This window comes from uncultured Sneathiella sp., from assembly GCF_963973085.1.
GTDB lineage: Bacteria > Pseudomonadota > Alphaproteobacteria > Sneathiellales > Sneathiellaceae > Sneathiella.
The window spans coordinates 57,528-114,005 of sequence record NZ_CAXAXA010000001.1 but is presented as its reverse complement, the minus strand read 5'-3'; the positions used below and the strand labels follow the sequence as shown (position 1 = coordinate 114,005).

At 56.8% G+C, this 56,478-nt stretch carries 55 protein-coding genes (2 of these 55 running past the window's edge); 33 read left to right on the top strand and 22 right to left on the bottom strand.

Features of this window, described 5'->3' with window-relative positions; genetic code table 11:
• Positions 1-464, top strand: partial view of a histidinol-phosphatase gene (gene hisN, locus AACZ19_RS00530; protein ID WP_339630134.1) — the 3' portion only. It extends 343 nt beyond the left edge of the window; only the last 464 of its 807 coding nucleotides appear in the window; the start codon falls outside the window, past its left edge; it ends in the stop codon at positions 462-464.
• A gap of 39 nt (positions 465-503) precedes the next feature.
• A complete protein-coding gene (locus AACZ19_RS00525) occupies positions 504-1,871 on the top strand; it encodes a hypothetical protein (protein WP_339630132.1) in 1,368 nt (455 codons plus the stop codon).
• 10 nt (positions 1,872-1,881) lie between these two features.
• Here AACZ19_RS00525 and AACZ19_RS00520 read toward each other — a convergent pair whose 3' ends face one another.
• Positions 1,882-2,217 (bottom strand): GNAT family N-acetyltransferase, encoded by a 336-nt coding sequence (locus AACZ19_RS00520; protein ID WP_339630130.1) that lies wholly within the window; start codon positions 2,215-2,217, stop codon positions 1,882-1,884.
• Positions 2,218-2,398: 181 nt separating this feature from the next.
• The gene (locus AACZ19_RS00515; protein ID WP_339630128.1) at positions 2,399-2,884 is read right to left on the bottom strand and encodes a GNAT family N-acetyltransferase; all 486 of its coding nucleotides are present in this window, start codon (positions 2,882-2,884) and stop codon (positions 2,399-2,401) included.
• A gap of 68 nt (positions 2,885-2,952) precedes the next feature.
• Between AACZ19_RS00515 and AACZ19_RS00510 the strand changes: the two genes are divergently transcribed.
• From AACZ19_RS00510 to AACZ19_RS00500, 3 genes are all read left to right on the top strand, one after another.
• Positions 2,953-4,407 (top strand): PLP-dependent aminotransferase family protein, encoded by a 1,455-nt coding sequence (locus AACZ19_RS00510; protein WP_339630126.1) that lies wholly within the window; start codon positions 2,953-2,955, stop codon positions 4,405-4,407.
• Positions 4,408-4,519: 112 nt separating this feature from the next.
• Positions 4,520-5,374 (top strand): TauD/TfdA family dioxygenase, encoded by an 855-nt coding sequence (locus AACZ19_RS00505; RefSeq protein ID WP_339630124.1) that lies wholly within the window; start codon positions 4,520-4,522, stop codon positions 5,372-5,374.
• Positions 5,375-5,388: 14 nt separating this feature from the next.
• Entirely contained in the window at positions 5,389-6,249 is an 861-nt protein-coding gene (locus tag AACZ19_RS00500) for a type 1 glutamine amidotransferase (RefSeq protein ID WP_339630122.1), read from the top strand.
• A 19-nt stretch (positions 6,250-6,268) separates the two neighbouring features.
• Here AACZ19_RS00500 and AACZ19_RS00495 read toward each other — a convergent pair whose 3' ends face one another.
• Positions 6,269-7,021, bottom strand: a complete 753-nt coding sequence (locus AACZ19_RS00495; RefSeq protein WP_339630120.1) for a DeoR/GlpR family DNA-binding transcription regulator — start codon at positions 7,019-7,021, stop codon at positions 6,269-6,271.
• 212 nt (positions 7,022-7,233) lie between these two features.
• On the opposite strand from AACZ19_RS00495, the gene AACZ19_RS00490 reads away from it, so the two are divergent.
• From AACZ19_RS00490 to AACZ19_RS00480, 3 genes are all read left to right on the top strand, one after another.
• A complete protein-coding gene (locus AACZ19_RS00490; protein ID WP_339630118.1) occupies positions 7,234-8,625 on the top strand; it encodes an aldehyde dehydrogenase family protein in 1,392 nt (463 codons plus the stop codon).
• A 9-nt stretch (positions 8,626-8,634) separates the two neighbouring features.
• The gene (locus AACZ19_RS00485; RefSeq protein ID WP_339630117.1) at positions 8,635-9,816 is read left to right on the top strand and encodes an iron-containing alcohol dehydrogenase; all 1,182 of its coding nucleotides are present in this window, start codon (positions 8,635-8,637) and stop codon (positions 9,814-9,816) included.
• Between the two features lie 134 nt (positions 9,817-9,950).
• A complete protein-coding gene (locus AACZ19_RS00480; RefSeq protein WP_339630115.1) occupies positions 9,951-11,576 on the top strand; it encodes a Na/Pi cotransporter family protein in 1,626 nt (541 codons plus the stop codon).
• Positions 11,577-11,578: 2 nt separating this feature from the next.
• Here AACZ19_RS00480 and AACZ19_RS00475 read toward each other — a convergent pair whose 3' ends face one another.
• The 6 genes from AACZ19_RS00475 to AACZ19_RS00450 form a co-directional block, all read right to left on the bottom strand.
• The gene (locus AACZ19_RS00475) at positions 11,579-12,334 is read right to left on the bottom strand and encodes a glycerophosphoryl diester phosphodiesterase (protein ID WP_339630114.1); all 756 of its coding nucleotides are present in this window, start codon (positions 12,332-12,334) and stop codon (positions 11,579-11,581) included.
• Positions 12,331-13,032 carry a uracil-DNA glycosylase gene (ung, locus tag AACZ19_RS00470; RefSeq protein WP_339630113.1) on the bottom strand — a complete coding sequence of 234 codons (702 nt, stop codon included), beginning with the start codon at positions 13,030-13,032 and terminating at the stop codon, positions 12,331-12,333. Before ung ends, AACZ19_RS00475 begins: the two co-directional genes overlap by 4 nt.
• 133 nt (positions 13,033-13,165) lie before the next feature.
• On the bottom strand, positions 13,166-14,134 hold the full coding sequence (locus tag AACZ19_RS00465) for a branched-chain amino acid ABC transporter permease (RefSeq protein ID WP_339630112.1): 969 nt from the start codon (positions 14,132-14,134) through the stop codon (positions 13,166-13,168).
• Complete coding sequence (locus AACZ19_RS00460; protein WP_339630111.1) at positions 14,124-14,984, bottom strand: hypothetical protein; 861 nt, start codon at positions 14,982-14,984, stop codon at positions 14,124-14,126. The genes AACZ19_RS00465 and AACZ19_RS00460 overlap by 11 nt, the downstream gene beginning before the upstream one ends.
• Before the next feature lie 10 nt (positions 14,985-14,994).
• Positions 14,995-15,696 carry an ABC transporter ATP-binding protein gene (locus AACZ19_RS00455; protein ID WP_339630110.1) on the bottom strand — a complete coding sequence of 234 codons (702 nt, stop codon included), beginning with the start codon at positions 15,694-15,696 and terminating at the stop codon, positions 14,995-14,997.
• Complete coding sequence (locus AACZ19_RS00450) at positions 15,689-16,408, bottom strand: ATP-binding cassette domain-containing protein (RefSeq protein ID WP_339630108.1); 720 nt, start codon at positions 16,406-16,408, stop codon at positions 15,689-15,691. Before AACZ19_RS00450 ends, AACZ19_RS00455 begins: the two co-directional genes overlap by 8 nt.
• Before the next feature lie 227 nt (positions 16,409-16,635).
• Between AACZ19_RS00450 and AACZ19_RS00445 the strand changes: the two genes are divergently transcribed.
• The 3 genes from AACZ19_RS00445 to AACZ19_RS00435 all read left to right on the top strand — a co-directional run bounded on the left by AACZ19_RS00445 (position 16,636) and on the right by AACZ19_RS00435 (position 19,438).
• Positions 16,636-17,832: a substrate-binding protein gene (locus AACZ19_RS00445; protein ID WP_339630106.1), complete on the top strand. Its 1,197-nt coding sequence runs from the start codon at positions 16,636-16,638 to the stop codon at positions 17,830-17,832.
• 13 nt (positions 17,833-17,845) lie between these two features.
• The gene (locus AACZ19_RS00440) at positions 17,846-18,583 is read left to right on the top strand and encodes an isochorismatase family protein (protein WP_339630104.1); all 738 of its coding nucleotides are present in this window, start codon (positions 17,846-17,848) and stop codon (positions 18,581-18,583) included.
• 63 nt (positions 18,584-18,646) lie between these two features.
• A complete protein-coding gene (locus AACZ19_RS00435; RefSeq protein ID WP_339630102.1) occupies positions 18,647-19,438 on the top strand; it encodes an alpha/beta fold hydrolase in 792 nt (263 codons plus the stop codon).
• On the opposite strand, the gene fghA is transcribed toward AACZ19_RS00435, so the two are convergent.
• Positions 19,435-20,274, bottom strand: a complete 840-nt coding sequence (gene fghA, locus AACZ19_RS00430; RefSeq protein WP_339630100.1) for an S-formylglutathione hydrolase — start codon at positions 20,272-20,274, stop codon at positions 19,435-19,437. The genes AACZ19_RS00435 and fghA overlap by 4 nt on opposite strands.
• 8 nt (positions 20,275-20,282) lie before the next feature.
• Complete coding sequence (locus tag AACZ19_RS00425) at positions 20,283-21,392, bottom strand: S-(hydroxymethyl)glutathione dehydrogenase/class III alcohol dehydrogenase (protein ID WP_339630098.1); 1,110 nt, start codon at positions 21,390-21,392, stop codon at positions 20,283-20,285.
• A gap of 112 nt (positions 21,393-21,504) precedes the next feature.
• Between AACZ19_RS00425 and mtnA the strand changes: the two genes are divergently transcribed.
• Positions 21,505-22,599 carry an S-methyl-5-thioribose-1-phosphate isomerase gene (mtnA, locus tag AACZ19_RS00420; RefSeq protein WP_339630096.1) on the top strand — a complete coding sequence of 365 codons (1,095 nt, stop codon included), beginning with the start codon at positions 21,505-21,507 and terminating at the stop codon, positions 22,597-22,599.
• Here mtnA and denD read toward each other — a convergent pair.
• Both denD and AACZ19_RS00410 read right to left on the bottom strand, forming a co-directional pair.
• On the bottom strand, positions 22,581-23,582 hold the full coding sequence (gene denD / locus AACZ19_RS00415) for a D-erythronate dehydrogenase (protein WP_339630094.1): 1,002 nt from the start codon (positions 23,580-23,582) through the stop codon (positions 22,581-22,583). The two genes, mtnA and denD, sit on opposite strands and share 19 nt — an antisense overlap.
• A 3-nt stretch (positions 23,583-23,585) precedes the next feature.
• Positions 23,586-24,635: a hypothetical protein gene (locus AACZ19_RS00410; protein ID WP_339630092.1), complete on the bottom strand. Its 1,050-nt coding sequence runs from the start codon at positions 24,633-24,635 to the stop codon at positions 23,586-23,588.
• A gap of 178 nt (positions 24,636-24,813) precedes the next feature.
• On the opposite strand from AACZ19_RS00410, the gene paaA reads away from it, so the two are divergent.
• From paaA to paaE, 5 genes are read left to right on the top strand one after another with little or no spacing between them, the layout of a single operon-like run.
• The gene (gene paaA, locus AACZ19_RS00405) at positions 24,814-25,773 is read left to right on the top strand and encodes a 1,2-phenylacetyl-CoA epoxidase subunit PaaA (protein ID WP_339630091.1); all 960 of its coding nucleotides are present in this window, start codon (positions 24,814-24,816) and stop codon (positions 25,771-25,773) included.
• A gap of 13 nt (positions 25,774-25,786) precedes the next feature.
• A complete protein-coding gene (gene paaB, locus AACZ19_RS00400; RefSeq protein WP_339630090.1) occupies positions 25,787-26,083 on the top strand; it encodes a 1,2-phenylacetyl-CoA epoxidase subunit PaaB in 297 nt (98 codons plus the stop codon).
• Positions 26,084-26,091: 8 nt separating this feature from the next.
• Positions 26,092-26,850 (top strand): 1,2-phenylacetyl-CoA epoxidase subunit PaaC, encoded by a 759-nt coding sequence (paaC, locus tag AACZ19_RS00395; RefSeq protein ID WP_339630089.1) that lies wholly within the window; start codon positions 26,092-26,094, stop codon positions 26,848-26,850.
• Positions 26,844-27,329 carry a 1,2-phenylacetyl-CoA epoxidase subunit PaaD gene (gene paaD / locus AACZ19_RS00390; protein WP_339630088.1) on the top strand — a complete coding sequence of 162 codons (486 nt, stop codon included), beginning with the start codon at positions 26,844-26,846 and terminating at the stop codon, positions 27,327-27,329. The genes paaC and paaD overlap by 7 nt, the downstream gene beginning before the upstream one ends.
• A gap of 9 nt (positions 27,330-27,338) precedes the next feature.
• The gene (gene paaE / locus AACZ19_RS00385; protein WP_339630086.1) at positions 27,339-28,409 is read left to right on the top strand and encodes a 1,2-phenylacetyl-CoA epoxidase subunit PaaE; all 1,071 of its coding nucleotides are present in this window, start codon (positions 27,339-27,341) and stop codon (positions 28,407-28,409) included.
• Between the two features lie 3 nt (positions 28,410-28,412).
• On the opposite strand, the gene AACZ19_RS00380 is transcribed toward paaE, so the two are convergent.
• The 4 genes from AACZ19_RS00380 to AACZ19_RS00365 form a co-directional block, all read right to left on the bottom strand.
• Positions 28,413-28,748, bottom strand: coding sequence for a hypothetical protein (locus AACZ19_RS00380; RefSeq protein WP_339630084.1), 336 nt, complete (start codon positions 28,746-28,748; stop codon positions 28,413-28,415).
• A gap of 87 nt (positions 28,749-28,835) precedes the next feature.
• Positions 28,836-30,383 (bottom strand): trimethylamine methyltransferase family protein, encoded by a 1,548-nt coding sequence (locus tag AACZ19_RS00375; protein ID WP_339630082.1) that lies wholly within the window; start codon positions 30,381-30,383, stop codon positions 28,836-28,838.
• A 25-nt stretch (positions 30,384-30,408) separates the two neighbouring features.
• On the bottom strand, positions 30,409-32,826 hold the full coding sequence (locus AACZ19_RS00370; RefSeq protein ID WP_339630080.1) for an FAD-dependent oxidoreductase: 2,418 nt from the start codon (positions 32,824-32,826) through the stop codon (positions 30,409-30,411).
• A gap of 31 nt (positions 32,827-32,857) precedes the next feature.
• Positions 32,858-34,162 carry an FAD-dependent oxidoreductase gene (locus AACZ19_RS00365; protein WP_339630078.1) on the bottom strand — a complete coding sequence of 435 codons (1,305 nt, stop codon included), beginning with the start codon at positions 34,160-34,162 and terminating at the stop codon, positions 32,858-32,860.
• Positions 34,163-34,477: 315 nt separating this feature from the next.
• On the opposite strand from AACZ19_RS00365, the gene AACZ19_RS00360 reads away from it, so the two are divergent.
• Positions 34,478-35,392, top strand: a complete 915-nt coding sequence (locus tag AACZ19_RS00360) for a glucosaminidase domain-containing protein (protein ID WP_339630076.1) — start codon at positions 34,478-34,480, stop codon at positions 35,390-35,392.
• 11 nt (positions 35,393-35,403) lie between these two features.
• On the opposite strand, the gene AACZ19_RS00355 is transcribed toward AACZ19_RS00360, so the two are convergent.
• Positions 35,404-36,636 (bottom strand): glycosyltransferase, encoded by a 1,233-nt coding sequence (locus AACZ19_RS00355; protein WP_339630074.1) that lies wholly within the window; start codon positions 36,634-36,636, stop codon positions 35,404-35,406.
• Positions 36,637-37,281: 645 nt separating this feature from the next.
• Between AACZ19_RS00355 and AACZ19_RS00350 the strand changes: the two genes are divergently transcribed.
• The 13 genes from AACZ19_RS00350 to AACZ19_RS00290 all read left to right on the top strand — a co-directional run bounded on the left by AACZ19_RS00350 (position 37,282) and on the right by AACZ19_RS00290 (position 48,639).
• A complete protein-coding gene (locus tag AACZ19_RS00350) occupies positions 37,282-37,467 on the top strand; it encodes a Flp family type IVb pilin (RefSeq protein WP_339630072.1) in 186 nt (61 codons plus the stop codon).
• Between the two features lie 67 nt (positions 37,468-37,534).
• Complete coding sequence (locus AACZ19_RS00345; RefSeq protein WP_339630070.1) at positions 37,535-38,032, top strand: prepilin peptidase; 498 nt, start codon at positions 37,535-37,537, stop codon at positions 38,030-38,032.
• Positions 38,033-38,041: 9 nt separating this feature from the next.
• Positions 38,042-38,893, top strand: coding sequence for a Flp pilus assembly protein CpaB (gene cpaB, locus AACZ19_RS00340; RefSeq protein ID WP_339630069.1), 852 nt, complete (start codon positions 38,042-38,044; stop codon positions 38,891-38,893).
• Positions 38,894-38,899: 6 nt separating this feature from the next.
• A complete protein-coding gene (locus AACZ19_RS00335; RefSeq protein ID WP_339630068.1) occupies positions 38,900-40,303 on the top strand; it encodes a type II and III secretion system protein family protein in 1,404 nt (467 codons plus the stop codon).
• 18 nt (positions 40,304-40,321) lie between these two features.
• Positions 40,322-40,945, top strand: a complete 624-nt coding sequence (locus tag AACZ19_RS00330) for a hypothetical protein (RefSeq protein WP_339630067.1) — start codon at positions 40,322-40,324, stop codon at positions 40,943-40,945.
• Between the two features lie 12 nt (positions 40,946-40,957).
• Positions 40,958-42,178 carry an AAA family ATPase gene (locus AACZ19_RS00325; RefSeq protein WP_339630066.1) on the top strand — a complete coding sequence of 407 codons (1,221 nt, stop codon included), beginning with the start codon at positions 40,958-40,960 and terminating at the stop codon, positions 42,176-42,178.
• Between the two features lies 1 nt (position 42,179).
• Positions 42,180-43,535, top strand: a complete 1,356-nt coding sequence (locus AACZ19_RS00320; RefSeq protein ID WP_339630065.1) for a CpaF family protein — start codon at positions 42,180-42,182, stop codon at positions 43,533-43,535.
• Positions 43,532-44,488, top strand: a complete 957-nt coding sequence (locus tag AACZ19_RS00315) for a type II secretion system F family protein (RefSeq protein ID WP_339630064.1) — start codon at positions 43,532-43,534, stop codon at positions 44,486-44,488. Before AACZ19_RS00320 ends, AACZ19_RS00315 begins: the two co-directional genes overlap by 4 nt.
• On the top strand, positions 44,485-45,456 hold the full coding sequence (locus AACZ19_RS00310) for a type II secretion system F family protein (RefSeq protein WP_339630063.1): 972 nt from the start codon (positions 44,485-44,487) through the stop codon (positions 45,454-45,456). The genes AACZ19_RS00315 and AACZ19_RS00310 overlap by 4 nt, the downstream gene beginning before the upstream one ends.
• 1 nt (position 45,457) lies before the next feature.
• The gene (locus tag AACZ19_RS00305) at positions 45,458-46,279 is read left to right on the top strand and encodes a tetratricopeptide repeat protein (RefSeq protein WP_339630062.1); all 822 of its coding nucleotides are present in this window, start codon (positions 45,458-45,460) and stop codon (positions 46,277-46,279) included.
• Entirely contained in the window at positions 46,276-46,773 is a 498-nt protein-coding gene (locus tag AACZ19_RS00300; protein ID WP_339630061.1) for a TadE/TadG family type IV pilus assembly protein, read from the top strand. The genes AACZ19_RS00305 and AACZ19_RS00300 overlap by 4 nt, the downstream gene beginning before the upstream one ends.
• Positions 46,763-47,320: a hypothetical protein gene (locus AACZ19_RS00295; protein ID WP_339630060.1), complete on the top strand. Its 558-nt coding sequence runs from the start codon at positions 46,763-46,765 to the stop codon at positions 47,318-47,320. The genes AACZ19_RS00300 and AACZ19_RS00295 overlap by 11 nt, the downstream gene beginning before the upstream one ends.
• A 14-nt stretch (positions 47,321-47,334) precedes the next feature.
• Complete coding sequence (locus AACZ19_RS00290; RefSeq protein WP_339630059.1) at positions 47,335-48,639, top strand: hypothetical protein; 1,305 nt, start codon at positions 47,335-47,337, stop codon at positions 48,637-48,639.
• On the opposite strand, the gene AACZ19_RS00285 is transcribed toward AACZ19_RS00290, so the two are convergent.
• Genes AACZ19_RS00285 through AACZ19_RS00270 form a run of 4 tightly spaced genes read right to left on the bottom strand, consistent with a single transcriptional unit; the run spans position 48,598 to position 52,722 of the window.
• Positions 48,598-49,512, bottom strand: a complete 915-nt coding sequence (locus AACZ19_RS00285) for a DUF1853 family protein (protein WP_339630058.1) — start codon at positions 49,510-49,512, stop codon at positions 48,598-48,600. The genes AACZ19_RS00290 and AACZ19_RS00285 overlap by 42 nt on opposite strands.
• Positions 49,509-50,345, bottom strand: coding sequence for a sulfite exporter TauE/SafE family protein (locus AACZ19_RS00280; protein WP_339630057.1), 837 nt, complete (start codon positions 50,343-50,345; stop codon positions 49,509-49,511). Before AACZ19_RS00280 ends, AACZ19_RS00285 begins: the two co-directional genes overlap by 4 nt.
• A complete protein-coding gene (locus AACZ19_RS00275) occupies positions 50,342-51,775 on the bottom strand; it encodes a VWA domain-containing protein (protein WP_339630056.1) in 1,434 nt (477 codons plus the stop codon). Before AACZ19_RS00275 ends, AACZ19_RS00280 begins: the two co-directional genes overlap by 4 nt.
• Entirely contained in the window at positions 51,775-52,722 is a 948-nt protein-coding gene (locus tag AACZ19_RS00270; RefSeq protein ID WP_339630055.1) for a MoxR family ATPase, read from the bottom strand. The genes AACZ19_RS00275 and AACZ19_RS00270 overlap by 1 nt, the downstream gene beginning before the upstream one ends.
• Positions 52,723-52,904: 182 nt before the next feature.
• Between AACZ19_RS00270 and alaS the strand changes: the two genes are divergently transcribed.
• On the top strand, positions 52,905-55,577 hold the full coding sequence (gene alaS, locus AACZ19_RS00265) for an alanine--tRNA ligase (protein ID WP_339630054.1): 2,673 nt from the start codon (positions 52,905-52,907) through the stop codon (positions 55,575-55,577).
• Between the two features lie 245 nt (positions 55,578-55,822).
• On the top strand, positions 55,823-56,478 hold the 5' portion of the coding sequence (gene htpX, locus AACZ19_RS00260) for a zinc metalloprotease HtpX (RefSeq protein WP_339630053.1). It continues 301 nt past the right edge of the window; 656 of the gene's 957 nt are visible here — the first part of the coding sequence; it begins with the start codon at positions 55,823-55,825; its stop codon lies beyond the right edge, outside the window.

Here is a 56,478-nt window from a genome sequence, read left to right as displayed (position 1 = left end):
CCTATGTGAAGCACAAGGACGTTCGCATCGGCGCGATTTCCATGCCGGAACTGGAAGAATACTGGATCGGTATCGACGGGCAGGGCTGTTTTTTCAATGGGACAAAGTGCCATGTGAGTGAGTGCCGATCGCTGGAGGATGCTATCCTGATGACCACGGCGCTTGAATATTTTTCGCCGGGTAATCGCGAAAAATTTGCCGCGCTCCGGGAAAAGGCCCGCATCCGCCGCTACGGTGGCGATTGTTATATCTACGCCATGGTGGCGTCTGGCTGGGCCGACCTCGCCGTGGAGACGGGATTGCAGACCTATGACTATATGGCCCTGGTCCCGGTGATCGAACAGGCCGGTGGCGTCATCACCGACTGGTCGGGCAAACGCCCCGATCTTGACTCGGATGGCACAATCGTCGCGGCGGCAACAAAGGAACTCCATCAGCAGGCACTTGAGATTCTGAATGGTTAGGCTAGGTTGGTTTCCGACATTATCGCAAGGGGGAAAGGCATGGATGCGCGTTCGGTAAAGACTGTGGTGGATGCCCGCAGTATCGTTGAGGAAAGGGACCTGTCTTTCGTGAAGGTCGGCGTCTTCGATATTGACGGGGTTCTGCGCGGAAAATATCTCAGCAAGGACAAATTTTTCAGCATTCTGGAAAGCGGCTTCGGTTTTTGTGATGTCGTGCTCGGCTGGGACGTGGAGGATCAGCTATATGATACCGATAGCTATACGGGCTGGTCGAACGGCTATGCGGATGCTAAAGTCGTACCCATCATTGATAGCTGCCGGGAGTTGCCGCTTGAAGACAACATGCTGTTTTTCCAGCTTGAATTCGGTGACCGGGCGGCGGGCGTTTGTCCGCGCCAGACCCTGAAACGGGTGATTAAGCTGGCCTTGGACATGGGCATAAAGGCGACGGCGGCCTGCGAGTTCGAGTTTTTCCTCTTCAATGAAACACCCCAGTCAGTGCGCGAGAAGAACTACCGGGACCTGACGCCTTTTACGCCCGGAAATTTCGGTTATTCCATGCTGCGCGCATCGGTCGAGCATAATTTCTATGAGCAGCTTCTCGCCATGTGCGAGGAGATGGATATCGGGATTGAGGGGTTGCATACGGAAACCGGCCCCGGCGTGCTGGAGGCGGCGATTGCCTATGACGATGCGCTGAGCGCGGCGGACAAGGGCGCGCTGTTCAAGACATATACGAAAATCCTGGCGCAGCAGAACGACGTGATGGCGACGTTTATGGCGAAATGGTCCAAGGATGTGCCGGGCCAGAGTGGGCATATCCATCTCTCGCTGAAAGACAAGGACGGCAAGGGCCTGTTCTTCGATGCGGACAAGGAAGACAATATCAGCGACACCATGCGGTATTTCATTGGCGGACAGCAGAAGCTGATGCCGGAACTGCTGGCGATGATCGCCCCGACCATCAACAGCTACACACGGATGATCCCGGGTTTCTGGGCGCCGACGGAGGCAAGCTGGGGTGTCGAAAACCGGACCTGTGCGCTTCGTGCCATTCCGGGCTCGGAACATTCCCAGCGCGTCGAATACCGGATCGCGGCGGCGGATATCAATCCGCATATCGCCATTGCGGCGGCGCTCGGTTCCGGCCTCTGGGGGATCGAGAACAAGATCGAGCCGACGGCAGGTGTCAAGGGCAACGCCTATACGCAGGAATTCCCCGATGAGCTGTCGCTGCCGAAAACCCTCTGGGACGCGGCGCAGGCGCTTAAAAAATCAAAGCCCGCGCGTGAGCTTTTCGGCGACGCCTTCGTCGATCATTATGTGGTGACACGCGAATGGGAGGAACGGGAGTTCCGCAAAGCCATCACGGATTGGGAAATGCAACGATACTTCGAGATTATCTAGGGTTCTGATCCTAGGCCAGGTGATATTCCAGCTCGGCGAGTTTATATCTGGCGTCGATATCCGGAAAATAGCACCCTGTCTGGATTGCTCCCATCCTTTCGTAGAAGGGAACAGCGTTCACATCCGCTTCGATGCGGATGGTCCGGCAATTCCTGTCCAGAGCTGTTTGGGCGGCGATATGAAAGAGGCGGCGCCCATTCCCTTGACCAATTAACTGATGCGCCACATACAGACGCTCCAGCTCAGCGTCAGGCGGGCTCGTCGATAAAAAGTAAAATCCAATAATACTCCGATCATTTTCGAGAAGGCTACCCGTCCAGTTCTTTAGGGTTTCTTCAGTAATCATGAAGTGCTCGACGCATGTCCGAAGATAGTCAACAGTATAGCCCCATAAGGATGTAGAGTTGAGTGCGAGGGCCGTCAGTGATCTGCAATCAGTTACTGTGATGGCTCTGATGGTGTAATTTTCTGTCACTGTCAATTTCTAGCGAATATTGATTATCTCCAATAAGTAATATTAAAAATTTTCACTGCAATTTAAAATTGCTGTTATTGCGTAAATTCAGTGAGAAAAGTGGGAGTTCCCGCGTGTCCTCAACCTCGGAACGACACCAGCCGGTCTGTTTTGCGCCCATCCTCCTATAGAAACCAGCGGCGTTGGGATCGGCCCCGATCCTGAGACTGTTATAACCAAGAAGCGCGGCCCGCTCTGCCGCAGCCTGGATCAGCGCCCGGCCATAGCCCTTACCCATATAAAGCGGGGAGACATAGAGAAGCTCTAGTTCTGCTTCTTCCGGTTCGAGCGATAATAAAAAAAATCCGACAATTTCTCTATTTTCCTCAATCACGCCACTGTCCCATTCGGCGATCATCCGGGGCGTGACAGTGAGAACGGCCTCACAACCGCGCATGAAGTCATCGGAATATCCCCAGAATGCCTTGGAGGTGAGCGCGAGTTCCGTGAGGGCCACACAATCGGCATCGCAGGCGGGTCTGATCTTCGGCGGTGACATGGGCCCCGAAATACTCCTATCATGGACGAATTGCCGCTTTTACCATTTTCTTTTCAGGATCGGAATAAGTGCTTTTTACAATCGACCGGAATTTGCAGAACCCGGTGCAAAACCAGATTCGCGAGCAGATTATCGCAGGCATCCTGAACGGACAGCTGACGCCGGGGGCAAAAATGCCGTCCAGCCGAAAGCTGGCCAATGATCTCGGGGTGTCGCGAACGACTGTGATGATTGTCTATGACAAGCTGGTGGAAGGCGATTTTCTGGTCTCCATTCCGCGCTCCGGCTACCGGGTTGGCGATATTGCCGCCGGGTCCGCTCCCACGCCTTCCGTGGCCGGTAATGAGAGTGCGGCGGCCTCTCCGGTGGTATGGGACAGGCTAATCGATACCCGGCTTGCGTCCCAGCGGAATATCGTTAAGCCCGCCGACTGGCAGGACTATCCCTATCCCTTCGTCTATGGCCAGCCCGATGCCAGTCTCTTTCCGTTGCCGGCATGGCGGGAATGTTCGCGCCAAGCGATGAGTCGGCATGCCATGCGGGCCTGGGCGAATGATGCCGTGACTGAGGACGATCCGGAACTCGTCCTGCAGATCCGCACTAAATTGCTTCCCCGGCGCGGCATTTATGCGTCGGATGCGGAAATACTCATCACCATGGGGGCGCAAAACGGTCTTTACCTGATGGCGGCGGCGCTGATCCGGCAGGGAGTACAGGTCGGGATCGAGGATCCGGGCTATCCCGACGCCCGCAATATTTTTGAGCATTGCGGGGCGACGCTGCATCCCCTCCCGGTTGATGAAAGCGGCGTAAAAGTTACGGAAATCCCATATCAGGCGCAGATTCTCTTTGTCACACCAAGCCATCAGTATCCGACAACGGTAACGCTTAATCCTGAGCGGCGAAAGGCGCTGCTGGCGGCGGCGTCGAGATATGACCAGCTCATCATCGAGGACGACTTCGAGAGCGATACGAATTACAGGGGTCAGCCGGTGCCCGCGCTTAAATCGGAGGATCGGGAAGGGCGCGTCCTATATGCAGGAAGCCTGTCAAAGTCGATGTTCCCCGGCCTGCGCATCGGCTATATCGTCGCACCAGCGCCGCTGATCCGGGAAATGCGGGCACTGCGCCGCCTGATACTGCGCCATGCGCCAAGCAACAACCAGCGCACCACGGCTCTTTTCATTGCGCAAGGCTATCATCTCGCCTATATAGCCAAGCTTCACAAGGCCTATGAGGAGCGTTGGCGTAAAATGGCGGCGGGGCTTGAGAGATATCTGCCCGGCATGGCAACGGCGCCGAGTTTCGGTGGCACCAGTTTCTGGGTGAAAGGGCCTAAAGGAACCAGTTGTGAAACTCTTGCGGCCCGCGCGTTGGAAGAGGGGATTGTGCTTGAACCCGGCGCGGTGCATTTCATGGAACCGGAGAGGGGAGAGCGCTACTTCCGCCTCGGCTTCTCCTCCATCGCGACCGAGCGCATAGACGATGGGCTGAAACGACTCTCAACCTTGCTCACAGACTGAGAAATGGCTATCTGGTAGATGTGAATGAAGGAAACTGGTACTATCCCTTCTTGTTGGATTACCTTACCTAAAACAGGCAGATATTATATTCGGTCCATTGTTGGGGATTGCCATGGGATACAGCACAATTGAAGTTCAGCCGCTTACCTCCTGCATCGGCGCGGAGATTGCAGGCGTGGATTTATCAAAGACCCTTTCAGATGAGCAGTTTCAGGATGTGCATGACGCTCTTGTGGACAATCATGTTGTCTTCTTCCGCGACCAAGAAATCTCGCCCGAAGGACAGCTGGAATTCGCCAAACGTTTCGGTACGCCGGAAATTCACCCTATTGTCGAGGGATCAAATGCGCACCCCGAATTGATCGAGGTCTTGAAACCGGCAGGCGAGGGAGCTTCCTTCGGGACAGGATGGCACACCGACAACACTTTCTTCGAAAAACCGACTATGGTCACCATGCTCTATGGTCTCGATATCCCACCGGTGGGCGGTGATACGCTCTGGGCCAGCATGGAAGCGGCCTATGATGCGCTCTCCGATGGGATGAAGCAGTTGCTGGACGGGCTTGTCGCGGTTCATTCCGCCCGCATTGCCTTCGATCCGCGCACGACGAGCGAGAAATATGAAGGCAAGCACAGCCTCAAATACAAATATTCCGAAGCCGTGGAAGTCGAGGTTGAACACCCTCTTATCAGGACCCATGATGTCTCGGGCCGGAAGGGTATTTTCGTCAATCCGATGTTCACCTTAAGGATCAAGGGCATGACGGACGCGGAAAGTGCCCCGCTCCTTAAATATCTCTATGAGTTTGCGACCAAGCCGGAATTCGTCTGCCGCTTCCGCTGGCAGCCGAAATCGGTGGCGATCTGGGATAACCGCTGTACGCAGCATTATGCGATGAACGACTATGTCCAGTACCGCCGCCTGATGCGCCGCGTCACCATCGGTGGCGACACGCGTCCCGTTTAGGGCGGAGGGAGTTTATGCCAGGGAGCGCTCGCTTTCTCGTTTTGGACGGATATCCGGCGGAGCATCGCGGGCCCTTGGCGGCCAATGGCGGCACGCTGGCCGGTGATCTGTATGAGCGGATGCTGCAATCCTGCCTGCCGGGATGTGATGTCGATATCCTGTTTCCGGCGGATGCGGATTGCGCCTTGCCGTCGGGGCAGGCACTTCATGACTATCACGGCATCTGCTGGACTGGATCGAGCCTGACAATCCATGATGAGGCGGATGACCGGGTAACTCGCCAGATTGAATTCGCCAAGGCCGGTTATGAGGCGGCGGTTCCGATGTTCGGCAGTTGCTGGGCCGCGCAGATGGCGGTAACCGCGGCGGGTGGAAAATGTGCAAAAAATCCAAAGGGACGTGAATTCGGCCTGGCGCGGAAAATCGCCTTGAACTCTGCGGGACAGGATCATCCGATGTTCCGGGGGAAAAAGCCGGTCTTTGACGGCTTCACAAGCCATGAGGATGAAGTCGCGGAGCTGCCCGAGGGCGCGGTTCTGCTGGCGAGCAATGATTTTTCCCGCGTGCAGGCGGTCGATGTCTCTCACAAGGGCGGTAGCTTCTGGGCCGTGCAGTATCATCCCGAGTATGACTTCAACGAGGTGGCGAGCCTCTGTCGCTGGCGACGGGAGGCGTTGACGAAGCAGGGAAATTTTGCTTCGCTAGAGGATGCGGACCAGTTTATCGGGAAAATGCAGGCCCTGCATGAGAACCCGGCATCAAGCCATCTTCGCTGGCAGCTTGGCGTGGATGGCGATGTCCTCGATGACGGGATCAGGCAGGAGGAAGTCCGTAACTGGATTGAGGTGAAAATTCTTCCCCGGCTCAACGGCTAGAGAAGTGGGGGCATCTCGCTCAGGCGATGATAATTCTGTCGCGGCCGATTTTGTCGACAATACTCATCGGCGGCATCTCGTCCGTCAACAACAAATCAACGGCGCTGAAATCGCAGACCTTGACGACGCCGGGCCGGTTGAACTTGGTGTGATCGGCCACGACGATGACGCTGGCGGCCTGCGGCAGGACTGCCCGCTTGAACTCCGCCTCGCCAAGGTCGCAATCGAGAAAACCTTGATCGGCGCTGATGGCGGCAATCGAGAGAATGGCGCGTTCCGTCGCAAACTGCTTAGCGAAATTGACCGCCGTGGGCCCATATGTCGCGCAATCGTCAGCTCGAATTTCCCCGCCGGCCATGAACACTTTGTTGCTGTTTCGCGCGCACAGATCACGGGCGACTTCCGTCGAGTTAGTAACAACCGTGAGATCCCTATGCAGGCTCAAGGCTTTTGCGACGTAGCAAGACGTGCTGCCGTTATCGATCATCAGGGTTTCCCCGTCGACGATAAGGGAGGCTGCCAGCTTCGCGATTTTCTGTTTTTCGCGCCGTTGCGTTTCCAGGCGCCGCAGGAAGGGGGCCTCCAGCGCCGAATTCGGCAGCATGACCCCGCCGTGGATTTTTTCCACCGCTCCGTATTTTGCCATTTCCTTGATGTCGCGGCGAATCGTCTCGTCCGATACATCAAGTTTGTTCGCCAGATCAATAATGCTGCAGGATTTTTCTACCTGAAGCATGTTCATGATCGCCAGCTGTCTCTTGGTTTGTTTCATAATTTCCCCGTCCGGAAAGTGCTATTAATGCGCTTTCCTCCCTACCAATAGCATATTTGTGGAAAAATTTAAACGATTATGTGGAAATCCACATTTTTGCGCGGGACAATTCCGCAAGGCGGCTGGCGCGCATCAAGCTAGGTTGAAAAATCATTGGTCGGAAATGCCGGAAAAATGCTAGTAAAACGGAAGTTTAAAATGGGATTGAATGAATGTCGGAAAGTTTGAAAACAATCAGCCCGGTGGATGGCAGCCTCTATGTGGAGCGCGCCTATACATCGCCCGGAAAAATTGACGAAATGCTGGCCGCCGCGCGCAAAGCGCAGCAGGACTGGCGGCAAAAATCGGTTTCACAGCGGGCCGCTATACTGGAAAAATGCGTTGATAATTTTGTTGCCAAAAAGGACCTCATTGCGGAGGAACTGGCCTGGCAGATGGGCCGTCCGATGAAGTTTGGCGCGGGCGAGGTTGGAGGGTTCGAAGAGCGGGCTCGCTACATGATGTCAATCGCCGAGGAAACGCTAGCTGATATCGCAACTCCTCAAAAAGAGGGATTTACCCGCTTTATCAAGCGCGAACCTGTCGGCGTCGTCTTCACTATTGCGCCGTGGAACTTCCCCTATATGACGGCGGTGAATTCCATCGTTCCGGCCCTGATGGCGGGAAATGCGGTCATCCTGAAACATGCGGCGCAGACCCATCTCTGCGGGGAGCGGATGGTGGAGAGCTTTATCGAAGCAGGCCTGCCCGCTGATCTTTTCCAGGTTGTTGTCGCCAGCCATAAACTGGCGGCGGATATTATTGGCTCGGACAAAGTGGATTATGTCTGCTTTACCGGCTCCGTCCCGGCGGGCAAAGCCATTGAGACGGCTGCTGTCGGGCATTTTATCGGCGTCGGGCTGGAGCTTGGCGGCAAGGACCCGGCCTATGTGCGGAGCGACGCGGATGTGGCCTATTCCGCGGAGAATCTGGTTGATGGCGCGATGTTCAACTCCGGCCAGTCCTGCTGCGGGATTGAGCGGATTTATGTTCATGATGTTGTCTATGACGCCTTCGTTGAAAAATTTGTCGAAGTGGTGAAAGGCTACAAACTCGGCAATCCGACAGATCCTGAAACAACCCTCGGCCCTCTCGTCAATGCGTCGGCGGCGGATTTTGTGAGGGGGCAGGTTGCGGATGCTGTGAAGGCAGGTGCGAAGTCGCTCATCGATCCGAAACTCTTCCCTGCGGATAAAGCGGGCACAGCCTATCTTGCACCGGATGTGGTTGTCGATGTCGATCACAGCATGCGGATCATGACCGAGGAAAGCTTCGGTCCGGTCGTCGGGATCATGAAAGTCTCCTCCGATGAGGAAGCGATCAAGCTGATGAACGACAGCGAGTTCGGGCTAACCGCCTCTGTCTGGACGACGGATGAGGCAGCGGCAATTCGCATTGGTGATCAAGTCGAGACCGGCACATGGTTCATGAACCGCTGCGACTATCTCGATCCGGCGCTTGCCTGGACGGGCGTGAAGAATTCCGGGCGCGGCTGCACTTTGTCGGCAGTCGGCTATGAGAGCCTGACCCGGCCCAAATCCTATCATCTGCGGACAGCAATCTAGGGGACCTTAATGGCAACAGATGCAACGGCCCTAGCGGGCAACTGGAACTACCCGACGGCAATGCGGTTTGGCGTTGGCCGTCTTCGTGAATTGGGCGCAACCTGCAAGGAAGCGGGAATGAAGAACCCGCTGCTGGTGACCGACCCGGGTCTCGCCGCACTTCCCATGATTGGTGAGGCGATTGAGAGCTGTAAGGCCGCCGGTCTTGGTTGCGGCCTGTTTTACGACGTCAAGCCCAATCCTGTCGGCAAGAATGTCGATGACGGCGTCGCCGTTTACAAGGAAGGCGGCCATGATGGCATTATTGCCTTTGGCGGCGGCTCCGCCCTTGATGCGGCGAAAGCGGTTGCGGTCATGGCGGCGCAAAACCAAAGCCTTTTTGGCTATCTGGACGGCGGCAAGGACTGGGAGGATATTCCGGCAAATGAAGTGCCGCCGATTATTGCCGTTCCGACAACCTCCGGCACGGGATCGGAAGTCGGGCGCGCCTCCGTCATCACAGATGATGCGAACCATGTGAAGCGGATTGTCTTCAACCCGAAGATGATGCCCGCTTTTGTTATCGCGGATCCGGCGCTCACTGTTGGTCTTCCGAAGAAAATAACCGCAGCGACCGGCATGGACGCCCTCTCTCATAACCTGGAGGCGTTCTGCTCGCCGCATTTCCATCCGATGGCGGAAGGAATTGCGATTGAAGGTATCCGTCTGGTGAAGGAATTCCTGCCCACGGCGACAGCGGACGGAAGTGATATTACCGCGCGCAGCCAGATGATGATTTCCTCCTCCATGGGGGCAACGGCGTTCCAGCGCGGCCTCGGCGGGATGCACGCGCTCGCGCATCCGCTGGGCGCGCTTTACGATGCCCACCATGGCATGTTGAATGCTATCCTGATGCCCTATGTGCTGATCCGCAACCGGGAGGTCATTGCCGAGCGGCTCGCGCGTCTTTCCGCCTATCTCGGCCTCGCTAATCCCTCCTTCGATTCCTTCCTGAGCTGGATACTGGCGCTTCGTCAGGAGCTGGAAATCCCGAACGACTTGTCGGCGCTTGGCATTGATACAGCGAAGGCGGACCTTGTCGGTAAGATGGCGGTGGTGGATCCATCCTCCGGCGGAAATCCGATTGCGCTCACAAATGAGGAATACAGCCGTCTTTTCGAGAAGGCTGTGACCGGTAATCTCGACGCATAAAGGCAGCAGCCATAATCTGTCTGTGGAAATTTGCGATATAATTGTTGATTTTCGTGGGTTTATGCATGCAATTGTACTGAATGCGCATATAATGCGGCGGTCAATGAGGCATTTCAGGCAAAGGTACAGGCATTTTGGACGGCACACTCGTTCTCATTAATCTACTCGGCGGCGTAGCGCTTCTTTTGTGGGGCCTGCGGATGGTCAGTACGGGGGTCATGCGCGCCTTCGGGCGTGAGCTTGGCGTCTTCCTGAAATTCTGCCTGCGGAATCGTTTTCAGTCCTTCTTCGGCGGCCTGACAGTGACGATGCTGCTGCAAAGCAGCACGGCGACGGCGTTGCTGACGGCCTCTTTCGCGGGCCGGGGGCTGCTGCCGGCGACGGCGGGAATCGCGATTATCCTCGGCGCTGATGTCGGAACGACACTTGTCGCCCAGATCCTGAGTTTTGATCTGTCCTTCCTGGCGCCGGTCTTCCTGTTTGTGGGTTTTGTCCGCCATGCCACCGCAACCAACACACGGGCCAAAAACCTCGGGCGTATCATGCTTGGGCTTGGCATGATGCTGAGTGCGCTTGCCATGCTCGCCACCGCATCGGAGCCGATCCGGGATTCGTCCGTGTCCCAGTATGTTCTGACGTCTCTCTCGGGGGAACCGGTACTGGTTGTTCTGCTGGCGGCAGTGATTACGATCATTGCCCATTCGTCCCTCGCGACGGTGCTGTTTGCACTCTCATTATCCCTGACCGGTCATTTCCCGATCGATGTGGCTTATGCCATGGTGCTCGGGGCGAACATCGGTGGCGCGGTGCCACCGATCATGGCGACGCTGAAGGCGGAAAAAGCGGCACGGCGGGCGCCGCTCGCCAACCTGATCTGCCGATTGATCATTGTGGTAGCGACAATCCCCTTTATTGCGGTGATCGAGCCACAGCTGGCGATGCTCGAACCGTCTCCGGCGCGCCAGATTGTCAACCTGCATACGCTCGTCAATCTAACCTGCGCCATCGTCTTTCTGCCTTTTGTCGGACCGCTTGGTCGATTGACGGAACGCTTGCTGCCAGAGGGAGACGAGGTGGATGAGAACGCCCCGCAGCCGCTTTATCTCGACAAGGCGGCACTTGAAAGCCCACAGCTCGCCATGGCAAACGCCGTCCGCGAAACTTTGCGCATGGGCGATATACTTGAGAAAATGTGCCGGTCTCTAAAATTGATACTGGGAGGCGCAAACGGTCAGAATTTTCGGCAGGTCCGTGAAAGTCATGCGGTCATCAAGGACTTCGATGGTGCGATCAAGGGGTATTTGACAAAACTTGGTCGGGAATCGCTTGATGAGCAGGACGAGCAACGCTGCACCGAAATTCTCAACTTCACCACGGCGATCGATCACATCAGCAATATCGTCGTGATGAATATGGTCGAACTGGTGGAAACCGCGCAAAAGAACCAGGTTGCCATATCGGATGAGGATATTCAGGACGAATTCCGGCTTCTGGATATGGTACTTGTGAACTTACGCATGTCTTTCAGCGTTTTGATGACGGCTGACGCGACAGCCGCCACCAAGCTTATCGAGCGCAAGCAGACTTTCCGCGTAGCGGAGCGCAAGGCGGTGAATGAGCATTTGCAGCGCCTGAGAAGTGACCAGATGCTGGACCAGGAAGCGAGCGCCATCCATCTCAGCCTGCTCAGTGATATGCGAAGGATCAATTCCCTGTTGTCGTCAGGGGCGTATCTGGTCGCCGGTCAGAAAGAGAAATAGGCTCACAGCTCGAGCGCGCCGAACATCCGGTCGGGAAAGTCTGTGATCACGGCATCGACGCCCCAGCCCAGGAATTTCTCCGCTTCCTCCGGATCATTGACGGTATAGACGAGTAACTGGAAACCGGCTTTTTTTATCGCTTTCACTTGATCCTTGGTAACGTAATGCCGCTCGCAATGCAGGGAGGCGCAGCCGCTGTCCGTCAACCGTTCCTCCCAGTCCGGCGGAATGGCCGACGTAAGGTAGCCGCGCGGGATATCCGGGATCAGCCGACCCATTTCGTAGAGCGCGTCCACATTGAAGGACGAAATCAGCAACGGCAGATCCTCAGGCCAGTAGTCCAGCAATTCTTTTGCGACCTGCTCCGTTGTCGGGATTTGCCAGCCGCTGCAGGGCTTGATTTCAAGGTTGAGACCAAGCCCGAGATCGGCAAGGGTGTCCGTTGCTTGCCTGAGGGTCGGGATTTTCTCGCCCTTGAACTCATCCGAGAACCAGCTTCCCGCGTCAAGTTGCTGAATTTCTTCAAGCGTTTTTAGAAGAATGGGGCCGCTCCCGTTACTGCACCGGCGGACATCATTGTCATGCTGGATCACCGCAACCGAATCTTGCGTGACGGTGACATCGATCTCGACAAAAGATGTCCCGATTTCGGCGGCCTTGCGCAGCGAGGCCAGTGTGTTTTCCGGCGCCAGACCGCAGGCACCCCGATGGCCGATGATTTTCGGCATCCGGCTGAAAAATTCTTCTTCTGTAATCATGCCGGTTCTCCAACTGTCCAGTCGATGGGGGTTTGGTTTGTCTGGCGCAGATAGTCATTTGCCTTCGAAAAATGACCGTTACCGATGAATCCGCGATGGGCGGATAGCGGTGAGGGGTGCGGACTTTGCAGGACAAGATGACGCTTGCGATCGATAACCGCGCCTTTCTTCTGCGCATAACTGCCCCAGAGCAGAAAGACAAGGTTTTCCCGGCCGATATTGAGCGCGGAAATGATGGCATCGGTGAAGCGTTCCCATCCCTTGCCCTGATGCGATCCGGCCATGGCTTTTTGCACGGTGAGCACGGCGTTGAGCAGCAAGACCCCCTGATCCGCCCAGTGATCCAGATTGCCATGGCGCGGGGCCGGAATATTTAGGTCGCGCTCCAGCTCCTGATAGATATTGCGAAGCGATGGCGGGATGCGCACGCCCGGCGGCACCGAAAAGCTGAGGCCGTGGGCCTGACCGGGCCCGTGGTAGGGGTCCTGCCCGAGAATGACGACCTTGACCGCATGAAAGGGCGTCCGGTTGAGGGCGGCGAAAATATTGCTTCCGGCAGGATAGATGGATTTTCCCGCCGCCTTTTCGCGCAGCAGGAACTGCTTGAGCTCGCGCATATAGGGTGCGTCGAATTCCGGGCGTAACTGGTCAAGCCAGCTTTTTTCCAGCTTAGGGTCAGAACCCGATACGTCGCTCAAAACATCCCCTCTGTCTTCTCCGGATCGGGCGATTGGCCGGTGTGCATTCCGGCGGTGTCCCTTGTTGTCTCTGATGCTGTTTTATTATGATTCTGTTTCATTGCAAAATAATTATGAAACAGGCTTGCCCGCATTATTTCGGCTTCCGTCTCTTTGTAAGCCATTCGATTGGCGTTGCAAGGAGGCCGCGGGGCAGCAGGACGACACTGATCATGAAAACGACGCCAAGTATCAGAATCCAGTAATCGCCGAAAATCTCGGACAGCCAGCTCTCCGCTGTCCGGGTGAAAATGGCGCCGAGAAAAGCAGCAAGCAGCACTTCCTTGCCGCCGATGGCGACCCAGATCAGTGCTTCGGTCGAAAGAGTGAAGCCGATCAGCGTCGGCGAGACGAAGCCGTCAAGGGTCACGAACAACGCGCCCGCAAGCCCGGCAATCGCCGCGCTTAAGGAAAAGACGGAAAGCCGCAGGTTCAGCACACTGTAACCGAGGGACGACAGGCGATCAGGATGAGTGCGAATGGCAGTCAGCAGCAGCCCATAGGGAGATTTCACCAGCAAAGTCACTCCGAAATACACGGCGGCGACAATCCCGAGGATAATGTAGAAGGTCGGCAGGCGATCCCAGAGTTCATAGCTAAACCCGAAGGCAATCAGTTTGAGCGGCGGGACATTGAGCAGGCCATTATAGCCGCCAAGGGCGTACCAGTTGTTCATCAGCCGCTCCAACACCAGAGCTATGGCGAGGGTGATAATGGCGAGATAGGCACCGCTGATGCCTCTCCCTGCGAACAGAAAGTAGCCAAGTGCGAGGGCGAACATCGCCGATCCCGCCATAGCCGCCAGAAGGCCGAGATAGCTGCTGGTCAGGTCGGGATAGATCATGCCCTTGGTAAAGACAGCCATGATATAGCCGCCAATGCCGAAGAACATCGCCTGCCCGAAACAGAGAATACCGCCATAGCCCCAGACCAGCGACAGGGAGATCGCCAGTAACCCATAGACGAGGTAGTTGGTGAGCTGCCCCGTCCAGTACTGCCCGACGAAAAGCGGGGTGATCGCAAGGGCGATAAAGACGAGGAGTCCGATCAGGCTATCTCGCACGGCGCCCTCCCAGCAGGCCTTCAGGCTTCAGGCGGATGATGAGGATAGCGATGATATAGACGGTGATCAGCGCCGCGACCGGTGATATCCAGACCGCGAGCAGGTTGTTGACGCCGCCGATGATCGCGCCGCCCGCCAGCACACCGGCAAGCGGTCCGGCGCCACCGACAAGGATGGAGAGAAAACCCGGCACCAGATAGCCTAGACCCATCTGCGGATCGACGCTGATCAGGGGTGCGACCAGCGCCCCGGCAAGTCCCGCCAGCGCCGTGCCGATGACAAAGCTCCAGCGGTACATGCGCCGCGTATCAATGCCAAGCGCCGCCGCCGTTGCGGGCCGCGCAATAACCGCGCGTGCCATCAGGCCGAATTTTGTTCGGACAAACAGCCAGAATGTTCCGCCGATCAACAGGATGGAGGCGAGCATGAGGATCAGGCGATAGACAGGATAGCTGAACGCCCCGATTTCCAGGCTGCCGTCGACAGGGAGGGGAACGCTCTGGGATTCGGGGCCGAACGTGAGGACGACAAGCTGCTTGAGCGCAATGGACAGCCCCCAGGTCGCCAGAATGGTATCGAGCGGCCGGTGATATATATGGCGGATCAGGGCCATCTCGATCAGCAGGCCGAAAAAGGCGACGACAAGGGGGGCGAGCAGCAGTCCAACAAGGAACGGCAGACCCATATCCTGCGCCAATACCATGACATAGGCGCCGATCATGAACAGCTCCCCATGGGCCATATTGATCACGCCCATCATGCCGAAAACAATCATCAGGCCCAGCGCGACCAGCACTAGAATCAGGATATAGGAGCTGGCATCAAGGATTATGGGAATAAGTTCACTCATTACATCAACATTACACCGACAGATAGCGATGCAGCAGGGAATCGTTCCGCTTTATCGCCTCAATATCACAGCTTTCACGGATTTCACCATTTTCCATGAATAGCACCTGATCGGCAAGCGTGCGGACCATTTCGACATTTTGCTCGACAATCAAAATACCCAACCCGGTCTCCTTCGCTATTCTGGCGAGTTGCAGGCCGATATCATGGACGATGCTGGGCTGGATGCCTTCTGTGGGTTCATCCAGCAGCAGCATTTTTGGCCCGCCGATGAGCGCGCGAGCGATTGCGAGAATTTGCTGTTGTCCGCCGGAAAAAGTCCCGGCCCGCTGATCCTTGCGTTTCTTCAGGAGAGGAAACCAGTCATAAATTTGCGAGAAGGGCAGCGCATCTGTTGCATCCCGTCCCATCAGCCCAAGTTGCAGGTTTTCTTCGACCGAGAAATCTTCAAATATTTCGCGTCCCTGTGGTACATAGCCGATCCCGGCGCGCGCGATAAGATGCGTCGGCCATGTCTCAAGCGTCTGACCGTCGAACAGGACGGACCCGCCCTTCGCCTTTATCAGCCCCATTATGGTTTTGAGCAGGGTCGTCTTGCCCATGCCGTTCCGGCCCATCAACGCAGTCACCCGTCCATTTTCGAACCGGCAACTAAAATCCCGAAGAACGAGGGCATCGCCATACCCGGACGAGAGATTTCTAATCTCAAGCATCTGCAGGAACCACCGTATTTCCGAAATAGAGGGCCTTTACCTCGGCATCGTTTCTAATCTCGTCGAAACTGCCGGATTTCAGGATTTGGCCTTTCGACATGACGTTGAGCGGACAGCCGAGATACTCGATAAATCCCATGTCATGCTCGATCACAAGAACGGTGATGGCCTGTTCCTGATTGATGGTGCGGATCAGGTCCGCGGTTGCTTTGGTCTCCGCGCCGGTCATTCCGGCGGTCGGCTCATCCAGCAGGATGAGAGAAGGAGCTTGCGCAAGCAGCAATCCGATCTCCAGCCATTGCTTCTGGCCATGGGCCAGTTCCCCGCCAAATGTATCCCGCCGGTCGGCAAGATTGATCTTTTCCAGAATAGTATCTATGGAGACGCGATTGCCGGAGCGTTTTGCCGCCACCGTCAGATTTTCCCGGACTGTCAGTTCCTCGAAGATGGCGGGGACCTGAAATTTCCGCCCGATGCCGAGGCGGGCGATCCTGTGCGGTGGCCAGCCGGTAATGTCCTGGTCCCGGAAACTGACCTGTCCCGCATCTGGCTTCAGAACGCCGGTGATCAGGTTAAACAGGGTCGACTTGCCACAGCCGTTCGGCCCGACGAGCGCGTTCAGGCTGCCCTCCGGAATATCGAGGGAAAATCCGTCCACGGCACGCAGACCGTCAAAGTTTTTTGTCAAAGCTGTAAGCTCAAGAAACGACATGGTTGCTTTATCCGGTGATTCAGGCAATTTTTGTATGCATACTTATAAATAATGTTGGCGATAAACTTGTAATTAATATGTGTACCGTCGAATTATCGGGCGAAAACGTCAAAATATGTGCCTTTTTTCGAACTATAACGGTAATTATTTGATTCTTCTACGATTACTGGCATAACCATGCACGAAAGATTTTGCCAAACAACTGTTTTGTTCGGCCAGACATTGAGATGTTTATTGATAAAGAGGATGACGTGATGATCGATATCTCCAGACGGCAATTTATGGGTGCTGTGGGTGCCACCGCGGCTGCTTCGGCTTTTAGCATGCCGGCCATTGCTGCAGGTAAAACCATAAAGATCGGCGCGGTCCAGCCATTCTCCGGCGGGTTGGAGCTGTTCGGTAATCAGGCGAAGATGGGCCTCGACCTCGCAGTATCCGAGATAAACGCGGGCGGCGGCATTCTTGGCCATCAGGTCGAAATGCTCTATGAAGACAACAAGACGGACCCGAAAACATCAGTCGAGCGAGCGAAAAAGCTGATCGAGCGCGATGAAGTGCTGGCAATTTCCGGCCCCATCACCTCTGCCGGGCGTGATGCCATGGCCGCGACGATGGAGCGGGGCAAGACGCCGCTTCTCTATGCGACCAACTATGAAGGCGGTATCTGCAATCGCTACCTGTTCTCCTTCAACACGGTGCCAAATCAGGATACGGCACCACTTATTCCGTATCTGAAGGATGAAGGAATCGGCGATAGCTATTACATGTTCGGTGCCGACTATGTCTGGCCGCGCAACATGTTCAAGACTGCAAAGGATATCATCGGGAAAATCGGTGGCTCCACCGTCGGGGAAGAATATACCCCGTTCGGTGTCAAGGATTTCTCCTCCATCATCCGTAAAATTGCTGATTCCGGGGCTGAGATCCTGTTATTCGCGCTCCCCGGCGCAGACGGTATCACCTTCATCAAGCAGGCGGAGGAATTTGGTCTGACCAAGACGGTGAAGATCGCCTTCCTCGGCTTCGCGGAAACCTATCTCGGTGCTTTTGGTCCGGGCAAGGGCGAGGGGATGTATGCTGGCGTGCCGTTCGTCGCCAGCTCGCCGGAGCCGGGCGTTCAGGAGTTTGTATCGAAAATCCGCAAGAACGCGGGCGAGGATGCGGTTGTTTCCTTCTATGTCATGACCCATTACAATTCGCTGATCGCACTTAAGGGCGGCCTTGAAAAAGCTGGCAAGGTCGACACCGAGGCCTTGATCGACGGGATGGAAGGGCTCTCGTTCGAGATTCCGACCGGCGCAGCTTCGATCACCAAGGATGATCATCACACAGCGATGAACATGTTTATCGCCAAGACTGAAAACGGCACCCTGAACGTGGCAAAGGAACTCGGTATTATTGAACCCGCGCCGCAATGTGCCTAAGTAAGGAGATGCCATGACAACCCGAGACCTCACGGATGATCTGGAAGCGGCTATGCCGCTTGCCTTTACCGAATTCGACCCGTCGGCAACAGACCGCCGGGCCGGCCTTGTGATCGTCGATGAGGTCAACGGGTTTGCAACTGTGGGCGCCGGTGCGCTTGCGCCAACGGAACCGGATGAATTCATTACGAATATGGTTGAAGAGACGGTCATTCTTGCCCGGTATTTCACGGCGCAAGGATGGCCAATTCTCGCGTTCCAGGATACGCATATTCCGGGCAAGCCCGAACCACCCTATCCGCCGCATTGCGAGGCAGGCACGGGTGAGGAGGAGCTGGTTCCGGAGCTTAAATGGCTGGAACAGGATGCCAATACAACGCTTGTCCGCAAAGACTGCATCAACGGCTTTATCGGTGCAATGCGCTCCGATGGCAGCAATGCCGTGGCCGACTGGGTGACCGAGAATGGGATAACCGATCTTCTCGTTGTTGGTATTTGCACGGATATTTGCGTGATGGACTTTGTCCTCACCAGCTTGAGCGCGCGTAATCATGACATGATGCCGGGATTGAAGGATATCTATGTATATGATGAGGGATGCTCCACCTACCACCTCCCGCGTCATGTTGCAGAGGAGATCGGACATGGCGCTGCGGCCGCGCATCCGCAAGATGTGACCCATTACATGGGCCTTTATTTCATGGCGAGTCGCGGTGCGCAGCTTGTCAACAAGGTGATCCTTCCTGCATAATGGAGTGCGGATAGACCGTCTGGTCGATCCGGCGCAATCATAAGAATAACGGGGGAGGCAACCATGAAAGTCACAGCAAACGGCACGGAATTTGATACCCGCCTGGAAGGGCCGGAGGGCGCCCCTGTCGTGACGCTGAGTCATTCGCTCTGCTGTGACCTGTCGGCGTGGGACGAGCTTGCCGAGGATCTGAAATCCGACTATCGGGTTCTCAGATATTCCCTTCGCGGGCACGGGAACAGCGGTGCGACACTGGGGCCCTATGACTTCAAGCTGCTCGCTGACGATATGGCCGCCATACAGGACGCCTACGGCATCACCAAAAGCCATGTGATAGGGCTGTCCATCGGCGGCATGATCGCGCAGGAATATGCACTGATTTATCCGGACCGTATCCTGAGCCTTGTTATTTCCAGCTCCCTTTGTGCGCTGCCCGACGGTGCGGCGGCCCTGTGGCCGGAACGGATCAGGATGGTATCCGAGCAGGGGATCGAGGCAACCGTCGATGGCTCGATGGATCGCTGGTTCGTGCCCGGCTCCCTTGAGGGTCGTTCTGCTCTCGACGCGAGGGTTCGCCAGATGATCCGCGAGACGTCCGTAGATGGCTATGTCGGTTGCAGCCACGCCATCGCCGGGATTGACCTGAAGGATCGCGTGACCGCAATTTCCGTGCCGACGCTCGTCATTGTCGGGCGGGAGGATATGGGCACGCCTCTCAGCTCTTCGGAACTGATCCACCGGCAGATTGAAGGATCAAAGCTGGTCGTCGTCGATAACGCCGCGCATCAGCTCGCCATGGACAAGCCGGACATCTTCAATGCAGAAGTCCGCAAGCATCTGGCAGCGGTCAGTTAGCCTTTCGCCAGAAGGGTGGCGTGATGGCGGATATGATCTTCCATGAAGGTCTGGATGAAATAATAGCTGTGATCATAGCCGTCCTGCATCCGAAGGGTGAGGGGTTGTCCTTCCTCCTTGCAGACGCCCTCGAATATCTCCGGTTTTAGCTGCTCGTTCAGGAACTGGTCGGCGCCGCCCTGATCGATCAGGATATGAGACGTGCGCTTGCCATGTTTGACCAGTTCTGTCGCGTCATATTCGGTCCAGCTTGCCTTGTCGGTCCCGAGATAACCCAGAAATGCCTTCTCCCCCCACGGGCATTGCATGGGAGAGGAAATCGGCGCGAAGGCCGAGACGGATTTGTAGATTTCCGGGTTCTTGAGCGCGATGGTGAGCGCGCCATGGCCACCCATGGAATGGCCGAAAATGCCGACCCGATGGACATCGACATTAAACTCCCCATCGATCAGCAGGCGCAACTCATCGGTCACATAGCTGTACATCCGGTAGCTTCCGGCCCAGGGCTCCTTCACCGCATCGAGGTAAAACCCGGCGCCGGTCCCGAAATCCCAGTCGTCCTCTTCCCCCGGCAGGCCGACATCGCGCGGGCTGGTGTCCGGCATGACGAGCATGAGGCCATGCTCTGCCGCAAACCTTTGCGCGCCCGCCTTGATCGTCGCTGTTTCCTCGGTGCAGGTGAGGCCCGCAAGGTAATAGAGCACGGGCACCTTGCCCGCTTTTGCCTGCGGGGGCTGGTACACCGCGAACCGCATCTCCGATCCGGTCTCGCTGGAGGTATGCTTATAAAAGCCCTGTGTCCCGCCGAAGCAGGCCTGTTCAGAAATAATGTCCATAATCTCGCTCAGAAAGTGACGACGCTGCGGATAGATTTACCCTCATGCATCAGATCGAAGCCCTCGTTGATCTTCTCGATCGGCATGACATGGGTGATCAGGTCGTCGATATTGATCTTACCGTCCATATACCAGTCGACAATTTTCGGCACATCTGTCCGGCCTTTCGCGCCGCCGAACGCCGTGCCTTTCCAGACGCGTCCGGTCACCAGTTGGAATGGCCGGGTGGAAATTTCCTGACCTGCGCCCGCAACACCGATAATGATACTCTCGCCCCAGCCCTTGTGGCAGCATTCGAGCGCCTGACGCATGACATTGACGTTGCCAATGCATTCGAACGAATAATCGGCGCCACCCTTGGTGAGATCGACGAGATAGGGAACGATATCGCCCTCGACTTCCGTCGGGTTGACAAAATGGGTCATGCCGAATTTCTCGCCGAGTTCTTTTCGCGCCGGGTTGAGGTCCACACCGACGATCATGTCCGCGCCCGCAATCTTTGCGCCCTGAATGACATTGAGGCCGATCCCGCCAAGGCCGAAGACGACGACGTTATCGCCGGGCTTGACCTTCGCCGTGTTGATGACCGCACCAATGCCGGTGGTGACGCCGCAGCCGATGTAACAGACCTTGTCGAACGGAGCGTCCTCGCGGATTTTGGCCAGCGCAATTTCCGGCACGACCGTATAGTTGGAGAAGGTCGAACAGCCCATGTAATGAAAGACTTTCTCGCCATTGATCTTAAACCGACTGGAACCGTCCGGCATCAGGCCCTGACCCTGGGTTACGCGTATTGCCTGACACAAATTTGTTTTCCCACTGGTGCAATAGTCGCATTGGCGGCATTCAGGGGTGTAGAGCGGAATGACATGATCGCCCTTCTTGAGGGAGGTGACGCCGGGTCCCACATCGACGACTATCCCTGCGCCCTCATGACCGAGAATGGCCGGGAAAATCCCCTCCGGATCCTCCCCGGAGAGGGTGAAAGCGTCCGTATGGCACAGGCCGCTGGCCTTGATCTCGACGAGAACCTCGCCCTCGCGCGGCCCATCCAGTGTGACTGTTTCGATCGTGAGCGGGGCTCCGGCCTTGTGGGCAACAGCGGCTTTGACTTCCATATTTCACATCCTCGGTTCGTGTTTATTCAGGGGCAAGTTTGCAGATTTAGGGCTGTTGACGCAAGATATTTCCCGATAAAGTGAGGCCGTTTCTGAAACGCAGGAGAGGCGCATGAAAGTGGATGGAAAGCCCTATCGCAGCATCTGGCTGTCGGCGGATGGATGGTCCGTCGATATTATCGACCAGACGCGGCTGCCCCATGAATTTCGCGTGGTGAAGCTGGAAACGCTGGATCAGGCGGCCCATGCGATCAGGGCGATGCTGGTGCGCGGCGCGCCGCTGATCGGGGCGACGGCGGCCTATGGCATCTGTCTCGGCCTCAGGACGGACGCCAGCGACAGCGCCTTGCAGGAGATGTGTGAAACATTGATTGCAACGCGACCGACGGCAGTTAACCTGCGTTGGGCCATCCGAGCGATGCAGGAGCTGCTTCTACCGCTGCCGAAGGAAGATCGCGTCTCTGCGGCCTATGTAAAGGCAGCGCAAATCTGTGATGAGGATGTCGCGATCAACAGCGCCATCGGTGATCACGGACTGGATGTTTTCCGGCAGCTCTGGAAAGCGAAAGCGGAGCAGGGAAAACTCAATATCCTGACCCATTGTAACGCGGGCTGGCTGGCGACGGTGGATTGGGGGACGGCGCTCTCGCCCATCTACAAGGCGCATGACGCTGGCATTCCGGTCCATGTCTGGGTCGATGAGACACGGCCGCGCAACCAGGGCGCCCATCTCACCTGCTGGGAGCTGGGGCGGCACGGCGTCGATCATACGCTTGTTGTCGATAATGTCGGCGGGCATCTGATGCAACACGGGCTCGTTGATCTCTGCATCACCGGGACGGACCGGACGACGGCGGCGGGCGATGTCTGCAACAAGATCGGGACTTACTTAAAGGCGCTTGCGGCGAAGGATAACAATGTGCCGTTTTATGTCGCGCTGCCCGGGCCGACCATTGACTGGGAAATTGATGACGGGGTGACGGATATCCCCATTGAAATCCGCGACAGCCATGAAGTGGATTATATTCAGGGACAAAATAGCGCGGGCGAGGTGAGCGAAGTACGCATTCTCCCCGCCAGCAGTACCTCCGCCAACTATGCCTTCGATGTGACTCCGGCGCGGCTGGTGACGGGACTGATTACCGAACGCGGCGTATGTACTGCCTCAAAGGAGGGGCTGGCCGGGCTCTATGCCCCGGCATCATAAAGCTTGAGCTGGTTATCAAGATCGTCCCGGATAAAGCCGCGAACCATCTCGTCAAGGCTTTCGTCCTTCGCAAAACCGAGAGCGTCGGCGCGGGCGGAGCGGGTCGCCTTCGGCCAGCCATTGACAATTTTCTGGATGGCCGGATCAGCTACCCAATGGATGCTTCCGATATTCCGGTTACCGCGCTGCCGGTCCACCGCCGCCGCCATTTCCCCGGCGCTGACGGAAATCCCCGTCAGCAGCAACGACCGGCTCATGCCAAAGGCCGCAGCGGGCAAATCGTGGGCGTGGATCAGGGCATCAATGACCTTCGCGGGCGACATGCAGGCCATTTTCGTCTCCGGCCCAACCGGGCAGACAGCCTCCCGGCCGCAGAGCGGTTCGCGAATGATGGAGCTGGCCCAGGTCGAGGCGGCCTTGTTGGGAAGACCCGTCCGGACGGAGATTGTCGGCAGGCGGAGGGAACGTCCGTCGATAAATCCCTTGCGGCTGTAATCCTGCACCAGATATTCCCCCATGACCTTCGCGCAGCCGTAGGAGGTTTGTGGAAGCTGCGCCGTCTCGTCCGTCACCACATCGGGGAGCGTTCCGCCATAGGTCGCGATGGAGCTGGTGAAAATGACTTTAGGGAGATGGGGCAGGGCGCGGGCCGCCTCCAGAACCTGCCGTGTGCCGTCGAGATTGATGCGGTATCCAAGATCGAAATCCTCCTCGGCCTGGGCGCTGACAACGGCGGCAAGATGAAAAATGCTGGACGTCTTCTCGTCGATCAGCGCGCGAACCGTTTCCGGGTTGGCAATATCGCCGGAAATATAACTCAGACGCGGATCTGCAAGCGGAACTTCAGGGGCGATATCGAAGAGCACAAGTTCGGATATGTCGCGTGTTTTGCCCTCGCTGTCGACAGCCTCCCCGCGCTCTAGAAGCCTGGCGGCAAGTCTCTGGCCGAGAAATCCCGCGCCACCCGTAATGACAATTTTCATCGCTCAGCTCCTTTTCCGGATACGCCACTCAAAGCAGTCGTCGCCATAATCCAGCCGTTTCAACACCTCCAGCACAAGAAAGCGGTTATGCACGGCAAGAGCGCCCTGCCAGAGCTGGTTCCAGCTATCAAAAACGCTGGCGGGATGGGGGCCGGTGCCGCGCATAAGCCGCCAGCCTTTCTGGCGCACATATATCGCATCGCCGTCCTTTTCCATCTCTACCTCGTCATCATGGCCGTCGATCATTCCGGCGAGATAGCGGGCAAAGGCCTCAACGCTGTCCCCGGTGATGCCGAGGGTATCGGCGGTGCTGCGGTAGAACTGCTTGCCGATCAGCTGCGCCGTGATGCCGCCGAAGGTAGTCGTTTCCATCGGGCCATACATATCGCCGAGGATAATGAGGGAATTCTTCGCATATTCCATGGAATAATTACGGTTAGCCTTTTGCAGCCGTTCCTCCGGCCAGGTTGATGTATCCAGTATTGGGGCGGCGGATGGATCGAACGGTGGCGCCAATTCGCCGGGCCTGAATTGCAACCGCTCTTCCGGGGCAAGGTCATGGCTGTGGACTTTGAAATAGCCGGCCATGCCATACTGACCGTCCATATCCTGGGAGGTGCAGACGAAACCGAGGCGCGGGTTCTTGAGGCTGACGCCGTTCTGGGCGTACCAGCCTTTCAAGTACCCATGATTAACCTCCAGCGGGACGCCGCAAATCGCCGCGCCGTCATAAATCCAGCGGGGATGACAGAAATGCACCCAGGCCTTCTCGTCGCTCTCATACATATATTCCACCGGCACACCGCCGACGCCATTGGAAAGATAATGATACTGCGCGCAGGCGACCGCATCCGGCAAATCCGAAAGGCCGAGCTTCTCGAAACTGGAGAGGAATTTCTCATGATGCTGACGGCGGAACACATGGAAGGAGAGGTCACCGGCCGCCGCATGGCTCTTGCGGAGCGCAAGGGTGAGGAGCAATCCCGTGAAGTAAGCATGGTAAAGGGCCGCAACGGCCGCGTATCTGTCCTGTTTCGTTGACGTATCCAGCATGAGTTTTATCCTGATCCGGTAGTTGTTTTTATTGTTCTTGTATTTTGAAAAGTAGCATTGGAAAGCCGGTTTCACCAGCCCTCAGTCGATATTCAACATGATACAAATAATGTTGTAAAATTTATGAATATGTATCATATTAGGAAATAACGATCCAATTCGGGAGCAGGGCGCGATTATGGATGCAAGAACGGACGATCTCGACAGGCTGGAAGCGGAATTTCAGGCGAAGGTGGACGCGGAAAAGCGGATCGAGCCGAAAGACTGGATGCCGGACAGATACCGTCAAACACTGATCCGCCAGATGTCGCAACACGCCCATTCGGAAGTCGTTGGGATGCTGCCGGAAGGCAACTGGCTGACCCGGGCGCCGAGCCTGAAACGAAAGGCGATCCTGATGGCAAAAATACAGGATGAGGGCGGCCACGGGCTCTATCTCTACAGCGCGACCGAAACCCTCGGCATTTCCCGGGAGGAAATGTTTGACCAGTTGCATACGGGCAAGGCGAAGTATTCGACGATTTTCAATTACCCGACGCTCACTTGGGCGGATATCGGCGCGATTGGCTGGCTGGTCGACGGCGCGGCGATTACCAACCAGATTGCGCTCTGCCGCTGTTCCTATGGTCCTTACGCGCGGGCGATGATCCGCATCTGCAAGGAAGAAAGCTTTCACCAGCGTCAGGGTTACGAGATCATGATGACCATGGCCGAGGGCACGTCGGAGCAGCGGGCGATGGCGCAGGATGCGCTGAACCGCTGGTGGTGGCCGACCCTGATGATGTTCGGCCCCAATGATTCCAACTCCGCCAATTCCGCGCAATCGATGAAATGGAAGATCAAGCGGCAAAGCAATGACGAGCTGCGCCAGAAATTCATCGACGCGACGGTGCCGCAGGCGGAGTATCTGGGCCTGACTGTCCCCGATGACAAGCTGAAATGGAATGAAGAACGCGGCGCCTATGATTTTGGCGAGATTGACTGGAATGAATTCAAGGCGGTCGTCAGCGGGAACGGGCTTTGCAACCGGGAGCGGCTGAAAGCCCGCATTGATGCGCATGAGGGCGGAAAATGGGTGCGCGATGCCGCGCTTGCCTATGCCACCAAGAAAGCGGCCCGCAAGGCCGAAGCCGCCTGAAGGGAGAGGTGAGATGACAAAGGACACCCGGGACGAACTCCCGCTCTATGAGGTTTTCATCCGTAGCAAGAATGGCCTCGATCACAAGCATGTCGGCAGCCTGCATGCCTCCGATGCGGAAATGGCGCTGACCAATGCCCGCGATGTCTATACCCGCCGCAGCGAGGGGGTCAGCATCTGGGTGGTAAAGTCGACCGATATCGTTGCCTCCTCTCCGGAGGATCGGGGCAGCTTCTATGAGCCGAGCGACGACAAGCTCTATCGCCATCCGACATTCTATGACCTGCCCGACGAAGTCGGCCATATGTGAGGCCGGATATGAGCGAAAAAGACATGCTTTTTGAGTATCTGCTCCGCCTTGGGGATAACAGCCTGATCCTTGGCCAGCGGCTTGCCGAATGGACCGGTCATACCCCGATGCTGGAAGAGGATCTGGCATTGACCAATGTCGGGCTGGACCTGATCGGTCAGGCGCGGATGCTGCTCACCTATGCGGGCAAGGTGGAGGGAAAAGGGCGCGATGAAGACCGGCTTGCCTTTCATCGCGACACGGCGGAATGGCGCAATCTTCTGCTGCTGGAACTGCCGAACGGCGATTTCGCGAAAACCATGACCCGGCAGTTCTTTTTCGATCAGTTCCAGTATCTTCAGTTCGATGCGCTGTGCAGTTCCAGTGATGAGAGGCTCGCGGGGATCGCGGCCAAATCCCTGAAGGAAATCGCCTATCATCGCCGCCATAGTACTGACTGGGTTCTCCGCCTTGGCGATGGCACGGCGGAAAGCCATGATAAAATGCAGACAGCCATCGATGAGCTCTGGGGCTTTGTGCCGGAGATGTTCGAGATGGATGCGACGGACGAGGCCATGCTGACCGCAGGCATCGGTGTCGATGTCGCCCGTCTGCGGCCAGCGTGGGATGCGGCAGTAAACGCGGTGCTGACGGAGGCGACGCTCACGCGGCCCGAAGATAGCTGGTCCGTCCGCGGCAGCCGGGAAGGCAAGCACTCCGAACATCTCGGTTATCTGCTCGCGGAGATGCAGTTCCTGCAACGGGCCTATCCGGATGCGAAATGGTGACATTGCTCAAAACCGATGATGTTCTTGAGATTCTGGATCTGGTGAAAGATCCGGAGATTCCGGTTGTGAGCGTCCGGGACATGGGGATTATCCGCCGGATTGAGGAGGCAGGAGGTCGCCTTAAAATCGTGATCACACCCACCTATAGCGGCTGTCCGGCGATGGAAGTAATCGAGCGGGATATCGCGGCGATGCTGAAGCTGCATGGCCTCAAGGATTTCGATGTGGAAACCGAGATTTCCCCTGCCTGGACGACCGACTGGATCACGGAGGAGGGGCGCCGGAAATTGCAGGAGTATGGCATTGCCCCGCCTGCAAACAGCAGCAAGGCAGCGCTTTTAGGTCATGAGACGGTGGCCTGTCCGCAATGCGGCTCACCCGATACCGTTCTTGTCAGCGAGTTCGGCTCGACGGCCTGCAAGGCGCTCTATAAATGTAATGACTGCCTGGAAACCTTCGATTATTTCAAATGCGTATAGGACGGTGACATGACGGTTTTCCATTCCCTGAAAATCAAGGATGTGGTGCGTGAGACGAAGGACGCGGTTTCCATCTCCTTCGAGGTGCCGGAAACGTTGAAAGACGCCTATCGGTTCACGCAAGGGCAGCATCTGACGCTAAAAGAGTTTCTGGACGGGGAGGAGCTGCGCCGATCCTATTCCATCTGCAGCGCGGTGGGCGATCCGGAGCTTCGTGTCGCGGTCAAGCGGCTGGACGGCGGAAAATTCTCCAGCCATGCCAACCAGAACCTCAAGCCCGGCGCGATGATCGAGGTGATGGAGCCGCAGGGTCGCTTCTTCACGCCGCTTGATGCCGCCAACAGAAAGCATTATCTCGCCGTTGCGGCTGGAAGCGGGATCACACCGATTATCTCCATCATCAAGACGGTCCTGAAGACGGAACCGCACTCTAAAGTAACGCTCCTCTATGGAAACCGGAAGGTGTCGGGCATTCTCTTCCTTGAGGCGCTTGAAGACTTGAAGAACAGCTTTCCCGACCGGTTTACGATGATGCATATCCTGAGCCGGGAGCATCAGGATGCGGAAATTCTCAATGGCCGAATTGACGCTGCGAAATGTAAGGAACTTTCCGCCGGGGCGATAGACTTCACACGCTTTGACGAGGCGTTTCTCTGTGGCCCGGAGCAGATGATCATGGACGTGCGCGATTTCCTAGTTGATACGGGGCTCGATAAAGATCACATCCATTTCGAGCTGTTCATCACCGACGCCGCGATTGCCGCGAGTGAGAAACCGGTGAAAGTCGAGGAGGCTGGCCCGAAACGCCATGTGAAAGTCATTCTCGGCGGGCGCAAGACCGATGTCGAGGTGGCGGAAGACGGCGTTTCCATTCTCGACCGGGCGTTGCAGCAGGGGCTGGACCTTCCTTATGCCTGCAAGGGCGGTGTCTGTTCGACCTGCCGCGCCAAGGTGCTGCAAGGAGAGGTCGAGATGGATATCAATTATGCGCTTGAAGACGATGAGGTGGCGGAGGGGTACGTGCTGACTTGCCAGTCACATCCGTTGACCGATAATGTCATTGTCGATTTTGATGTTTGACGGTCAGTAATTCTTAATGCCCGGAACCCGGCATTGATAGGTGGTGTAGGTCTCCATCGGCAGACAGGCCGTGCTGACGCTGACAACGAGGTTACCCTTGCAGTCGTTGAAGGAGACCCAACCCTCGATATGATCAATGCGGCCACCGCCTTCGCCATTGCCGTCATATATATTAATGATCGACACATCCTTGATCCGATCCTGAGGGATCGTGAGGTCCGCAATTTCATCCTCGATAACCTTCTGGCAGCGACCGCTGACAAGATCGGCGGAGGCGACCGTCGTAAAGGCGAGGGAGGAAAGACAGGCGATGGTCAGCAAATCGAGGAAACGTCTCATGGGTATACTCCGGATAAGCTCTTTCTCTAAAGCTATGCCGAATTTAGCAGGAGACAACATGGACGCGGTAATATTTTCGAGTAAGTGTCAGAAATCGGTTTTTACGCCGCCGTCGGCAATGCGTTTATCAACGAACTCGTTCAGCTCCTCAAGCCTTGCCGGGTCATGTACTGGCTGTTCATATTCCGCCAGAATCGACTTATAGATCGTATTGGCCCGTTTCAGGGCATCAGGCGATCCGGCTTCGGCCCAGCTTTCGAAATTGCGCCAGTCTGACAGAATGGGTTCGTAAAAAGCGGTCTGATAGCGTTCCTGCGTATGTTGGGTGCCGAAGAAATGCCCACCATGACCGGCTTCGCGCATGGCATCTAACCCTAGGGATTCTGCTGATGTATCAATGGGTTTCATCATTTCAATCATCATCTGGATCATCTCCACATCCATGATGACCTTCTCGAAGCTGGCGCTGAGGCCGCCTTCGAGCCAGCCCGCCGCATGCTTGACGAAATTGGCCCCACCGAGAACGAGAGACCAGAGCGACATTTCGGATTCATAGGCGGCCTGCGCATCCGCAACGTTCGAGGCATTTACGTTTGAGGAACGGAACGGCAGGTTATAGCGGCGGATCAACTGTCCGCTGGCGATGGTCGCCTTGGCATATTCGGGCGTGCCGAAGGCGGGCGCGCCGGATTTCATATCGACATTGGAGGTAAAGCCGCCATAAATGACAGGGGCGCCGGGTCGAACGGTTTGAGCGAGGCTGAGCCCCGCCAGCGCCTCTGCATTCTGCTGGGTAAGCGCCCCGCCGATGGTGACCGGTGCCATCGCACCGGAGAGGGTGAAGGGGGTGAGGGCGATAACCTGCCCATGGGCCGCCATCTCGATAATACCCTCCAGCATAGGCTGGTCCAGCATCAGCGGCGAGTTGGAATTGATAACGGTAAAGAGGCTCGGCTGTTCCAGCATCTGTTCATGGCTGATACCGCGCATGATCCGCGCCATCTCGATCCCGTCGAGATTGCGATCCCGGCCGAGGGAATAGATATAGGGGACCTTCTCAGTCAAAGTCGCATAATCCCGGCCGCATTCCAGATGCCGGATCGACGCATGCACATCGACCGGTTCCACCGGATAGCCGCCGCTGGTTCCCAGCACATTGAGGCTCTGGGTCAGCCTCAGGAAGTTGCGGTAGTCTTTCTGGTTACCGGTCCGCCTGCCGCCATCCAGATCGGTGGCATTCGGCGTGCTGGCAACCATGGAAAAAACGAGGTTCTTCCCGCCGATCTCGAGATTACAGTCGGGGTTCGGGGCATGCAGGGTAAATTCGGACGGGGCGTGGGAGAGGGCCTCCATGACGAAGCCGCGGTCGAAATAGACGATCTGCTTGTCTTCATCGACTTTCTGCCCGGCTTTTTTCAGGATTTCCCGCGCCTTTGGCAGGCGCACCATAATCCCGATATTCTCCAGAATATCCATGGTGGCGTTATGAATATCCTCAAGCTGATCCTCAGAGAGAAGTTCTACAGGTTTGAATGTGTTGATAACTTTCTGTTTGGGTAGCTGTGTGAAACTTGCCTTGGTCCGGCCTCCGCGTCGTGATCGTCGCCCGGAAGTCCGTTCATTTCGTCTCGACATACTCAGTTCCTTTCAAGGGTTCGGCTTATCCCCGCATGCGGGAGGCATCGGGATCGAGCAGCGGTTCCAGCACCATTCGGGCGGGCCGCATTTCACCGAGGATTTCAATCTCGAACTCAGCACCGTCGGCGATCATGCCGGGCGGCGTGAAACCGAGGGCGACGGATTTTTCGACATAATGTGCATAGCCGCCGGAGGTGACGAAGCCGACAACCTCCCCGTCCTTCCAGATCGGCTCGTCTCCATGCACATCGGCGTCTTTCGCATCGACAACGAAGGTGGAGAGCTTGCGTGTCACGCCTTCCGCCTTCTCCTTCAGTACCGCCGCCTTGCCGATGAAATCGGCGGGCTTGTTATAGGCGACGAAGCGATCGAGCCCGGTTTCCTCCGCCGTGTAGTCAGGCTTGTATTCCCGCATCCAGGAGCCGAAGGATTTTTCCAGCCGAAGGCTCATCATCGCCCGCATCCCGAAGGGAGTAAGACCAAATTCCTTTCCTGCTTCGGATAGCACCTCATAAAGCGCGATCTGCTCATCGGCGGGCACGTAAATCTCATACCCGAGATCGCCGGTATAGGTGACCCGCTGGACAATCGCATCGGAAAGCCCGACGCCCATGCGCTTCACCGACATGAAGGGGAATGCTTCGGTCGAGACATCTTCATAGGTAACTTTGGCGAGCAGGTCGCGGGCGTGCGGACCGGCGATCTGGAAGCCGATGCGCTTCAGGGAAACATTCTCGATCTCAACGCCCTCTTCGGGCAAATGGTCCCAGAACCAGCGAAGATGATAGCCTTGCGCCCCAAAGGAAGCGGTGAGCTGAAATTCCTCTTCAGCCAGCCTTGCAATGGTGAAATCGCCGATCAGCCGCCCCTTCGGGCTCAGCATCGGGCTCAGGCTCATCCGCCCGACCTTGGGTACGCGCCCGGCCATGATCATATCGATCCATTCCGCCGCCTTGGGGCCGGTGATCTTGTATTTCCCAAAGTTATGAATCTCGGTGATGCCAACCTTTGTCCGGACGGCCCGGCACTCGGCGCCAACCGCATCAAAGGCGTTGGACCGGCGGAAAGACGGCGTCTCCAACAAAGGCTCGCCCTCCGGCGCGAAGTAATTGACCGCCTCCATCCCGTAGGCCTGACCGAAGACGGCACGCTGTACTCGCCAGATCGGATAGGCAGGGGTTGTCTGGAAGGGACGGGCGGCAGGCAATTCCTCATTGGGGTAGGTGATACTGAACCGGCGCTGATAATTCTCGGTCACTTTCTTGCGCGCGTAGGGGCGGGAGCAATAGTCGCCATAGCGCGCGACATCCATGGCGAAGACATCGCGGCTGGGTTCGCCTTCGATCATCCATTCAGCAAGGGTAAGGCCGACGCCGCCGCCTTGACTGAAACCCGCCATCACGGCACAGGCGGACCAGTAATTCCTCAATCCCGGCACCGGCCCGACCAGCGGATTGCCATCCGGCGCAAAGGTGAAGGGGCCGTTGATCACATTCTTGATGCCCGCCTTACCGAGCACCGGGAAGCGGTTGAAGGCAAATTCCATGCTGTCGCCGATACGGTCGAGATTGTTGGGCAGCAGTTCATGGCCGAAATCAAGCGGCGTGCCATTGACTGCCCAGGGATCTGCCTCCTGCTCATAAAAACCGATGCAGAGGCCGCGCCCTTCCTGCCGGAGATAGCTTTCTCCTTCCGGATCCATGACATGGGGGTGTTCGCGCCCAAGCTCGTAAATTTCCGGGATATCCTCGGTGATCAGATATTGGTGTTCCATCGGATGCAGCGGCAGGAAGATGCCGACCATCTCGCCCAGCTCCCGCGCCCAGAGACCGCCCGCATTGACGACATATTCCGCATGGATCGTCCCTTCCTTGGTGACGACCTGCCAGCTTCCGTCGGTTTGCGGGTTGAGTTCGAGTACCGGGTTGCGAAGGTAAATCTCGGCGCCGAGTTTGCGGGCGCACATGGCATAGGCATGGGTGGTGCCGGACGGATCAAGATGACCGTCGAGTGGATCATACAGCCCGCCGATCACGCCATCGACATTGGTGATGGGAGAGAGTTGCTTGATCTCTTCCGGCCCGATGATATGAGTATCGAGACCCATATAGCGATGCTTCGCCCGCTCGGTCTTGAGGTAATCCATGCGGTCCGGTGTGCCCGCCAGCGTGATGCCGCCAACATGATGCAGGCCGCAGGACTGGCCCGACAGCTCCTCCAACTCCTTATAAAGCTTGATGGTGTAGCCCTGCAGGGCGGCGATGTTGGTGTCGGAATTGATGGTATGAAATCCGCCCGCCGCGTGCCAGGTGGAGCCGGAGGTCAGCTCGGAGCGTTCAATCAGCGCGATATCGGTCCAGCCGAGCTTGGCAAGATGATACAGAACGGAACATCCGACGACACCCCCGCCGATAACGGCGACCTTGACATGGGATTTCATAACCTCTCCCCTTTCTTTAGTTCATTTTCCTTTATCCAAGCACGGTAAAGCTGCTGTCCTGGCTGATCTCCCGGTTGCGCGAAAAAGTGCCCATGGAGAGATCGTAATCGATATTTTCAAGATGGAAATGCACCGGATCGACATCATGATCGCGGCCCGCCTCGCATTCCCGGATCAGTTTTTCCATCATCCGTCCGGCGACCGGTGCGTTCTTGAACTGGTTGCCGCTGGTGCCGATGGCGAGGTAAAATCCGCCCAGGCTCGACTTGTCATAGATCGGCACCCAATCGCGTGTCACATCATAAAGCGCGACGACGCCCTTGGTCTGGCGCGGGACTCCCATATCGGGAAAACGCTGCGCGAGGCGGAGGACCTGTGCATTCCATTGTTCCGTAAAGTCTTCGTTGAAATTGTCGGGATCGACCCATTCCTGTGTGTCGCATTTGGGATCTTCCGATCCGATCAGGATATGGTTGCCAAGCTCCGGACGGCAGTAAATACCGGCATCGCTGTCGGAGAGGATCATGCCGTCCGTCTCATAGTTGAACCCGGCGGGCGAGGGGACATGGGCGACCTCGTGACGGAGGGCGCGGGTGTCCATTTTCGTGTCCTCCAGTACGCCCGCCATCTTGTTGATCTTAGCTGAATGCGGCCCGGCGACATTGACGACAACGGGGGCGTCAATGTCGGTGCCGTCTTTCAGGGTGACGCCGATGACATAGCCGTTCTCCTGCCGGATGGCGGCAACCTCGGCATTGAACTTGAAGGTGGCGCCATGGGCTTCGGCGGCGCGCTGGGCATTGTGGGCGGCGAGCTGCGGGTCGCTGACATAGCCGCCGCGCGGGAAAAAGACACCGCCGGGAACGCTCTCACCTGTCGGTTCCCCGAACGCCGGGTCTTCCGGGCGTTTTACCGGGGCAAACTGGTGCGTATCGATAATCGGTAGCTTTTCGCGCATCTGCTCCGGCGTCAGATCCTCATAGGGACAGCCGATCTGGTCCATGAGGGCGCAAATTTTCCGCATATAGTCATTATGCGGGGTCTTGACGATCAGCGCGCCGGTATCGTGATATTTGATCAGGCCTTTTTCATCTGTTGTGCCAATATAGTCTGCCCAGTTCTTCCAGTAGAACCAGCCCTCATAGGCAAGCGCGCAGGTATCGAGCGCGGAATAATAGGTGCGGATGATGGCGCAGGAAGCGGCGGTCGATCCATAGCCCGAGGCGGGCAGGCGGTCGATCGAGAGGGTTTTGCGTCCGGCCTTCGACAGTTCATAAGCAATGCAGGCCCCGATGACTCCGGCGCCGATGATAATGGCGTCATACTTTTCGCTCATTGGCGGCTTCTCCCTGACCGTTATATGCGGTGTTACCCTAGACTATTTCACCGGCTTTAGAGTGGTGGCAAGCATAAATTAAATAATCGGGTGGCGGCACCGTGAAAAATCGGAACTGATGTCGTTTTTATAAAAAAGCGGGTCGGAAGGATGTAAATTCAAAATCGGCTTAAAGGCGGAAATTTGCCTTCTTCGGCCGATGAATTGCAAACACAAGAGAGAGTCGCAGGAAAGACAGCGTTGTTAATGCTCCCCTTGCGATGGCTTTCATGGCATACTTTGTTATGCAGGAAACATGTAGCGGAGCTAAACGTTATGCCAGGGACTTTTACGTTGAAAATACTGGGCGGCGGTCTTCTGTTGGCCGGCCTTTTGATGGGACACGTGGCCCGGGCAGAAACCGAAACTATAAAAATCAAGAATTTCGATGAATTCGCCAGCTATTTCGAGAAGAACGGCTATTCCATTCGCAAATGGAAAGAGGGCAAGCAGGATGTGCCACCATACGTCATCCTCGATATACCGGAGGAATGGCGCAAGAAAATCGCGCCGGAGATGCCAGTGGATGAGAAAAAGCGAACGTTCTTTCGTCTTTCCATTCCGCTGGCCTTCGTCGCCAATCATGGCATAATCCGGGATCAGGGAAAGCTGCGCAAACTCGAGAAGGATTCCCGCGCGGGTAAAACGCTCAGTGAGAATGACATTGCCTGGCTGAAGGAACAGGCGGCGGCTTATGCGCTTGAGGAACAGGAGTTGAACGACAAATTCTGGGCGGCGTTCGCTGAGCGGATGGACACAATCCCGCCGTCCTTGATCGTGGCGCAGATGGTGGAGGAAAGCGGCTGGGGTACCTCACGTTTCGCGGCGGAAGGCAACGCCCTGTTCGGACAATGGAGCTACACCGGCGGCATCAAGCCCGAAGAGCAGCGGGAAAACAAGGGCGATTATCGTATCGAAGCTTTCAAGACGCCACTTGATTCCGTGCGCGCCTATATGCTCAACCTCAATTCCCATAGCTCATATGCAGAATTCAGGAAACGTCGCGCGGCCCTTAGGGCGAAGGGTAAACCGGTCACAGGACCGGACCTTGTCGGTACCCTTATCGATTATTCAGAGCGACGGGAAGCCTATGTCAAGATTATCGAGGAGATAATGGAGCATAACAGCCTGCCGCCACTGGATCATGTGCGCCTTGCCTCAGGCAAGGTGACGTATCTACAGTTGGAGTAGGGTTGCTGTCATCAGTCTGACACGGCCCGTCGCGATGCGGATAGCGTTGTCCGCCGCCTGTCAACTTCCTTGAAGCGTAGCCTTACCAGCCGGTTGAGATTGGTCAACCCGTCTAAAAGGCCAGGAATAACAACCTCGGATGGCTTCTTTTGTTGCGCGAGATGGCGGAGCGCGGTCAGCATGGTGTCGCTTTCGCGTTCGCCGTCATCAATCAATGCTCCGATCAGCCCGGCATCGGCGGCACGGGTTGCGCGAATATATTGCTCCAGCCTCGGGACCGTACGCGGGATGATCAGGGCCCGCTTGTTCATCGAAAGAACTTCGCAAAAAGTATTATAGCCGCCCATGGCAACGACGGCGGATGCCTCCTGCATCAGGCTTTCAAGATGGCTGTCGAAGGTGACAGCGCGGACGCGGGGCAGTTTCTGGATACGGTCGCGGAAACTGGCACGCGTTTCGGGCGGCATGAAAGGTCCGAGGACGAACAGCGCATGGAGTGGCGGTTGACGGTTGCCTTCATAGGCGCGGAGGACCCAGTCGGTCAGAACGTCGCCATCGCCGCCACCGCCCACAGTGACCAGCACATAAGGTTCCGTCATCTCGCTCAGGATCGCCGGGTCTGAGACAGCGGACACGGATCGCGGGAGGTAACCGGTATAGGTGATCTTGCGCTTTACATTTGCAGGGATGTCTATACCGGCGAGGGGGTTGTATATCTGTTTGACACCGAAGATCCAGATATCATCATAGAGATCTTCCAGTGCCGGTAGGACATTCTTGCGCTGCCATTCCGGTCCGAGCAGCGATGGATCATCGAGGACATCCCTAAGGCCGAGGACAAGATGCGTCCCGGCCGCTTTGAGCATTTCCAGCGTATCCGTTACCTCGCCTTTCAGGCCATAGGGCTCCTTGTCGACGATGAAAATGTGCGGATCGAAGGTTTCCGCCGTGTGCTTGATAATGGAAGCGCGCATGGCAAGCGTCTGTTCGGTATCAATGTGCAGGCTAAGGGAGGTGTATTCGCCGTTGCGCAGCTTGATGATCCCGGGGATACGGACGAAATCGACCCGCGCCTTGAAATCAAAGCTTCCGATAATGGGGGAGCCGGACAGAATAAGGACCGACAAATTCTGGTTCTGCTCAACAAGCGAGTTTGCCATGACCATGCATCGACGCAAATGACCAAGGCCAAACGAGTCGTGGCTGTAGATCAGGATGCGTCTTGCATTTTCGATCTCGTTCATGGTTCACCTCCGCGTCCGACGTCACGCATATACGGGGTTATGACCTATAATTCAACTTTATATCCGGGATCGAGTGTAATTGCACTTTGTTTTAGTAATTAGAGAGTACTGCGTTCCGATAGTTTTGCAAAATTTGAAGATCACATTTTGATTATTAACTAAAAAGTAGAATAAAAAATAAAACGAATCTTATCGATTCGGTTGTTGCAAATCTATTAAAGCGAGGGTATCTCGTTAAAATAAAAACCTATAAATAGAATATATAAGATTTATAAAATCATATAAATAGAAATATAGATCGTTAACCATAGAAAACTATAAAATTAACTATAATTAAATAAAATTTTATGTGACTCCCTCATAAAAAATTTTTATAGTTCTAAAAAATTCGATGAAAAAAAATCAACTATAATAGATAGTTATTAATATAGTAGATTTTATGGATATTGAATTAATCATTTCAGTTGTGTTCTCGGTTTTTGTTCCAGAGAATGAGACGATATATTTTAGCTGATCCAGTATCTGTTTCTTTCATGATTCGCTAATTCTGTCTCATAATGAATATATAACAATTTAAAAGGGTTTTTTTGGCCTGTCGGCCTGACCTGAATTAACTAGCCAAGTCTGACTTATGGGGATCATAAAATGAAAAATAAACTGACTGAATTATGGAATGACGAGACCGGCGTGACGGCAGTTGAATATGCCTTGATGGCGGCCGCGGCCGCTGCGGTTGTCGGCGTTGCCGGAACGGCGTTCTATACCAAGCTGCAAACAGCCTTCAATGCCATTGATCTCAGCGGATCTGGCGGCACGACTCCTCCGAACTGAGCAAATTCGTTACAGGTCAACACCTCCCGCCCGGATCGGTATGTTCCGGCGGGAGAACAGGAAAATCATGACCGCATACTATCCGATAATCGCAATTTTATTGCTCTGGCTGGCAGCCTGGACCGATCTCACACGACGGATTATCCGTAACTGGATCTCCATCGCGTTGCTGCTTCTGTTTGTGCTGTACGCCTTTTTTACGGCGCGGCCGATTGATGTCGCCGGGCATGTGCTCTGGGCAATGGGCTTGTTCGCCGTCATGTTCATCGGCTTTTTCTTTGGCAAGGTTGGTGGAGGCGATGTCAAGCTTGCGACGGTCATCATGCTGTGGGTCGGGCCTGACATGGGGCCTGCTTTTCTTCTTGTCACGGCGCTAAGCGGTGGGCTCTTTGCCCTTGTCATGATTTCTCCGCCGCTGCGCCTTCTCAGTGAATGGGCTTTCGCGCCGATAACGAAACGTCTGGCGTCGCCGGAGCCTGCCTATGCGGCATCTGTGCCCTATGGTGTCGCGATCGCAACTGGCGGCACTGCTGCGCTTTATACGTCCTATCTGAGTGGGGGGTAAAGGAGGGTGATGAAAAGTTTTATTTTCATAGTTCTGTCCGCCCTGTTTCTCGGCTCTGCCGCTTATCTTGGCAATATGTTCCTTTTCGATGACAGGAAACAGCCATCTGTTCCCCTGTTGGCACCGGCAAAGGCGCCCGTTCAATATGCGCTTAGTCTGACACAGGATGTAAGGGATGGCGACATTCTGGAGAAAGGCATGCTGGACTGGCAGGTCGTGCCGGAAAGCCTTTCCGCGGGGATGCTGTTGCTCAAGGGGGAAACCGATATGTCGGAATGGCCGGGTGCTGTTCTCACACGGGATATGCCAAACGGCAGCTTTATTCGGAAAACTCAATTCATTCTACCAACGGACCCCGGATACCTGAAAGCGCTACTATTGGAGGGAACGCGCGCGCGTCCAGTTGCAATCGATAATGCCCGGGAGTTTGACGAGCTTCGTCCCGGGGACCGTGTTGATCTGATCCTGACCTATAAGGCGCCCGCTGGTGCCGTTCGGGCCGGGGAGACGGTCGTGAAAACCATTCTTGAGAGTGTACGTGTTATTGGAGTCGGGGCGGGCGTCTCCGCCGTTGGGGCGAATTCCGGCGCGCCCGGCACTCTTACACTGGCGCTCACGCCGGAAGATGTCGAGTTGGTGTCAGTGGCGGAGGCCATAGGGCACTTGCGGATTTCTCTGCGCGGTGAAAATACGCCTGCTGCCTCCCGGATCAAGTCAGAAATGGCCTCCTTTTCGGCCAGCGATCTCTTTCCCGAGTTGAAATCTCCGTCCCGGCCCGTTGTTCGGGATACGTCGCGGGAGGTTCGGATATTCCGCGGCGGTGAGACAAAAGTCCTCACACTCACGGGCGGAGGTCAATAGGGGCAAATGAAATATCATATCGGCAAAATTGGATTGCTTGCCCTGATGCTGGGGGTGCTTATCCTGCTATCACCTCCCCGCGCTCAGGCGGCGGAGACGGCGGGGCAGGCCAGCCTGTCGCTTGAGGTCAACCAGGGGCGGCTCTTTCCTCTGAAAACGCCGGTGACGGAAGTACTGGTAACAAATCCGGCCATTGCCGACATCCAGGTCACCGCCACCAATGGCCTGTTTGTGTTCGGGAAGGCACCGGGGCGAACTCATATCATGGCGCTCGGCGCGGACGGGCGGGCAGTCTTTGACCAGTCAGTTACGGTGACCCGGGACCTTGAAACGCTTTCGACGTTGCTGAAGGAGCAATTTCCGAAAAGTAATCTCGCCGTCCAGTCGACGCCCGGCCGCATTCTGCTCTCGGGCCTGGCACAGACACCGGTTCAGGCCGAACAGATTGCCTCCGTCGTAAGGGGGTTTCTCAGCGACGGGGAGGAGATCGTCAATCGCATTGAGATGCTGGCGGCCTCGCAGGTGAATATCCGGGTGCGCATTGTCGAGATGAACCGGGAGGCCACGAAAAACCTCGGGATCAACTGGGATGTGCTTCTAAATCCGGGATCGCTGGCAATCGGGTTGATCACCAACCGCTGGCCGACGGCCGTCGGAAACCTGTTCATCCCCAATTCGGCAAACAGCGGCGTCGGGGGTAGCGGCTTTCTGGGGTACCAGGGAAGCAATGGGTCGGCGTCTGTCGTGATCGACGCCCTGGCGGAGGAAAATTTGCTAACGGTTCTGGCGGAACCGAACCTGACCTCCCGCTCCGGTGAAACGGCAAGCTTTTTCGCCGGCGGGGAATTTCCGATTCCCGTCTCTGCCAATGATGAGCAGGTCACGATCGAGTTCAAGAAATTCGGTGTCATCCTCGATATCACACCGACTGTCCTGTCCGACAAGCGGATCAGTATCCATATCCGGCCGGAAGTGAGCGAAATTTCCGAGGTCGGGGCAGTTGTTATCAATAATTTCCAGATACCGGGCATTGCCGTGCGGCGGACGGAGGCGACCATCGAGCTTGCCAGCGGCCAAAGCTTCGCTGTCGCCGGGCTCTTGCAGAACCAGACCCGGAATATTGTCAATGAAGTACCCTGGCTCGCGGATCTCGCAATCCTCGGTCCGTTGTTCCGGTCCACCCGCTACCGCAATATGGAAACTGAGCTGGTGATCATTGCAACGGCGAACATCGTGAAGCCGCGGGAGAATATTGCTCTCGCTACTCCAACGGACCGCTATCGACCGACCGGTCTCGTCGAGAAAATGACCGAGGGCAAGCTTGCCAGACCTGCCCTTGCGCCGGAGATCCCGGGCGGATCGGGGCAGGGCGGCCTGACCCTCAAAGGGCCGGCGGGCTATATTTACTGAGCAGGAATGGGAAATACGATGACAAGGATCATATACGTTGCGTTTCTTTTGCTCTTTCTTCCGATCCTCAGCGGTTGTACAGCCCCGCAAAATCCGACGAATTTGCCAGTCGGTCAGGCAAAGAACGGGATCGAGAGTAAAAGCTATCTCATTACCTTTTCACCGCAGGGAAATGACGGCGAGCTTCGGGCGCGTGACGGGCTTTCTTTTGCGGATTTTCTGGAGGATCTGCGCCGTGATCCTCCGGGCTACGTCAATTTTCTCCCCGCTGGCGACAGTTTCGATGAATCCGGGCTTATGGAGAGGCTGCAACAGTCAGGACTGTCACGCTCAAGCGATATCGAGGTGAGCCCGGTGACGCATAGTCCGAAAGGGCCAGCACTGACCGTCAGCGTGACTTATTACTACTATCGCCTGGCCGATTGCGGTACTGATCTTTCGTTCCGCAAGCTCGATCACATTGCCATGACATCGCCGGGGTTTGGCTGCGCGGTTGAGCAGAACCGGATGCTCAGCCTTGCCCGCCCTGAAGACTGGCGCCATGGACGTGCGCTAGCCCCGTCCCTTGCAGGACCGGATGTCAAGGCAGTGACGACATGGCAGAACGCCACCCCCACCCCCTTTCCACAGCGATCCAACTAGAGGGCGGGCAGCATGGCAAAACGGCAAACACCCGAGATCGTGACATTCCCGGCAAGCGACAATCCGGCGGTCACCACGGCGGCCTATGTTGCCGACAGGGAAACGGAAAAGTATCTGAATGAGCTGCTCCCCAAATGGGGCTACGACAAATCCCGTATTGTCAGGGGTTCCATTCAGGATGCCATCCGGGATTATGAAACAAAATCGATGCCGGGGGTTTTAATCGTCGATATCTCCGATACGCCCCTGCCGCTTTCTGATTTGCAGGAGTTGGCCGATATCAGCCCGCCCCAGGTCAATGTGGTAGTGCTGGGCACACGGGACAATGTCGGGCTCTATCGCGACCTTATGGATATCGGCGTGACGGATTATCTGGTCAAACCGGTTCCCTCCGATCTTTTATATAAGGCCATTGCCCGGGCCAACGGGCGGGGCGCTGTGCGGGGAACAGATCAGAGAACCGGTAAAACTGTCGCCGTCTATGGTGTCCGGGGGGGTGTCGGGGCGACAACAACCGCGCTTAACACGGGGTGGCTGCTCGCCAATGTGTATAACCGTCATGTGGCGCTTGCTGATCTCAATCTGACAAGCGGCACTCTGGCCCTTGAAATGGGGTTGGAACCTTCTTCCGGTCTTGCCGAACTGTTGACCGGGCCGGATCGTCTCGACAATGTGTTCGTCGATCGTGCCATACTGGACGCGGCGGAAAGGCTCAAGCTGCTCGCTTCCGAATGCGATCTTGAGACAGAGCAGGAATACGACTCCGCCGCTGTTGCTGCCTTGATGCAGCATCTGCGGAACCGTTTTCATTTCATTATCCAGGATATTGACCGGAACCCGCCCGCCGTCGCCATGGAGGTATTGCGCACCGCCGACGTGCGGGTGCTGGTCATGGATCCGTCACTGGCCTCTGTGCGTGATGCAGCGCGCATCCTGAAATTGCTGGAAAAGGATGCAGAGGCCCACAAAACGCTGGTTGTCCTCAATCGGGTTCGCTCCGGCGGACGCGCCGATGTCCCGCTCGATAAAATAGCAAAATTTATTGATCACCCGATCGATATGGTCATTCCTTTCGATCGGAAGAAGCTGGCGCTTGCCAGCCTGAACGGAGAGCCGGTCGCCCGCCGGAAATCCCCGGTTACCGATGCCTATCATCGGCTTGCGGCGGAGTTGGTCGGCCAAAGAGATAGCAAGCGTCGTTCCAGCTGGTTGTCCGGCCTGATGGGAGGGTAAGATGTTTGGCCGGAAATCTGATATGGAACAGATGGCCGGGCTGGCCGAGGCAGGCGAAGAGTTCATCAGTGAACCATCGGCAAAACAACGGGCCGCGAGCGTTCCGGCAGAACTGGTCGAGCGGGTGCGCCAGCAGTTCTACAACCGCATCGATCCAACCGCCGCCTCCGGCATGGCACCGGAGCAGCTTTCTTTACGGATTACCGAGGCTGTCTCGAAAATTGTCGATGAGGGAAAGCTTCAGCTTAATTGGAAGGAACAAAGCGCCATTGCGCGGGAGCTGTTCGACGATATCGTCGGCATCGGTCCGATCGAGACACTGCTTAGCGATCCGGAGGTGACGGATATTCTGGTGAACGGACCGGACACCGTCTATGTGGAGCGGGCAGGCCGGTTGGAACTCACCAGTTATAAATTCCGGGACGATAATCATGTACTGGACGTTGCGCGGCGGATTGCCGCCTCGGTCGGACGGCGGGTGGATGAGGCAAATCCCATGGTTGATGCCCGGTTAAAGGATGGCAGCCGTGTTAATGTGATCGCCCCACCGCTTTCCGTCTACGGGACGATCATCTCGATCCGGAAATTCTCGAAAGACGCCATGGGACTGGACGAGCTCTGCGCGGGCGGGGCCTTCTCAGGAACAATCAGCCGGTTCCTGAAAATTGCGGCGCGCTGTCGCCTGAATATCCTTGTGTCCGGCGGAACCGGCTCCGGCAAGACGACGCTGCTGAATGCGCTGTCCGGCCTGATCGATGAAAACGAACGGATCGTCACCATCGAGGATGCGGCGGAGATTGCCCTGCAACGTCCGCATGTGGTCAGCCTTGAGACACGCCAGCGCAACAGCGAAGGGAGCGGGGAAGTGTCGCAGCGCGATCTTCTCCGCAACAGCCTGAGAATGCGTCCAGACCGTATTATTATTGGTGAAGTTCGCGGCGGGGAAGTTTACGACATGCTGCAGGCCATGAATACCGGGCATGACGGTTCCATGTCCACCATCCACGCCAACAGCGCGCGCGATGCCTTGTTGCGACTTGAAAATCTGATGCTGTCCAGCCTCGCCAACTATCAGAGCCGGGGTGCGCGGCAGCAGATTGCGAGCGCCCTGGACCTTGTTATCCATGTGGAGCGCGGGCCGGACGGCCATCGCTTCATCCGCAATATTTCCGAAATCGTCGCTCTGGAAGGGGATGTCATTACCAGCCAGACGCTGTTCGACTATAAAGGAGAGGGGCCCGAGGGATCGCAAAACGATGATACGGGCTTTCATTACACAGGCGCTCGCCCGCATTTCGAGGAAAAAATCGCGAAATTTGGTCTTCTCGCGGAGCTGCGGGAGGTCCTTCTTTCATGACGCCCGAATTATACATATTAGCGCTCGCAGAGTGGCTGCCGTTAGCAGCCTTTATTGTTTTCCTGCTGAGCGGAACCATCCTGCTACTGCTCTCCCATCGGCAGATCGGCAGGCGGAACCGGATGCTGACCGCGCGGCTAGCCAGGTTGCAAGGGGAACGGGAAGCGCCGCCAACGCCTCTTACACCACTGCCTGAAATGACGACGCTCTATATATCGGAAACGCCTGAGCAGAGCTGGCGGGATAAGATCACATCGAGATTAGGCTTGTGGCTGCTGGTGACGGGTGCAGGGGGTGCAATGCTGATCGTTGGGTTTGCCGGATTTCCCCTCATCACAGGGTCTGTTCTTCTCGGCGGCGTCCTCTGTGCCACCGCCGTAATCTCCTTTCGAATATACCGGCGCCGGGCCCGTCAGCGGCGATTTGTAGAACAGTTACCGGAAGCCATCGACATCATTATTCGCGGCGCGCGCGTCGGTATGTCCCTGCAGGAAAATTTTCAGGTCATTGCACGGGAAATGCCGGATCCGGTGGGCGGGGCCTTCCGCACTCTGGCCGAGAAGCTGGCGATCGGTATCGATCTGGAAACTGCGCTTGACGCAACAGTCAGGACCGCCCGTGTGAAGGAATTGCAGTTCATGGCGACAACCCTGATCCTGCAGCGGCGCACCGGTGGGCAATATGCGGAAGTCCTCGAGAATCTGGCGCAGGTGCTGCGGGACCGGCGGGCGCAGGCGTTAAAAGCGCAGGCTCTAACGTCGGAGGCGCGGATGTCGGCGCGCATCGTGACCGGGGTGACAGGCGTAATCCTCTTAATCATGTCATTTACCAACCGGGCGCAGCTTGATTTTCTCTTCGTCGATCCGCTGGGCCAGAACCTGCTGATCTATTCCGCGATCAGCATCCTCATAGGCTTTTTGATCATCTCCCGCTTATTGGGGACGTTAAAATGACGGGTTTCCAGATTGAGACGGGGGAGGAGATCCTGCTGCTGGCGATGATTTCGCTCTGCTTTCTACTGGCGTCCATGCTCTTTGCGGCTGCTGTCCGGGCAAAAAAAGAGGAATTGGTTGATCGTCGGCTTGATGGTTTTCGGCTCGAGAAGCCAGCGCCGCACAAGACGCAGGAAACCGCACTCCGGATCAATCTTGAAAAAAAGGATGAACCGGAGGAACGAAAAAAAAGAAAATCAGTTTTCCTCATTTCCGGGCTGTTTGGGAACAGGGGTCTCAATCGGCGCCTTGTGCGGGCGGGCTATGATCCCGCAAGGTACCGCCGCCCTTTTTATATTGCGCGAATCCTTTGTTTCTGTCTGGAGGCGTTCCTTGCCGCCTTCCTGTTCGATGCGGTGCTGGCAGAACAATTCGGACCTCTCATAACCACCGTCCTTGTTCTCGCCGCCGGGATCAGCGGGAGTTTCCTGCCCAACATATTGCTTAAGTTTCGAATCCGGCAACGACGCAGGCGGATCGAGCGGGCGATGCCGGATATGATCGATCTCCTCATTCTATGTGTAGAGGCGGGGCTGACGCTGGAAACTGCGCTTGTCCGCACCATTGAGGGGCTGGAACCGTTTGCGCCGGAGGTTGCCGCCGAGATGAAGATTACCTTAAGCGAGCTGCGTATTCTGCCCGATAAATCCATGGCGCTCACCAATCTTGCCGACCGAACGGCATCGAAAAGCCTGAAATATCTCGTGCTGTCGCTGCGTCAGGCGGAACGCTACGGCACGTCTATCACCGGGGCGTTGAAGGCGGTGGCGATGGAGAACAGGAAAATGGCCATACTGGAGCTGGAGAATAACGCCTCCCGGATGCCTGCCCTACTGAGCGTCCCCCTCATTCTTTTTATTTTGCCACCCGTCGTGGCGATTTCCGCCGGACCCGGCTTTGCCCTGATGATGCGTACAATTGGAGGATAACATGCCGTATCGCCTATCGCTTCTTGTTCTTATCGCCATGATGTTTTCTGGTTGCGCCATGCCGCAGGGTGATCTGGATGCGCAAACCCTGTTTGAGGACAAGGCCGCGCGGGAGCGGGCACTAAAAATCGCAGACATATCGGTCGAATCCGGTAATTTCCCGGCGGCCATTGATATATATCAAAAAATACTGGCCAAGAATCGCTTTGACGAGCCGGTTCTCTATCGTCTCGGAGAGACATACCTAAAGGCGGGTGCGCCGCAGGAAGCCGTTACCGTGTTTGAAAATCTGGAAGCGCTGACGCCGGAGGATGTGAAGCCCTGCCTCGGGCTCGGCCGCGCCAACCTGTCTTTATACCGCCCGGAATCTGCCGATTTGTATTTCGCCAAATGCACCGAAATTGACGGGGAAAATATTGAGGCGCTGAGCGGACGCGGCATCGCGCTTGATATGGCCGGGGATCATAAAAAGGCTCGGGAGCTTTATACGCGGGCCCTTATGGTTGCGCCGGACGATATGGGCATACTCAACAATCTCGCGCTTTCCTATCTGATGGCGGGGGAGTATGACGCGGCCATCAAGGCCCTTGCGCCGCTTGCCTTCACGCCAACATCCACGGCGGTAATCCGCCAGAACCTCGCCATGGCGTATGGACTTGCCGGGGATGAGGCGGCGGCGGCGCGGATTGCCCGGCTCGACCTTGATCATCCGACCGCGGAGAACAACCTCAAATTCTACCGGCAGATACGGCGGATGGAGGATACAAGCCTGCTGCGGCGGCTTCTTCTTGGTCCGCGCATACCGGAGGAGACCGTTTCGTGACGCCGTGGGAACTTCAAAAATATGGAGGATTGCGGGACGAACGGGGCTCGCTGGCCGTAGAAATGGCGATCTTGTTGCCGATCGTCTTTGCCCTTGTCTTTGCAGCGATTGACATCAGCCGGGTTCTGCTTGCCCGAGGCCTTGTCGATCAGCTTGGTGTGGAACTTTCAAACAGCCTGAAATATGAAACAACGCCAGCGGCGCGCGCCCTGCTGACGGAAGAGACGCTTCAGGGGCGGTTGTCATCGCTATCCGAGGGGCTGAGTGGTGGATTGATCGATCCGTCCCGGCTGGAACTGTCGGTTTTTCCCTACAACGACCTTACCGCGCTCGTCAGTGAGACCGCAAGTGGCGGTCTGATCGGCCTGCCCGAAGCGGTAACGGCTATCCGGCTTGAGTATGCGGTGCCGCTGACAACTCCTTTTGCGAACTTCTTCTATGAGACGGGCGACAGTGTCCAATCGTCAATGGTGGTTATCAACAATGGTCGCTAATGCGCTGAAAAATAATCCGAAAGACGTTATCCGGGATCAGCGGGGCAGTCTCGCGGTCGAGGTGGCGCTGATTGTCCCGGCAATCATGTTCCTGCTGCTTGCGGGGGTGACGCTCGCGCATATCGTGCAACTGACCCGGACGACGGACCGGGTCGCCGCCCTGATGGCGGATGACCTGTCGCTTAAATCCGGATTGATCGAGGAGGATTTCGATACGGTTCTGGCAGCGACGACGGGCCTGATCGGCGAAAGCGGGTTCCCGGCGGCGATCCGGGTTGATCTGTCGGCACTGGAACTCTCCGACGATGGCAGCGCAACTGTCCTCTGGAACCGGAGCCGGACCAACGGCGGTCTTGCCTGCGCCCCGGCGGCACCGGCCTTGCCCGCGCCCGGTGACGAGGCCACGCTTCAGTTCATTCTGGTCGATCTCTGTGTCACCCCGGCGGACGGTTTCTTCCTCTCCGGCTTTCTCAGCGTCGCCGGCTTCACGCTGCATGGCCGGGCGCTTGCCGTCGGGCGGAAGGCGGCTGTCCGTAGTCTGGGCTGATGAGGATCCGCACCGTGCTTAGCCGTTTCAGCCAGTCAGAGGACGGGGCGGCGCTGCTTATTTTTACACTGACATTGTTCATTGTCCTCGGCGGGATTGCCTTCGCCATTGATGCATCGCGTTTTTTTGCCGCAAAATCACGTCTTGCCCTGGCGACGGAAATGGCCGCCGTTGCCGCCGCAAAGAACCTGCGCTTTCTGGATACCCCGGCGGTGGAGCAGCTCGCGGTGGATATGGTCCGGGCCAATTTCGAGGGCGCCAGCCTGCTCAGCTATGAGAGCGATCCTGCTGTTCAACCGACCGTTGCCGTCACGCCTGATCTGGAGGCCGGCGAGGTGACGGTCGAGAGCAGCGCGACGGTTCCGACAACCCTCTTGCGGGCGCTGAACTTCATGGACGATGTCACGGTTTCGGCGCGCATCACCGCCCGTCAGGAAGGGCCGGAGGCGGAGGTTGCGCTCGCGCTGGAAGCCTCCGATGCGATGGAAAGCTCCGGTCAACTGGCGGAGGTCAGGACCGCCGCGAGTGCCTTTATTTCTGCCTTGGAAGCGGAGGTGCCGCAGGGCGCAGGCGTGAAATGGGGGTTTGTTCCCTTCGGCAATGTCCTGGTCAATGTCGCGCCGCATTCAGACTGGGTAGAGAGCGGAAGCTGGCCTTTGGGCCTGCCGCCGGACATGCCGGGCACTACGGAATGGACGGGTCCGCTTGCCGAAGATCGCTGGTGCGTCTCCCCGCGGAGCGGACCGGCGGGGGAGAATGATACGCCGCCGGGTCTTGCGCGGTTTCCGCTTGTCCTCAGCCTGTCGTCGATGCCGATACCGCCTCTCGGTCTTCCGCATTTTACCAATGCAACAACGGCGGACTGCCGGGAGGAGCGGATCTTGCCACTCGGTGACGGGGCAACGCTGCTCGGTGCCCTCAGCAGTCTTGGCGGTAATGGTGATGCCGCTTATGGCCGGGGAATGCTGTGGGCGGAGCGGGTACTGTCGCCGCAATGGCAGGGGGTCTGGACCGGCGACAGCACCATCCCGGCGGCCTATGAGGATGCGATAATCGAGAAGGTCGCGCTGCTGCTCGCAAGCTCCGTCGCCAGCGACATATCGGAGAATACGCGCCTTGCGGATACCTGCGCGCGGATGAAAGGCAACGGCATCCATCTCTATACCATCGATTATCTCGCCCCGGCGGCGACCTCCACTCTCCTGCAAGACTGCGCCAGCACCGCCGGGCATTATTTCAGGGTGACGGATGCGGCGGGGCTGAACCGGGCCTTCCTGTCAATTGCCCGCTTCCTGACCATCGTCCGCTTTCCGGGATAGGACCGGCCAGCCATCGGGGACGATGAAGCAGCGCTCGGTTCTGCTGCCATTACTGAGGGCGACAAGCTCCGGAGCGGGCCGTGACAGAAATTGCCGCATGAGGTGGTCGGCCAGATCGCCCGGTCCGCCTTCAGCTGTTTCGCCCGCGTAAAATTCCGGCGTGATCCAGCGTTTCTTCTCAAGCGGTAGAAAGCGATTGATGCGTTGAAAGCGAGTGTTTGCCAACTCGCTAATTGTCAGCCAGTTCCCGCTCAGGCTGTCGCCTGCAACACGTGGCGGAAGATGTCTGTCACCGGCACCTAAGGGATGGAACAGCCGGCCCTTGACCCAGGGATGGGAGGTAATGTCGCCAATCCCGAGCGTATTGAGTATTTCCCGCGTTTCCGGTCGGGTCGGCAGGGCAAGCTGATGGTCATACATCCGGTGGAGCTTGCGGGCGAGATTGTCTTTCTGCAGGGGACCGACGAAATCGGCCTCTTCCTGTCCGCTTCCGATATTGAGATAGAATTTGACCGCGAGTTCCCAATGATAGGCCTTGCCGTTCTGGGTGAAGACCAGATCAAGTTCGCCGAGACTGCGCTTCTCCCGATAGATCCGGATATTGCTGCCGATAATCTCGACCGAAGGAAGATTCTTCAGCCAGAAAATCACCAGCTGCTCGAAGTAACGCCCGAGGTTGAGGCGCGGTGCGGCGGCGAGATGGGCGAGCAGGGGCTCGGGGTCCATCGCTAGCCACTCCAGGAGCAGGGCCGTTTCAGGATGATGCGCAAGTTCCGGTTCCGCCCGGTCTTTGAGTAGGAAAGGCGAGGTGATCACCCATTGAAGATCACGCAGGGCAAAGGGTGGTTTGGCTGACGAAACGGTCGGCATCATCCGTAAAGGCTGTAGAACATGCGAAGGGAGGTGACGAACAGGAAGAAGGCAAAGGTCTTCTTGAGCAGGCCGGTATTGATCGTATGAGCGATCCGGGCACCGATTGGCGCAAATAGCGCGGCCATGGGGAAAATCGCCAGAAAGCCCAGAATATTGACATAGCCGATATTGCCGGGCGGGAGATTTTGAACCTCAAGGCCGGAAATCAGGAAGCCGGTGGTTCCCGGTATGGCGATGATCAGCCCGACGGCCGCGGCGGTGCCGACGGCCATGCGGATGGGATAGCTGCAGAGGGTAAGGATCGGCACGGTGAAGGTGCCGCCGCCAATACCCATCATCGCCGAAAATCCGCCAATAAAAAGCCCGAGTATCTCCTTGAACGGCGTTTTCGGCAGTCCGGCGGAAAGATGCCTGTTCGCCGGGCGAAATGCCATGTCCGCGGCCACGACAAGCGCCAGTACCGAGAAGACGAGGGTCAGCACACCAGCGTCGGAAAAGCTGGCGACGACCGTACCGATCATGACGCCGATAAAAATTACCGGCCCCCAGCTCCTGAGAAGTACCGTGTCAATCGCCCCCTTCTTGTAATGCGAGCGGGCAGAGGAAATGGAAGTCGGGATGATCACGGCGAGAGAGGTGCCGATGGCCACATGAATGCGGATATCATCCTCGACGCCAAAGAACGGCAGGATGTTATAGAGCACCGGAACAATCACTATCCCGCCGCCAACGCCCAGCAGCCCGGCGAGGATGCCGCCGACAATGCCGGTTGCCGCCATCGCCGCAATCAGGCCGATGAGCAGCGGTGTTGAGACATCGGCGAAGATCGTCATGAGCTTTTCAGAAGATCGCGGATGATCAGTTCCAGCTTGTTGAGCGAATTACAGGTTTCGGCGGTGGTGCAGTAGGGGGCGAGGCGAGGCATCTCCGAATCGCCTGAACCCCAGATCGATTTCCGCTCTGGATTTAGCCAGATGACCCGCTTTGCCCGCTGCTTGATCTCCTTCAGGATGTCAGCCCGCGGATCGGACCCATTGGACCGGCCGTCACCGAGAAAAATCACGGTTGTCCTGTTATCGATTTCGTCAAAGACAAGCTCCTTCAGATCGACCATCGCCTGCCCATAGTCCGTGGACCGCCCGCCATATTCGTCAATCGCCATGGGCACGGCTTCCTCCGGCCCATAGCGATCGAAAAGATCGGTGACTTCGCCAAGGGTGCCGGAAAAGGCGAAGGAGCGGACTTTCGGCAACACTTCATTCAGGCTGTAGAGAAAGAGGAGGAGAAACCGCGCCACCGCAGCAACAGAGCCGGACACGTCGCAGACCGCGATGACTTTCGGTCGGTCCTTATGCTTCTGTTTCCAGTGGGTTTCGAACAGAATGCCGTCATAGGCGACATTGCGGCGCATGGTCTTGCGGATATCGAGGTGGCCGCGGTTCTTCACCTTGCGCACCCGCGAATTCATATCCGTCAGCCGTTTTGCCATCCGCCGGACAAGGTCGCGCATATGCTTGAAATCGCGCTGCTCGATATTGGACAGGCGGACATTTTTGAGGATATCCTGACGGAACTGCTTGGCCTTGCCGCTGCTGGTGAGGGCCAGTTGCCGCTCGACCATATCACGGACCAAATCGAACAGCAGTTCAAGCCGCTCATTCAGCCGGTCCGCCCCCTCGGTATCGCCCTCCTTGTTCCGCCGTGAAATCTCCTTGTTGACTTGATCGAGGCCCATTCCCTCCATGATCCGGCGGGTATAGAGGCCGCGTTGGGTCATCAGGACGATGTTGCGAAGGTTAGCGGCATTAGCGGCTGCTGTCATCGCCATGGCCAGTTCGGTCCGGTCGTTCTGCTCCAGAAGGTCGAGGAGGGAGGTCGCGGGTCCGCTCGATTGCTCGCCCGACAGTCCGCCGCCGCCTTCCCCGCCGCCGGAGGCCGGGCCCGGCGCCGCCTCGTTATCATTCGCTTCGCCTTCCGGCAGGTCGGATTGCGAGTCCTCTGACGAAGGAACATCTTCTTCTTCGCTGTCCGGCGCCAGGTTCGGATTGATGTTGTAGCTGAAAAATTCGTCGAAGCAGCGGTCGAAGCTCTCATGCTCCTCCATCGATTTTGCCATGACTTGCGCCAGCGCGGTTTTCAGAAGTCCGCGATCCTCATAGCCGAAAATCCGCACGGTTTCGGCGGCATCGACACTTTCGGAGATCGACACGGGAACATCCGAATAGCGCAGCATCTCGACAAAATCGGCGAGCGGCTTGTCCATCAGCGCACTTCTTTTTGCGCCGCCGCTATGAATTTCGGCACTTCGCTATGCATGTTGTCGATATCCTCCTCGAACTTTAGCAGCATATTGAGCGTGTTGCGCACTAGATCAACCTCCAGCTTGTCTGCATGGAGGAGCAGGAGCGTGCGCGCCCAATCAATTGTTTCACTGACGGCGGGAAGCTTTTTAAGATCCTGCGTCCGAAGTTGCTGAACGAAGGAGACGAGCTGGTTGCGGAGGTTTTCCTCAAGTTCCGGCACCCGCGTCTGGATAATCCGCCGTTCCAGCGACGCATCGGGGAAGGGGATATAAAGATGCAGGCAGCGGCGTTTAAGGGCATCGCTCATTTCGCGGGTGTTGTTACTGGTCAGGAAGACGAGCGGTTTCGTCTTCGCCTTGATCGTTCCGATCTCGGGGACGGAAATCTGGTAATCCGAGAGGATTTCCAGCAAATACGCCTCGAACTCATGATCGGACTTGTCAATCTCGTCAATCAGCAGGACGGCTTTTACCTCTGATTTGAGGGCCTGCAGCAGTGGCCGCGCCTCCAGGAATTTTTCAGAATAAAAACTGTCGCCGAACTGGTGGAGCTTCTCCATGGAAGCCTCCAGCCCGACGGCATCCTCCAGCAGATCACCGAGCTTTTCCTTCAGGATCTGTGTATAGAGCAGCTGCTTGCCGTATTTCCACTCATAGAGCGCTTTCGATTCATCCAGCCCCTCATAGCATTGCAGGCGGATCAGCGGGGCCGCCAGGATTTCAGAGGCAGCCTTGGCCAGCTCTGTCTTTCCGACGCCGGGCGGACCCTCGACGAGGATTGGTTTATCCAGCTTCTGCGATAGGTAGATAGAGGTGGCGATATGGCGATCGCAGATATAACCTGCCGTTTCAAATCCGGCCTTGATCAGGTCAATGGCAGTTGCGGGATCTTTATCAATAAGTGTCACGTATCGGTTCCATGTTATTATTATTGTTCAGTCAAGATAAAAGCATATCTATTCAATATCAGGCTCTCCCGCGCTTTGCCAGTGCTATCCAACTGGACAGGCAGGGTCGGGCGCGGTAAAAAGCGGCAACAATGCGGCCGAATATGCCGCATTTCACGGCTTAGGTGAACGGAATTGGCAAAATGAGTACGACAAAAGAAATACGCAGCTCCTTTCTCGACTATTTCGCGAAGAATGGTCATGAAAAGGTGGAAAGCTCGCCGCTGGTGCCGCGGAACGATCCCACCTTGCTGTTCACCAACGCGGGCATGGTCCAGTTTAAAAACGTCTTCACCGGTCAGGAGAAGCGGCCCTATAACCGTGCGGTGACGACGCAGAAATGCGTTCGGGCGGGCGGCAAGCATAATGACTTGGAAAATGTCGGTCATACGGCTCGTCATCACACTTTTTTCGAGATGCTGGGGAATTTTTCCTTTGGCGACTACTTCAAGGACGAGGCGATCGAGCTAGCGTGGAACCTTCTCACCAAGGGCTTCGAACTGCCGAAGGATAAACTGCTGGTCACCATCTATCATGACGATGATGAAGCCGCCAATCTCTGGAAAAAAGTCGCCGGTTTGCCTGACGACCGGATTATCCGTATCGCGACGTCCGATAATTTCTGGTCGATGGGGGATACGGGCCCTTGCGGTCCATGCTCAGAGATTTTCTATGATCATGGGGAGAGCATTCCAGGCGGCCCTCCGGGCAGTCCCGACGAAGACGGGGATCGGTTTATCGAAATCTGGAACCTGGTGTTCATGCAATATGAGCAGCTGTCGAAAGATCAACGTGAAAACCTGCCGCATCCCTCCATCGACACCGGTATGGGGTTGGAGCGCCTGACGGCTGTTCTGCAAGGCAAGCATGACAATTACGACATCGACCTGATGCGCCATATTATCGAGGCCTCGGCCGAAGTATCCGGCGTGGCTCCGGATGGGGAGTTCAAAGTTTCCCACAGGGTGATCGCCGATCACTTACGTTCCTCCTCCTTCCTGGTGGCGGACGGGGTGATGCCGTCGAACGAGGGACGGGGATATGTCCTTCGCCGGATCATGCGCCGGGCCATGCGCCATGCGCATATTCTGGGCGCGAAGGACCCGATGATCTGGAAACTGGTGCCGACACTCGTCGATGAAATGGGCGAGGCCTTCCCCGAACTGCACCGGGCGCAGTCACTGATAACCGAGACGCTTAAAGTCGAGGAAAACCAGTTCAAGCAGACTCTGGATCGCGGGCTCAAGCTGCTGGAGGACGCTACGGAAAAACTCGGCAGCACCGAAGCGCTGCCCGGTGACGTGGCGTTCAAGCTCTATGATACTTTCGGCTTCCCGCTTGACCTGACGAAGGATATCCTGCGCGGCCAGAACCGGGAGCTTGACGAGGCCGGGTTCGATGCCGCCATGAAAAAGCAGAAGGAAGCCGCGCGCGCTGCCTGGTCCGGTTCCGGCGACGCGGCAACGGAGACGGTCTGGTTCGATTTGCACCAGAAAGTCGGCGCGACGGAATTTCTCGGATACCAGACGGAAACCGCCGAGGGCAAGACGCAAGCCATCATCAAGGACGGCAAGGAAGTTGAGAGTGTCGCTGAGGGCGATGAGGTGATGGTTGTCCTCAACCAGACTTCCTTCTATGGCGAAAGCGGCGGTCAGCAAGGCGATCATGGTGTCCTGAAAATGCCGGGCGGTTTTGAGATGGTGGTGACAGACACCCAGAAGAAGCAGGATCTTGTCATTCATATCGGGCAAGTCAAAAAAGGCGCGTTGAAAAACGGCGATGTAGTGGAAACCCATGTCGACAGGCGACGTCGGGCAAAGCTCCGGGCGCATCATTCGGCCACCCATTTGTTGCATGAGGCGCTCCGTCAGGAACTCGGCGATCATGTCACGCAGAAGGGGTCTCTGGTGGCGGAAGATCGCCTGCGCTTTGACTTCTCGCACCAGAAACCGATGTCGGAGGCGGAACTTCGGGCCGTCGAGAGAATGGTCAACGACCGCATCCGCATCAATGCCGATGTCGCTGTCCATCTGACGACGCCGGAAGAGGCGATTGAGGCCGGGGCAATGGCGCTCTTTGGCGAGAAATACGGCGATGAAGTCCGGGTTGTCTCCATGGGCGGGCTGGATGAGGTCAAGGGCGCAGGCCGGGACTATTCGACGGAGCTCTGCGGCGGCACTCATGTTGCGCGCACCGGCGATATCGGCTTCCTCAAGATCGTGAGCGAGGGCGGACTGGCCTCCGGTATCCGCCGGATTGAGGCGGTGGCGGGCGAAGCAGCGCTCGATTATGTCAATGGCCGCGAAAAACTGCTGGCCGAGGCAGCCCATAGCCTGAAAATCTCTCCCAATGAACTGGCGCCGCGTATCCATCATTTGCTGGACGAACGTAAGCGGCTTGAGCGGGAACTGGCCGATACCCGCAAGAAATTGGTGAGCGGCGGCGGTGGCCCAGCTGAGGAAGCGGAGAAGGTCGGGGATATCTCTTTGATGGCGCGGCTGCTTGCCGATGTACCGCCAAAAGATCTCAAACCCATGGCTGACGAGATCAAGAAAAAGCTAAAAAGCGGCGTTATTGTGCTGATCGCCAATAACGACGGCAAGGCGTCTATCGTTGTCAGCGTCACCGATGACCTGACCGGCGAGATCAGTGCCGTCGATCTTGTCCGCGCCGGATCCGAGGCGCTTGGCGGCAAGGGCGGTGGTGGCCGTTCCGATATGGCGCAGGCGGGCGGACCCGATGGCGCCAAGGGCGCGGACGCCGTCGCCGCCATAAAGAAACTGATTGCCGAAGGTGAGGTTGCCGCGGCGCGTTAGGCGGCAATGCTGCCCCGATCCAATCGGGGTAGAACCGGAAAGGGGCAGCACGCCTCCCTTCGACTTACCGGCTGTCAGTTAATCACCAACTAACCGGTAAATTGGCAGTTGGTGGTTGGATGTGTCCGAAAATAGGCTATTTCAAGACCATTTTATGGCCGGCATATTTCTGTCTCCGGCTTGATATGGCGCGATTTTCCAATACATATAGAGCGCGCCTGCGAAGGTATGTTTAGGGATATATCATGAACTATTTCAAGACCGGGTTACTTATTGCCGCCATCACCGCGCTGTTCCTTGCCGTCGGCTTTCTGATCGGTGGGACGACGGGGATGATCATCGCCCTCGTCATTGCTGTCGGCATGAACGGCTTCGCCTATTGGAACTCGGACAAGATGGTGCTCAAGATGTATGGTGCCCGCCAGGTAACGGAGAGCGAAGCGCCCGTTCTGGTACGGCTGGTATCGGAACTCGCCGCGCGGGCCGAACTGCCGATGCCGAAAGTCTTCATTATGGAAAACCCGCAGCCCAATGCCTTCGCCACGGGACGCAACCCGGAGAATGCAGCGGTCGCCGTGACCAGCGGCCTGATGAAAATCCTGAACAAGGAGGAACTCGCCGGTGTGATCGCCCATGAACTGGCCCATATCCGTAATCGCGATACCCTGACCATGACTGTCACGGCAACGCTGGCAGGCGCAATCAGCATGCTCGCCAATTTCGCCTTCTTCTTTGGCGGCAATCGCGACAGCCGGGGCGGCATTATCGGGATGCTGGCGATTATGATACTGGCGCCTTTGGGCGCGATGCTGGTGCAAATGGCGATCAGCCGGACGCGGGAATATTCCGCGGATCATACCGGCAGTGAAATCTGCGGCAATCCGGACTGGTTGGCAAGTGC

Bases quoted from the DNA above. Each gene is read 5' to 3' on its own strand.
- alaS (WP_339630054.1), top strand. From the start codon at position 52,905: ATGAGTACGACAAAAGAAATACGCAGCTCCTTTCTCGACTATTTCGCG.
- paaD (WP_339630088.1), top strand. From the start codon at position 26,844: ATGGTGACATTGCTCAAAACCGATGATGTTCTTGAGATTCTGGATCTG.
- AACZ19_RS00275 (WP_339630056.1), bottom strand. From the start codon at position 51,775: ATGGACAAGCCGCTCGCCGATTTTGTCGAGATGCTGCGCTATTCGGAT.
- AACZ19_RS00320 (WP_339630065.1), top strand. From the start codon at position 42,180: ATGTTTGGCCGGAAATCTGATATGGAACAGATGGCCGGGCTGGCCGAG.
- AACZ19_RS00505 (WP_339630124.1), top strand. From the start codon at position 4,520: ATGGGATACAGCACAATTGAAGTTCAGCCGCTTACCTCCTGCATCGGC.
- AACZ19_RS00305 (WP_339630062.1), top strand. From the start codon at position 45,458: ATGCCGTATCGCCTATCGCTTCTTGTTCTTATCGCCATGATGTTTTCT.
- AACZ19_RS00280 (WP_339630057.1), bottom strand. From the start codon at position 50,345: ATGACGATCTTCGCCGATGTCTCAACACCGCTGCTCATCGGCCTGATT.
- AACZ19_RS00475 (WP_339630114.1), bottom strand. From the start codon at position 12,334: ATGATTACAGAAGAAGAATTTTTCAGCCGGATGCCGAAAATCATCGGC.
- AACZ19_RS00425 (WP_339630098.1), bottom strand. From the start codon at position 21,392: ATGGAAGTCAAAGCCGCTGTTGCCCACAAGGCCGGAGCCCCGCTCACG.
- paaE (WP_339630086.1), top strand. From the start codon at position 27,339: ATGACGGTTTTCCATTCCCTGAAAATCAAGGATGTGGTGCGTGAGACG.
- AACZ19_RS00460 (WP_339630111.1), bottom strand. From the start codon at position 14,984: ATGAGTGAACTTATTCCCATAATCCTTGATGCCAGCTCCTATATCCTG.
- fghA (WP_339630100.1), bottom strand. From the start codon at position 20,274: ATGGACATTATTTCTGAACAGGCCTGCTTCGGCGGGACACAGGGCTTT.
- AACZ19_RS00315 (WP_339630064.1), top strand. From the start codon at position 43,532: ATGACGCCCGAATTATACATATTAGCGCTCGCAGAGTGGCTGCCGTTA.
- paaB (WP_339630090.1), top strand. From the start codon at position 25,787: ATGACAAAGGACACCCGGGACGAACTCCCGCTCTATGAGGTTTTCATC.
- AACZ19_RS00515 (WP_339630128.1), bottom strand. From the start codon at position 2,884: ATGTCACCGCCGAAGATCAGACCCGCCTGCGATGCCGATTGTGTGGCC.
- AACZ19_RS00525 (WP_339630132.1), top strand. From the start codon at position 504: ATGGATGCGCGTTCGGTAAAGACTGTGGTGGATGCCCGCAGTATCGTT.
- mtnA (WP_339630096.1), top strand. From the start codon at position 21,505: ATGAAAGTGGATGGAAAGCCCTATCGCAGCATCTGGCTGTCGGCGGAT.
- AACZ19_RS00450 (WP_339630108.1), bottom strand. From the start codon at position 16,408: ATGTCGTTTCTTGAGCTTACAGCTTTGACAAAAAACTTTGACGGTCTG.
- AACZ19_RS00520 (WP_339630130.1), bottom strand. From the start codon at position 2,217: ATGATTACTGAAGAAACCCTAAAGAACTGGACGGGTAGCCTTCTCGAA.
- AACZ19_RS00410 (WP_339630092.1), bottom strand. From the start codon at position 24,635: ATGCTGGATACGTCAACGAAACAGGACAGATACGCGGCCGTTGCGGCC.
- AACZ19_RS00295 (WP_339630060.1), top strand. From the start codon at position 46,763: ATGGTCGCTAATGCGCTGAAAAATAATCCGAAAGACGTTATCCGGGAT.
- AACZ19_RS00375 (WP_339630082.1), bottom strand. From the start codon at position 30,383: ATGTCGAGACGAAATGAACGGACTTCCGGGCGACGATCACGACGCGGA.
- AACZ19_RS00445 (WP_339630106.1), top strand. From the start codon at position 16,636: ATGTTTATTGATAAAGAGGATGACGTGATGATCGATATCTCCAGACGG.
- AACZ19_RS00365 (WP_339630078.1), bottom strand. From the start codon at position 34,162: ATGAGCGAAAAGTATGACGCCATTATCATCGGCGCCGGAGTCATCGGG.
- AACZ19_RS00350 (WP_339630072.1), top strand. From the start codon at position 37,282: ATGAAAAATAAACTGACTGAATTATGGAATGACGAGACCGGCGTGACG.
- AACZ19_RS00435 (WP_339630102.1), top strand. From the start codon at position 18,647: ATGAAAGTCACAGCAAACGGCACGGAATTTGATACCCGCCTGGAAGGG.
- denD (WP_339630094.1), bottom strand. From the start codon at position 23,582: ATGAAAATTGTCATTACGGGTGGCGCGGGATTTCTCGGCCAGAGACTT.
- AACZ19_RS00345 (WP_339630070.1), top strand. From the start codon at position 37,535: ATGACCGCATACTATCCGATAATCGCAATTTTATTGCTCTGGCTGGCA.
- paaA (WP_339630091.1), top strand. From the start codon at position 24,814: ATGGATGCAAGAACGGACGATCTCGACAGGCTGGAAGCGGAATTTCAG.
- AACZ19_RS00455 (WP_339630110.1), bottom strand. From the start codon at position 15,696: ATGCTTGAGATTAGAAATCTCTCGTCCGGGTATGGCGATGCCCTCGTT.
- AACZ19_RS00370 (WP_339630080.1), bottom strand. From the start codon at position 32,826: ATGAAATCCCATGTCAAGGTCGCCGTTATCGGCGGGGGTGTCGTCGGA.
- AACZ19_RS00485 (WP_339630117.1), top strand. From the start codon at position 8,635: ATGGCAACAGATGCAACGGCCCTAGCGGGCAACTGGAACTACCCGACG.
- paaC (WP_339630089.1), top strand. From the start codon at position 26,092: ATGAGCGAAAAAGACATGCTTTTTGAGTATCTGCTCCGCCTTGGGGAT.
- AACZ19_RS00490 (WP_339630118.1), top strand. From the start codon at position 7,234: ATGTCGGAAAGTTTGAAAACAATCAGCCCGGTGGATGGCAGCCTCTAT.
- AACZ19_RS00325 (WP_339630066.1), top strand. From the start codon at position 40,958: ATGGCAAAACGGCAAACACCCGAGATCGTGACATTCCCGGCAAGCGAC.
- AACZ19_RS00355 (WP_339630074.1), bottom strand. From the start codon at position 36,636: ATGAACGAGATCGAAAATGCAAGACGCATCCTGATCTACAGCCACGAC.
- cpaB (WP_339630069.1), top strand. From the start codon at position 38,042: ATGAAAAGTTTTATTTTCATAGTTCTGTCCGCCCTGTTTCTCGGCTCT.
- AACZ19_RS00495 (WP_339630120.1), bottom strand. From the start codon at position 7,021: ATGAAACAAACCAAGAGACAGCTGGCGATCATGAACATGCTTCAGGTA.
- AACZ19_RS00335 (WP_339630068.1), top strand. From the start codon at position 38,900: ATGAAATATCATATCGGCAAAATTGGATTGCTTGCCCTGATGCTGGGG.
- AACZ19_RS00310 (WP_339630063.1), top strand. From the start codon at position 44,485: ATGACGGGTTTCCAGATTGAGACGGGGGAGGAGATCCTGCTGCTGGCG.
- AACZ19_RS00500 (WP_339630122.1), top strand. From the start codon at position 5,389: ATGCCAGGGAGCGCTCGCTTTCTCGTTTTGGACGGATATCCGGCGGAG.
- AACZ19_RS00440 (WP_339630104.1), top strand. From the start codon at position 17,846: ATGACAACCCGAGACCTCACGGATGATCTGGAAGCGGCTATGCCGCTT.
- AACZ19_RS00380 (WP_339630084.1), bottom strand. From the start codon at position 28,748: ATGAGACGTTTCCTCGATTTGCTGACCATCGCCTGTCTTTCCTCCCTC.
- AACZ19_RS00330 (WP_339630067.1), top strand. From the start codon at position 40,322: ATGACAAGGATCATATACGTTGCGTTTCTTTTGCTCTTTCTTCCGATC.
- AACZ19_RS00360 (WP_339630076.1), top strand. From the start codon at position 34,478: ATGCCAGGGACTTTTACGTTGAAAATACTGGGCGGCGGTCTTCTGTTG.
- AACZ19_RS00285 (WP_339630058.1), bottom strand. From the start codon at position 49,512: ATGATGCCGACCGTTTCGTCAGCCAAACCACCCTTTGCCCTGCGTGAT.